The sequence below is a fragment of the Photorhabdus kleinii genome (assembly GCF_025384885.1).
GTDB classification, from domain to species: Bacteria; Pseudomonadota; Gammaproteobacteria; order Enterobacterales; family Enterobacteriaceae; genus Photorhabdus; species Photorhabdus kayaii.
In genome coordinates, this window is the sequence record NZ_JAJAFY010000029.1 from 1 (window position 1) to 57,671 (window position 57,671).

At 41.4% G+C, this 57,671-nt stretch carries 52 protein-coding genes, 1 other RNA gene and 1 pseudogene (1 of these 54 running past the window's edge); 21 read left to right on the forward strand and 33 right to left on the reverse strand.

The genetic code is table 11. The features are described from left to right. Positions 1-262: 262 nt before the first annotated feature. From LG003_RS14175 to apt, 10 genes are all read right to left on the reverse strand, one after another. Positions 263-874, reverse strand: coding sequence for a LysE family translocator (locus LG003_RS14175; protein ID WP_112877962.1), 612 nt, complete (start codon positions 872-874; stop codon positions 263-265). A 1,050-nt stretch (positions 875-1,924) separates the two neighbouring features. Next, positions 1,925-3,235 carry an inosine/guanosine kinase gene (locus LG003_RS14180; protein ID WP_112877961.1) on the reverse strand — a complete coding sequence of 437 codons (1,311 nt, stop codon included), beginning with the start codon at positions 3,233-3,235 and terminating at the stop codon, positions 1,925-1,927. 98 nt (positions 3,236-3,333) lie between these two features. Beyond that, on the reverse strand, positions 3,334-4,437 hold the full coding sequence (gene wzz(fepE) / locus LG003_RS14185) for an LPS O-antigen length regulator Wzz(fepE) (RefSeq protein WP_112877960.1): 1,104 nt from the start codon (positions 4,435-4,437) through the stop codon (positions 3,334-3,336). Positions 4,438-4,616: 179 nt separating this feature from the next. Continuing rightward, on the reverse strand, positions 4,617-5,594 hold the full coding sequence (gene hemH / locus LG003_RS14190) for a ferrochelatase (protein ID WP_262981012.1): 978 nt from the start codon (positions 5,592-5,594) through the stop codon (positions 4,617-4,619). A gap of 176 nt (positions 5,595-5,770) precedes the next feature. Then, positions 5,771-6,415 carry an adenylate kinase gene (gene adk, locus LG003_RS14195; RefSeq protein ID WP_262981013.1) on the reverse strand — a complete coding sequence of 215 codons (645 nt, stop codon included), beginning with the start codon at positions 6,413-6,415 and terminating at the stop codon, positions 5,771-5,773. 182 nt (positions 6,416-6,597) lie between these two features. Next, a complete protein-coding gene (htpG, locus tag LG003_RS14200) occupies positions 6,598-8,490 on the reverse strand; it encodes a molecular chaperone HtpG (protein WP_192881019.1) in 1,893 nt (630 codons plus the stop codon). 255 nt (positions 8,491-8,745) lie between these two features. Further along, the gene (gene recR, locus LG003_RS14205) at positions 8,746-9,351 is read right to left on the reverse strand and encodes a recombination mediator RecR (RefSeq protein WP_112877956.1); all 606 of its coding nucleotides are present in this window, start codon (positions 9,349-9,351) and stop codon (positions 8,746-8,748) included. Then, the gene (locus LG003_RS14210) at positions 9,351-9,680 is read right to left on the reverse strand and encodes a YbaB/EbfC family nucleoid-associated protein (protein ID WP_049582543.1); all 330 of its coding nucleotides are present in this window, start codon (positions 9,678-9,680) and stop codon (positions 9,351-9,353) included. Before LG003_RS14210 ends, recR begins: the two co-directional genes overlap by 1 nt. Positions 9,681-9,736: 56 nt before the next feature. Then, positions 9,737-11,713: a DNA polymerase III subunit gamma/tau gene (gene dnaX, locus LG003_RS14215; protein WP_112877955.1), complete on the reverse strand. Its 1,977-nt coding sequence runs from the start codon at positions 11,711-11,713 to the stop codon at positions 9,737-9,739. A gap of 96 nt (positions 11,714-11,809) precedes the next feature. Next, entirely contained in the window at positions 11,810-12,361 is a 552-nt protein-coding gene (gene apt, locus LG003_RS14220; RefSeq protein WP_112877954.1) for an adenine phosphoribosyltransferase, read from the reverse strand. 143 nt (positions 12,362-12,504) lie between these two features. Here apt and priC point away from each other — a divergent pair, with 143 nt between their 5' ends. Beyond that, the gene (gene priC / locus LG003_RS14225; protein WP_112877953.1) at positions 12,505-13,047 is read left to right on the forward strand and encodes a primosomal replication protein PriC; all 543 of its coding nucleotides are present in this window, start codon (positions 12,505-12,507) and stop codon (positions 13,045-13,047) included. A gap of 22 nt (positions 13,048-13,069) precedes the next feature. After that, positions 13,070-13,237 carry a pleiotropic regulatory protein RsmS gene (gene rsmS / locus LG003_RS14230; RefSeq protein ID WP_074524823.1) on the forward strand — a complete coding sequence of 56 codons (168 nt, stop codon included), beginning with the start codon at positions 13,070-13,072 and terminating at the stop codon, positions 13,235-13,237. A 129-nt stretch (positions 13,238-13,366) separates the two neighbouring features. Here the strand turns inward: rsmS and LG003_RS14235 are convergent, their stop codons facing one another. After that, complete coding sequence (locus LG003_RS14235) at positions 13,367-13,804, reverse strand: DUF1284 domain-containing protein (RefSeq protein WP_112877952.1); 438 nt, start codon at positions 13,802-13,804, stop codon at positions 13,367-13,369. A gap of 123 nt (positions 13,805-13,927) precedes the next feature. On the opposite strand from LG003_RS14235, the gene LG003_RS14240 reads away from it, so the two are divergent. Beyond that, positions 13,928-14,692, forward strand: coding sequence for a 2OG-Fe(II)-dependent halogenase WelO5 family protein (locus LG003_RS14240; protein ID WP_262981014.1), 765 nt, complete (start codon positions 13,928-13,930; stop codon positions 14,690-14,692). Between the two features lie 31 nt (positions 14,693-14,723). After that, positions 14,724-15,629 (forward strand): DMT family transporter, encoded by a 906-nt coding sequence (locus tag LG003_RS14245; protein WP_262981015.1) that lies wholly within the window; start codon positions 14,724-14,726, stop codon positions 15,627-15,629. Here LG003_RS14245 and LG003_RS14250 read toward each other — a convergent pair. From LG003_RS14250 to acrR, 4 genes are all read right to left on the reverse strand, one after another. Continuing rightward, complete coding sequence (locus tag LG003_RS14250; RefSeq protein ID WP_112877949.1) at positions 15,626-16,174, reverse strand: biotin transporter BioY; 549 nt, start codon at positions 16,172-16,174, stop codon at positions 15,626-15,628. The two genes, LG003_RS14245 and LG003_RS14250, sit on opposite strands and share 4 nt — an antisense overlap. Before the next feature lie 40 nt (positions 16,175-16,214). Continuing rightward, on the reverse strand, positions 16,215-16,844 hold the full coding sequence (locus tag LG003_RS14255; protein WP_112877948.1) for an energy-coupling factor transporter transmembrane component T family protein: 630 nt from the start codon (positions 16,842-16,844) through the stop codon (positions 16,215-16,217). Next, positions 16,841-17,515 carry an energy-coupling factor ABC transporter ATP-binding protein gene (locus tag LG003_RS14260; protein ID WP_112877947.1) on the reverse strand — a complete coding sequence of 225 codons (675 nt, stop codon included), beginning with the start codon at positions 17,513-17,515 and terminating at the stop codon, positions 16,841-16,843. Before LG003_RS14260 ends, LG003_RS14255 begins: the two co-directional genes overlap by 4 nt. Positions 17,516-17,795: 280 nt before the next feature. Further along, on the reverse strand, positions 17,796-18,437 hold the full coding sequence (gene acrR, locus LG003_RS14265) for a multidrug efflux transporter transcriptional repressor AcrR (RefSeq protein ID WP_112877946.1): 642 nt from the start codon (positions 18,435-18,437) through the stop codon (positions 17,796-17,798). A gap of 129 nt (positions 18,438-18,566) precedes the next feature. Here acrR and LG003_RS14270 point away from each other — a divergent pair, with 129 nt between their 5' ends. From LG003_RS14270 to LG003_RS14280, 3 genes are all read left to right on the forward strand, one after another. After that, entirely contained in the window at positions 18,567-19,760 is a 1,194-nt protein-coding gene (locus tag LG003_RS14270; protein WP_262981016.1) for an efflux RND transporter periplasmic adaptor subunit, read from the forward strand. A 27-nt stretch (positions 19,761-19,787) separates the two neighbouring features. Further along, positions 19,788-22,937 (forward strand): efflux RND transporter permease subunit, encoded by a 3,150-nt coding sequence (locus tag LG003_RS14275; RefSeq protein WP_112877944.1) that lies wholly within the window; start codon positions 19,788-19,790, stop codon positions 22,935-22,937. A 1,051-nt stretch (positions 22,938-23,988) separates the two neighbouring features. After that, positions 23,989-24,192 (forward strand): HHA domain-containing protein, encoded by a 204-nt coding sequence (locus tag LG003_RS14280; RefSeq protein ID WP_011147992.1) that lies wholly within the window; start codon positions 23,989-23,991, stop codon positions 24,190-24,192. Between the two features lie 81 nt (positions 24,193-24,273). Here the strand turns inward: LG003_RS14280 and ffs are convergent. Beyond that, positions 24,274-24,370, reverse strand: an RNA gene (gene ffs, locus LG003_RS14285) — signal recognition particle sRNA small type. A 133-nt stretch (positions 24,371-24,503) separates the two neighbouring features. After that, on the reverse strand, positions 24,504-24,950 hold the full coding sequence (locus tag LG003_RS14290) for a YbaY family lipoprotein (protein ID WP_262981017.1): 447 nt from the start codon (positions 24,948-24,950) through the stop codon (positions 24,504-24,506). A 250-nt stretch (positions 24,951-25,200) separates the two neighbouring features. On the opposite strand from LG003_RS14290, the gene tesB reads away from it, so the two are divergent. Next, complete coding sequence (gene tesB, locus LG003_RS14295; protein ID WP_112877942.1) at positions 25,201-26,064, forward strand: acyl-CoA thioesterase II; 864 nt, start codon at positions 25,201-25,203, stop codon at positions 26,062-26,064. A gap of 72 nt (positions 26,065-26,136) precedes the next feature. On the opposite strand, the gene amtB is transcribed toward tesB, so the two are convergent. The 5 genes from amtB to LG003_RS14320 all read right to left on the reverse strand — a co-directional run bounded on the left by amtB (position 26,137) and on the right by LG003_RS14320 (position 32,053). Next, a complete protein-coding gene (gene amtB, locus LG003_RS14300) occupies positions 26,137-27,420 on the reverse strand; it encodes an ammonium transporter AmtB (protein WP_112877994.1) in 1,284 nt (427 codons plus the stop codon). A gap of 22 nt (positions 27,421-27,442) precedes the next feature. After that, positions 27,443-27,781 carry a P-II family nitrogen regulator gene (gene glnK / locus LG003_RS14305; protein WP_049582557.1) on the reverse strand — a complete coding sequence of 113 codons (339 nt, stop codon included), beginning with the start codon at positions 27,779-27,781 and terminating at the stop codon, positions 27,443-27,445. A 177-nt stretch (positions 27,782-27,958) separates the two neighbouring features. After that, positions 27,959-29,743 (reverse strand): SmdB family multidrug efflux ABC transporter permease/ATP-binding protein, encoded by a 1,785-nt coding sequence (locus LG003_RS14310; RefSeq protein WP_262981018.1) that lies wholly within the window; start codon positions 29,741-29,743, stop codon positions 27,959-27,961. Then, entirely contained in the window at positions 29,736-31,505 is a 1,770-nt protein-coding gene (locus tag LG003_RS14315; protein ID WP_112877940.1) for a SmdA family multidrug ABC transporter permease/ATP-binding protein, read from the reverse strand. The genes LG003_RS14310 and LG003_RS14315 overlap by 8 nt, the downstream gene beginning before the upstream one ends. An 86-nt stretch (positions 31,506-31,591) precedes the next feature. After that, a complete protein-coding gene (locus LG003_RS14320; protein WP_112877939.1) occupies positions 31,592-32,053 on the reverse strand; it encodes an Lrp/AsnC family transcriptional regulator in 462 nt (153 codons plus the stop codon). A gap of 127 nt (positions 32,054-32,180) precedes the next feature. Between LG003_RS14320 and LG003_RS14325 the strand changes: the two genes are divergently transcribed. Both LG003_RS14325 and queC read left to right on the forward strand, forming a co-directional pair. After that, the gene (locus LG003_RS14325; protein ID WP_112877938.1) at positions 32,181-33,233 is read left to right on the forward strand and encodes a PLP-dependent cysteine synthase family protein; all 1,053 of its coding nucleotides are present in this window, start codon (positions 32,181-32,183) and stop codon (positions 33,231-33,233) included. Positions 33,234-33,265: 32 nt separating this feature from the next. After that, positions 33,266-33,964 carry a 7-cyano-7-deazaguanine synthase QueC gene (gene queC / locus LG003_RS14330; protein ID WP_112877937.1) on the forward strand — a complete coding sequence of 233 codons (699 nt, stop codon included), beginning with the start codon at positions 33,266-33,268 and terminating at the stop codon, positions 33,962-33,964. A 28-nt stretch (positions 33,965-33,992) separates the two neighbouring features. On the opposite strand, the gene LG003_RS14335 is transcribed toward queC, so the two are convergent. From LG003_RS14335 to bolA, 9 genes are all read right to left on the reverse strand, one after another. Further along, positions 33,993-34,400: an acyl-CoA thioesterase gene (locus LG003_RS14335; protein WP_112877936.1), complete on the reverse strand. Its 408-nt coding sequence runs from the start codon at positions 34,398-34,400 to the stop codon at positions 33,993-33,995. 156 nt (positions 34,401-34,556) lie between these two features. Then, complete coding sequence (locus LG003_RS14340) at positions 34,557-34,931, reverse strand: ComEA family DNA-binding protein (protein ID WP_262981019.1); 375 nt, start codon at positions 34,929-34,931, stop codon at positions 34,557-34,559. Between the two features lie 152 nt (positions 34,932-35,083). Then, positions 35,084-36,955: a peptidylprolyl isomerase gene (gene ppiD / locus LG003_RS14345; RefSeq protein ID WP_262981020.1), complete on the reverse strand. Its 1,872-nt coding sequence runs from the start codon at positions 36,953-36,955 to the stop codon at positions 35,084-35,086. 303 nt (positions 36,956-37,258) lie between these two features. Continuing rightward, a complete protein-coding gene (gene hupB, locus LG003_RS14350) occupies positions 37,259-37,534 on the reverse strand; it encodes a nucleoid-associated protein HU-beta (protein WP_112877933.1) in 276 nt (91 codons plus the stop codon). 228 nt (positions 37,535-37,762) lie between these two features. After that, positions 37,763-40,117 carry an endopeptidase La gene (gene lon / locus LG003_RS14355; RefSeq protein WP_262981021.1) on the reverse strand — a complete coding sequence of 785 codons (2,355 nt, stop codon included), beginning with the start codon at positions 40,115-40,117 and terminating at the stop codon, positions 37,763-37,765. Between the two features lie 208 nt (positions 40,118-40,325). After that, complete coding sequence (clpX, locus tag LG003_RS14360) at positions 40,326-41,597, reverse strand: ATP-dependent protease ATP-binding subunit ClpX (RefSeq protein WP_112877931.1); 1,272 nt, start codon at positions 41,595-41,597, stop codon at positions 40,326-40,328. Between the two features lie 137 nt (positions 41,598-41,734). Then, positions 41,735-42,358: an ATP-dependent Clp endopeptidase proteolytic subunit ClpP gene (gene clpP, locus LG003_RS14365; protein WP_058588443.1), complete on the reverse strand. Its 624-nt coding sequence runs from the start codon at positions 42,356-42,358 to the stop codon at positions 41,735-41,737. A 271-nt stretch (positions 42,359-42,629) separates the two neighbouring features. Continuing rightward, the gene (gene tig / locus LG003_RS14370) at positions 42,630-43,934 is read right to left on the reverse strand and encodes a trigger factor (RefSeq protein ID WP_112877930.1); all 1,305 of its coding nucleotides are present in this window, start codon (positions 43,932-43,934) and stop codon (positions 42,630-42,632) included. A gap of 503 nt (positions 43,935-44,437) precedes the next feature. After that, a complete protein-coding gene (bolA, locus tag LG003_RS14375) occupies positions 44,438-44,752 on the reverse strand; it encodes a transcriptional regulator BolA (protein WP_112877929.1) in 315 nt (104 codons plus the stop codon). Positions 44,753-44,995: 243 nt separating this feature from the next. Between bolA and LG003_RS14380 the strand changes: the two genes are divergently transcribed. The 9 genes from LG003_RS14380 (at position 44,996) to LG003_RS14420 (ending at position 54,765) form a co-directional block, all read left to right on the forward strand. Further along, the gene (locus LG003_RS14380; RefSeq protein WP_112877928.1) at positions 44,996-45,574 is read left to right on the forward strand and encodes a lipoprotein; all 579 of its coding nucleotides are present in this window, start codon (positions 44,996-44,998) and stop codon (positions 45,572-45,574) included. A 53-nt stretch (positions 45,575-45,627) separates the two neighbouring features. Next, a complete protein-coding gene (ampG, locus tag LG003_RS14385; RefSeq protein WP_112877927.1) occupies positions 45,628-47,106 on the forward strand; it encodes a muropeptide MFS transporter AmpG in 1,479 nt (492 codons plus the stop codon). Positions 47,107-47,356: 250 nt separating this feature from the next. Beyond that, positions 47,357-48,118: a nucleoside-specific channel-forming Tsx family protein gene (locus tag LG003_RS14390; RefSeq protein WP_112894575.1), complete on the forward strand. Its 762-nt coding sequence runs from the start codon at positions 47,357-47,359 to the stop codon at positions 48,116-48,118. A 349-nt stretch (positions 48,119-48,467) separates the two neighbouring features. Beyond that, positions 48,468-49,403: a cytochrome o ubiquinol oxidase subunit II gene (gene cyoA, locus LG003_RS14395; RefSeq protein ID WP_262981022.1), complete on the forward strand. Its 936-nt coding sequence runs from the start codon at positions 48,468-48,470 to the stop codon at positions 49,401-49,403. 4 nt (positions 49,404-49,407) lie between these two features. Further along, a complete protein-coding gene (gene cyoB, locus LG003_RS14400; protein ID WP_112877924.1) occupies positions 49,408-51,399 on the forward strand; it encodes a cytochrome o ubiquinol oxidase subunit I in 1,992 nt (663 codons plus the stop codon). Then, positions 51,389-52,003 carry a cytochrome o ubiquinol oxidase subunit III gene (locus tag LG003_RS14405; protein ID WP_112877923.1) on the forward strand — a complete coding sequence of 205 codons (615 nt, stop codon included), beginning with the start codon at positions 51,389-51,391 and terminating at the stop codon, positions 52,001-52,003. Before cyoB ends, LG003_RS14405 begins: the two co-directional genes overlap by 11 nt. After that, entirely contained in the window at positions 52,003-52,335 is a 333-nt protein-coding gene (locus tag LG003_RS14410; protein WP_036775099.1) for a cytochrome o ubiquinol oxidase subunit IV, read from the forward strand. Before LG003_RS14405 ends, LG003_RS14410 begins: the two co-directional genes overlap by 1 nt. A 12-nt stretch (positions 52,336-52,347) precedes the next feature. Then, positions 52,348-53,232: a heme o synthase gene (cyoE, locus tag LG003_RS14415; RefSeq protein ID WP_113040807.1), complete on the forward strand. Its 885-nt coding sequence runs from the start codon at positions 52,348-52,350 to the stop codon at positions 53,230-53,232. Between the two features lie 156 nt (positions 53,233-53,388). Next, positions 53,389-54,765, forward strand: coding sequence for an MFS transporter (locus LG003_RS14420; protein WP_262981023.1), 1,377 nt, complete (start codon positions 53,389-53,391; stop codon positions 54,763-54,765). A gap of 124 nt (positions 54,766-54,889) precedes the next feature. On the opposite strand, the gene LG003_RS14425 is transcribed toward LG003_RS14420, so the two are convergent. Continuing rightward, on the reverse strand, positions 54,890-55,381 hold the full coding sequence (locus LG003_RS14425; protein ID WP_112879731.1) for a YajQ family cyclic di-GMP-binding protein: 492 nt from the start codon (positions 55,379-55,381) through the stop codon (positions 54,890-54,892). Positions 55,382-55,515: 134 nt separating this feature from the next. Here LG003_RS14425 and panE point away from each other — a divergent pair. Together panE and yajL are read left to right on the forward strand one after the other, a co-directional pair. After that, positions 55,516-56,428, forward strand: a pseudogene (panE, locus tag LG003_RS14430) (2-dehydropantoate 2-reductase). Beyond that, the gene (gene yajL, locus LG003_RS14435) at positions 56,391-56,981 is read left to right on the forward strand and encodes a protein deglycase YajL (protein ID WP_112879733.1); all 591 of its coding nucleotides are present in this window, start codon (positions 56,391-56,393) and stop codon (positions 56,979-56,981) included. Before panE ends, yajL begins: the two are co-directional and overlap by 38 nt. Positions 56,982-57,061: 80 nt before the next feature. Here yajL and thiI read toward each other — a convergent pair whose 3' ends face one another. Continuing rightward, positions 57,062-57,671, reverse strand: partial view of a tRNA uracil 4-sulfurtransferase ThiI gene (gene thiI, locus LG003_RS14440; protein WP_112879734.1) — the final stretch only. 839 nt of this gene lie beyond the right edge of the window; 610 of the gene's 1,449 nt are visible here — the last part of the coding sequence; its start codon lies off the right edge, out of view; its stop codon occupies positions 57,062-57,064.

The following is a 57,671-nucleotide window of genomic DNA, read 5'->3' on the forward strand; positions in this document are numbered from 1 at the left end:
TATATACAACAAAAATCAATCGAATTATCAATTAATCCTTAGCCCATTCAAAACAAGATTCAGCAACCCATTGAGGTAAATATTTTTTTATTAATAGGGAGGGTAAATACCATGCATTACTTAACATGATCATGGTATTTACCTAGTTACAACAAGGAAACTCTATACAATCCAAGCTACCTTCAACCACTATTAGCTTAATGAGACTATTAATGAAAAAGCCAATCCGTCGGGAGGGCGCAATATCAAACATCCGATTATGTCAAAGATATAAAACACCTTTCATTGACGTGTAAAACATTGAAACAGAGAAAACACATAACACTAAAGAAGCAAGACGATAAAACAAATCGGGTTTTAAAATTCCTTTTCCGAACTTTCCTACATATAGCATTTTCCCAACCCCCACCCAAATCAGGGAAACGGGTAATAACGCACAAACAAAAACCGTCATGCATGGAATGTATTCTGACCACAAAGTAAATGCAGTAAGAGGAAATATATATGTAGCAAACACAAAAGCCTTAGGATTCAGCAATGTGGCAAATAATACCGTGATAAAATGGATTTTTACTACATTCTTGTCTAATGAGAAATGCCAAACTTTAAAAGCTAGATAAGCAATGTATGTCGAAGCACACATCTTTAAGACGACCAGTGACCATACGAAAGCATGAGAGACTGTAGATAAAAATAACCCCCACAAACTAATTGCTGTTATATAACCCAATGCCTCAGCTAATATCAGCCTGAGTGTACTAATAAAACCATGTGAATATCCAGATGATACCAAAAGAGTATTTGTTGGTCCCGGCATAATTAAGACCATACTCACCATACTGGCAATTCTTATATAATCGTAGTAACTATTCATAGTATCCTCAGTGGCTGTTATACATAATAATTAATTATTTGAAATATAATAGGAAATTTTCAGTAAAAAATTTCATCACACCCCCCATCTCTTTAAATTAACAATAATAAGTTACGGTCATTAAATACCATTACTTTCACTTAATAGCTATTAGGTTCGTCTTTTCTCTCAATGTTAGTAATCTCAATAACTCCAATTCAGTAATAAAATATACAAAAAACCTTTCCTAATATAGGCAACAAAATAAAATAATTACAGAAAACAAAAACTATTTCACTAAATGATCCTTCTGAGTTATCAATCATCGCCAAAGTTTCGCTATCTAAATTAGCATCATAAAACACTAATCTACATTTCAATACTATACAAAAAATATGAAATTCCGTATTAACCTCGGGAATACTCCTAAAATATAGCAGCTCCAATCCATATATAACTAATATCATTTCTATATATGGCCGATATCATTTCAATATATAAAGAATATCATTTCAATACACAGCTAGTATCATTTCAGTATATTACTAATAAAGGAGTATTCTCTAGCTAATCATCTTGATTATAATTAGTAAAATCAACAATTGAGAAATCAGTTCCAAGATTTTTAAAAATTGTGATTTTAGTCCAAATTCTTCCTTTAGCTAATCCCTATTACAATAAACAGAAAAATTAGGTACATAATCAAATCAGCATGAACCGGATTGGTGATTTTAGCAGTATCTAGCTATATTAGAAATGCGCCGTCACACGCAATTTTTATATAAAAAACAACAATATAAGTTAAATATAAAAAACAAATATAAAATTTTATTTTCATATTATTGCTATCTGAATGATATAAATATTCTATTCTAGGACATTTTTAAATGTTATTTGAATTTATTTAAACAGATATATAAATAAGAATAAAATACTTTGCCTTTTATAAATTAGACGAAATATCATTACTGTCAATAAAATAAACTCTAACTACCATTTATAATCTTAATAAATGATTTTATAGCTAAATTTCGGCACCTCATTAATTTACACGGTGCCGAAATTTTAAAATTATCGTTCCCAGTAAGATTCTTCCAAACTATCTTCTTTTTCGGGCAAACCACGGCTTAATCGTGGGGAATGCTGACTCAATACCTGATAGCTAACTCTGTTGGCATATTTACATACCTGAGCAAGTGATGAATATGTTAGATAAGTACGGATATGTTTACTGGAATTAGGCACATTCATTCTGTGGTGATTGTTGGCCGTTATATCATGCAGCAAAGCAGATAAAGCACCATCACCTGCCCCATTGGTATTCATGATTTTTTCTGGCCCCCCCATATAAGGTTCAATATGGGAATAAACTTTCATCGGGATTTGGCAATCAGATTTACGCATAGCACGGCTGAACTCATAACGGTTAAATTCAGCAATAGCACCCGGTAACAATGGATGGGTTGTCTGACGCATATAATCTTTTTCCGTATAACCTGCCATATATAATCCAGCCGGACCTGCGGTACACAAAACTAAATCGACCCAATCTAGTGCCATATCCGAAGCCAATAGTGGATCACTGAAACCAGTAAGCTCATAAGCTTCATCTTCATTCATTGCCAGAACAGAAATATTCTCAACCAGAAAATCACGCCACCATTGTGGATCATCAGCAATAACATATTTCGTCCCTAGCGTCAGAACCACAGGTACACTATGCTTTTTCGCATATTCGATAGCTTTCATGGTTGCTTCTGGCATTAGTTCTCCCGATTTACAACGAATCAAGTAAGCAGTTAATACCAAAGCAGAAGCTTCAGCAATAATCTTCTCAGGAATACTTTCCGGTTTAAGTTGATTCATTTGCCCAGGACTGATGGCAAAAGTCCGCTCACCATTTTCCGTTACTAACGTAAAACAGCGACCAATTGCCCCGTTCACTCCCTGTAAATAGTTCAGATCAGTACGGCTAGACGTGTTACATAAGTAGCGGTAAGCATAACTGCCAATCTGAATATTACTACACATAGTACCCAGTAAGACGGAACGATCATCGGCAAGAACTGAGTAATTATGTAAAGTATTACCAATAGTGCCACCAGCAAACTCGTGGCTAATAAGATTATTATCAGTAAGTTCTTTATACAGGGTTTCAGCTACATCATCTTCAATAACTAATGAATGCCCTTGGCTGAGGTTATAGCGCTGGATAAAATCTTCATCTACTTTCGCCTCAATATCCACTAATGTCTGATCGATACCAACGATATAAGCTCGGTTATTCTCACCATCCATCATCTCTTTAATTGGCTGGAGTAAAGGATCACGCAGACTGACGGGAAAATAGTGTTTTGATTTACGTTTACCAGGGAATTTCATTTTTGATTGATGCTATAACGCCAAAAGGTGCAGCATATTAGCACAATAAAAACTGACAGGCAGCAAATGTCACTACGACATTTACTGCCAAGGAAAACTTAAGCCGCTTGCTGACGACTACGTACCATATGACGAATTAGAACAGACACCACAGCCAAGATCAGCCCAAGAAAAGCACTGCCTATTAAGATAAGTAGACGCTTCGGTGAATCTTTCGCTGTCGGCTCATAAGGAGCCTGCATATATCTAAATGGTTGGAAGTTAACTTTATCTACTTTAAGTGCTTTCAGCTGTTCTATATAGAACAAACGGTTACGTAAGTCAGCATCAATCAAGGTGGGATCTTTTATCTCCTCTGTAATTTGCAACTTACGTTGTAATGCATCAGCCCCCAAAGCAATGGAATAATCTGGATCGTCTTTGATCATTGCTCCTTCACTGGAAATAGGCTTTTTAATTCCTGCCGAATTAGCGATAGATAATGCATGTTTCAATCGCTCAATATTAGCTTCCTGTATATTATTCACACGGTTTAAATCAACGTTATATAAACCTTCAGAGTAATTAAGCTTTTGTTTTACTATATCACTTAATTCACTCTTCACCTGTTCATGGACAACAGACGACGCATAGTCAATATAGCCATTTAACAGATTATATGCATCTTCTGCGGTTCCGGCACTGAAAGTCAATTTAGTTTCACCATTTTCATCATCTTTTTCCGCTTTTGAAGAAGATGAAATATTATCATTCACAATCTTTTCAATAAGTTTTCTTTTTGCAAATGGTGAATGATCACCTGATTCAGCCACCAGATTTTTAAAATATTCTGTATTAACCAGATATTCTTCACGCAAAACCCGTGAATTAAAATTATTTAAAAAATTATTATACAGTGACGATGAAGTTACTGATGGTTGTAAACTTAAAACCTCTAACTTAGTCAGGAGATCTCTAAGTGGTTGTATCTCTTCAAGTTGAGGCTTAACAATAGAAGCCGAACTGCTCCACTTTTGTGGCATCAAAGATGCTGCTACAAAGCCAATAACAGCAAAAAGGATAGTAATAGTGATAATCAATAACTTTGATTGAAATAAAACAGAGAATAACTCAAACAAATCAATTTCATCATCTTGTTTTGAATTGTAATAATTAAAATATTCTTCACTGAAATTAGTGTCTTTAATCGGTTTATTACTCATTATTTATATCCAAATCCAAATATGCTGTTACTAATTGATATACAAAACATCATCCCACTAAGCCTATAGGTTAATTCCCATTTACTCTGAAACAAGTATGGCAGTTCCACTAGGCTGGTATCTGTGTAGCAATATACCTTAAAAAGCCAATGAACCCTAATGATAGATTAATCCTATCACTATTCATTCCTGTTTCTGACAAACCTGTTGACCAACTCTTCAAGTAGTAAAATATGACTAGCGTTGTCGTTAAGCGCCGGAATATATTCAAATTTTTCCCCACCTGCATTAAGAAACATCTCTTTATTTAGCTGTTTTATCTCTTCCAGCGTTTCCAGACAATCAGACGAAAAACCAGGGCAAAGTACCTGAATATGTTTTATTCCCTGATTAGGTAGAGTTTGCATCGTTTGATCTACGTATGGTGTCAACCATTGCTCACGACCAAAACGTGATTGATAAGCCATCATTACCTGCTCTGCCGGATAATTAATTGCTTGCTTTAGCAATCGTGTTGTTAACTTACACTGCTCAGCATAAATATCGCCCGTATCAACAAAACGCTGCGGAATGCCATGATAGGAAAGCAATAATCTGTCTGGTTGACCATGCTTATCGAAACTCTGCTCAATAGTTTCTTTCAATGCAGAAATATAAGCCGGATGATCAGCATAACTACGAATAAAGTGAATCCCAGGAATAGTTCGGTATTTTTGCAATACCAGACTAACACCATCAAATACAGCCGCAGATGAGGAACCAGAATATTGGGGATAAAGTGGTAAAACAATCAGCTGCTCAACATTCTGCTTAAGTAAGTTGTCAATCGCTTGTTCAAGAGATGGAGAACCGTAATTCATTCCCAGTTCAACAGGTATGTCAGCAAGTCTTTCTGCCAGTAATTTCTGTTGCCGACGGCCATATACTAACAGAGGAGAACCTTCATCAGTCCAAATTTTCTGGTATAACTTTGCTACACGTGAGGAGCGGAAAGGCAAAACAAAACCATATAATATTGGCTTCCAGATAAATCGAGATAAATCTATGACTCTTTTATCGCTAAGAAACTCAGCTAAATAACGTCTTATAGCCGCAGTTGTCGGTTTATCAGGAGTGCCGAGATTAACTAATAAAACACCAAATTTACCGTTGTTCATTATGTCGATCCTTCATTGTTTCGCTAGTGAAAACCCTAGCATAATAAAATACAGATGAAAATCATGTTTATCTACGAAAACAATGAGGAAAAATCGACTAATTTACCTGATACAGTAAATAAATAATATAGGATAAGGCGACTTATTAGTCGCCCTCTAAGAATCATTCAGGTTGATTAATCCAAAATTTTAGATAATTCTTCACTAATCTCAGATACCTTACGAGTACCATCAATTCTAAAATATTTGGTATAATCTGCCTCTGCTTCTTTTTGATAGTAGGACACTAAAGGTGCTGTCTGTTGATGGTATTCAACTAAACGTTTACGCACGATATCTTCGTGATCGTCTTTACGAACAGTCAGCTCTTCACCCGTAACATTATCCTTGTTTTCCACTGCTGGCGGATTAAATTTAATGTGATAAACACGGCCAGATGGCGCATGTATACGGCGCCCAATGATACGTTCAATAATGAGTTCATCGGGAACATCGAATTCCAAGACATAATCAACATTAATACCCGCTTCTTTCATTGCATCAGCCTGGGGGATAGTACGGGGGAACCCATCCAGCAAGAAACCATTGCGGCAGTCATCTTGTTTGATGCGCTCTTTGACCAAAGCAATAACCAGTTCATCAGTAACCAGCTTACCATGATCCATCAGCGCTTTTGCTTTTAAACCCAATTCTGTGCCAGCCTTAACCGCAGTACGCAACATATCACCAGTAGAAATTTGAGGGATCCCATATTTCTCCACGATAAATTGCGCCTGAGTCCCTTTACCGGCGCCCGGAGCGCCCAGCAGAATGATACGCATTGCGTAAATCCCCTTGCTAGTTAGTTTTTATATTTTGAGAAAACGAGCCACCATACCATTTAGCATGGGGTTCGCTCAAGGAAACAGGTAAACGATTTCGTGATATTTTTCTGTAAAAATAAACCACGCCCCATCTCATTATCGGAGGCGTGGTTTCCAATCGTCACAAAAAAATGATTAAATCAAGCTTTCTCAGACAACAATAGCTGATTCATACGGCGAATAAACTGATTTGGGTCTTCCAACGTGCCACGCTCAGCAAACAATGCCTGATCAAGCAACAGTTCAATCCAATCCGCGAATTGAACTTCATCACTGATATCAGCAGCCAGTTTTACCAACTGATGATCAGGATTCAGCTCAAAATTGTACTTAACGTCCGGCACCTGTTGACCAGCCGCAGCAAACAATTTCGCCATCTGCGTGCTCATTTCATCCACATTTGTTGTGACAATTGCTGGAGTATCAGTCAGACGGTGAGTCAATTTAACCTCTTTTACTCGATCGCCAAGCAATGTTTTTACACGCTCAACAAACGGCTCCAGCTGCTTTTCAATTTCTTCCTGTTCGGCTTTGTTTTCATCTGCCAGTTCATCCAGGGATTCATCGGCTTTACTGACTGACTGGAATTTTTTACCATCAAAATCAGTGAGGTATCCCATCATCCATTCATCAATGCGATCTGACAGTAACAGAACTTCAATACCTTTCTTACGGAACAACTCCAGATGAGGACTGTTTTTCGCCGCAGCATAACTGTCTGCGGTGATGTAGTAAATCTTATCCTGACCTTCCGTCATCCTACTAACATACTCTTCCAGAGAAACTGTTTGTGCCGAGCTGTCATTATGAGTAGAAGCAAAACGTAGCAATTTAGCGATAGCTTCTTTGTTGGTACTATCCTCTGCCGGGCCTTCTTTCATTACCAGACCAAACTGTTGCCAGAATTGCTGGTACTTTTCTGCATCATCTTTCGCCAGTTTATCCAGCATCTGTAATGCACGTTTGGTCAATGCATTACGTAAATTACGGGTAATAGAATTATCTTGTAAAATTTCACGGGAAACGTTCAGTGGCAAGTCGTTGGAGTCAATCAAACCACGGACAAAGCGTAAATAGTTCGGCATAAACTGTTCCGCATCATCCATAATAAACACACGCTGGACATACAATTTCAGCCCGTGCTTATGCTCACGGTTCCACATATCCCACGGAGCCTGAGATGGAATATAGAGCATGCTAGTATATTCCTGTTTACCTTCTACGCGGTTATGGCTCCAGATCAGCGGATCAGTAAAATCATGAGAAATATGTTTGTAGAACTCTTTATACTCATCATCTGTAATTTCAGATTTACCACGAGTCCATAAAGCTTGAGCTTTATTAATCTTCTCCCAAGTTACTGTATCCTCTTCACCCTCTTCTTCGCTCTTATTTTTGGTTTCAATTTCAACCGGCAAGGCAATATGGTCAGAGTATTTACTGATAACAGAACGCAAACGCCAGTCATTCAGGAATTCATCTTCTCCTTCACGTAAATGAAGGGTGATCTCTGTACCACGGGTTTCTTTTTCAATATCGGCAATCGTGTAATCGCCTTCACCAGCAGATTCCCAGAATACGCCCTGATCAATTGAAGCGCCGGCAGCACGAGTACGTACAGTGACTTTATCAGACACAATAAATGCAGAGTAAAACCCAACACCAAACTGACCAATTAACTGGCTGTCTTTAGCCTGATCTGAACCAATAGATTCCAGAAAAGCTTTTGTTCCTGATTTAGCGATTGTTCCAAGATTATCAATAACTTCATCACGAGTCATACCAATGCCATTATCACTAATCGTAATGCTTCTCTTTTCTTTATCAAAAGAAAGACGAACGCGTAGTTCACCATCATTTTCATAAAGTTTTGGAACAGATAATGCGCGGAAACGTAATTTGTCAGCAGCATCGGAAGCGTTTGAGATTAGTTCACGAAGGAAAATCTCTTTATTGGAATAGAGTGAATGGATCATTAATTGCAGAAGTTGTTTTACTTCAGACTGAAATCCACGGGTTTCCTGACCTTTCATACTCATTTATTACCTCAATCTAAATCCAGTTCAGACAGACAAAATCAGACGATAATATGCAGATGGGGATAAATAAGTTGAATTTCAAGTTTGATTATCCAAAAGAATTATGAAGTAACTTTTGATCATAGCAAAATGGATTAAAAGGCATGCGCCACATAGAATGTAGCGCCTCAAAACCTTTACGACTTGCTCTAACCAGACTACAACATATTCGGTCACAACTCGACAAAACCGTAAGGCATTAACAGAAGATTAATAAGTAATCTTCTGCCGCCCAGCAAGTGAATGGGACAATGTTGTACCATCTACCATCTCAAGTTCACCACCCACCGGCACACCATGAGCAATACGGCTTGCTGTTACACCATACTGAAAGCATATCTCTGCGATATAATTGGCAGTGGCCTCTCCCTCCACTGTTGGATTAGTCGCCAGAATCACCTCTGAAATCTCCTCAGTGGAGAGACGATCCTCAAAACGATCTAAACCAATATCCATTGGACCAATGCCATCTAATGGGGATAAATGCCCCATCAATACAAAGTAACTCCCGGCAAACTGCCCAGTTTGTTCAATAGCATGAATATCCGCTGGACTTTCAACCACACAGATTTGACCATTTTGTTGACGGCGTGGATTAGCACAAATCGCGCACTGTTCCTGTTCGGTAAAAGTCCGGCAATATTTGCAGTGTCCAATTTCTGACATTGCTCTGGTCAATGCCTGAGCCAAACGCATTCCACCACTGCGATCACGCTGTAGCAGATGAAAAGCCATCCGCTGTGCAGACTTAGGGCCAACCCCTGGCAAACAGCGTAATGCTTCCATCAAGGATTCAAGGAGAGGACTGGTTTGCATCAGAATGGCATCTTAAAGCCTGGCGGCAATTGCATCCCACTGGAAATGCCTGCCATTTTCTCTTTCTGAGTTTCTTCAATACGACGGGCTGCGTCATTGAATGCGGCAGCAATCAGGTCTTCCAACATCTCTTTGTCATCTTCCATCAGGCTTGGATCGATCTCAACACGACGGCAATTATGAGCACCATTGATAGTCACTTTAACCAGACCTGCTCCCGATTCCCCCGTCACTTCTAGATTGGCGATCTCTTCTTGCATTTTCTGCATTTTGTCCTGCATTTGCTGGGCCTGTTTCATCAAATTGCCCAAACCACCTTTACCAAACATAGATTTCTCTCTTCGCTATGGCTACATCGTACAACAAGGTACAGATCGCAGCATGGTTAAACCGGTCGGATACTGTCTTCATCCAATTCAGCATCAAATACCTGCCGCAATGTTTGAATAGTTTTATCCGCAATAATTGATTGGCGAGCTTGTGCCAATTTCTCTTCATAAATGGCTTGTCGCCACTCCAGCGGAGTTTTCTCCGCAGGATTATCATCTTCAATAATACTGAATTCAACTGTTACGCCGTACAACTCGCTTAAAGCCTCCGCTAATGACTTTTGTGTGAAAGCGGAATTAAGGTGACGCTGGCTCGAACGCAAATGTAAACGGATATTATTTTCACTAACCTGTTCTTTGAATGCATTTAATGCCAATTGCTGCACCAGTTTAGGAATTTTAAGTTTACCAACTTCTGCGGCCCATGCATCTCTCTGTTTAGATTCTTCCGTTAATTTCTCTGCCAGTTCTGGTGTTTTCTCATGTTCCAAAGCTGTTCTTAAAGCCTTTGGTGTGGCCACATGAGTTTCTGTTTTCTCCTCAATATTCTTGGCACGCCAACGGTAAGCTTCTTTTTTCTCAGACTTGTTTTCCTGTTTTTTATCTATTGATGACTGAGGTCGCTGTCCTGACACTGCGGCAAACCGTTCCAATGCTGAAGTTGCTGACTTCATCTTAACAGGCGTAGCTGATTCAGGTTTTTTTGTCGACGTTTGCTCTTGCTGTCGGGATAACACATTCCTTGCTTTCAGCAACTGCGCTGTTGGGCTTGATGCAAGCGCCTGAGGTATCTGGGGTTCCGACTGAGCAGTTCTATCCAATTGTGCCGGTTCATTAATATAATTAGCAGGTGGCACATCTCCCTGATCACTATGTTTCGGCTGTGCTGTAACTGATGGTATAACCGCAGGATGTACTACCGGTGCCGCAACCTCTTCAATAACTGTTTTCGGATGAAATGCCAAGGCTCTGAACAGCGTCATTTCAACACCCATCCTGCGCTCCGGTGCATACGGTAAGTCCCTACGACCAATCAGCAAAGTTTGATAATAAAGTTGCAAATCTTCCGGTGAAACAGCTTTTGCCAATATCCGCAAACGGCCTTCAATTGATGAAGAAGCGATTTCTGGCTGAGAAGGTAACAGCTGGAGCATTGCAATACGATGCAGCAATGCAAGAATTTCTACTAACAAATCCTCCCAATCAGCCCCCCGTGAAGCGACTTGTTCCACCAATGCCATAACCTGCTGACCGTCAGCTCGAATCAATGCTTCAATAATTGATAACGGCTGTTCATCATCTAAAGTTCCTAGCATCAAGCTGACTATTTCAGTCGTCACCAAGCCTTGTCCGATAGCAATAGCCTGATCTGTCAGACTCAATGCATCACGCATGCTGCCATCAGCAGCACGAGCCAATAGCTGACGAGCGCGGTTATCACTCTCTATATGTTCAGCTTTAAGAATACGCTCAAGCTGAGCGCTTATTTGACCAATATCCAGCGATTTGAGATGGAATTGCAAGCAACGGGAAAGAATAGTCACTGGCAATTTTTGCGGATCAGTCGTTGCCAGTAAAAACTTCACATGTTCAGGCGGCTCTTCCAACGTTTTCAATAATGCATTGAAACTGTGGCGGGAAAGCATGTGGACTTCATCAATCAGGTAGACTTTAAAACGCCCACGAGCCGGAGCATATTGCACGTTATCTAGCAATTCGCGCGTATCTTCAACTTTAGTACGGGAAGCCGCATCAATTTCAATTAAATCGACAAATCGCCCCTGTTCAATTTCAAGGCAATTAACACATTTACCACAAGGCTTATCAGTAATACCTGTTTCACAATTTAGCCCCTTAGCAAACAAACGGGCGATCGTTGTTTTCCCAACACCTCTAGTGCCAGAAAATAAATAAGCGTGATGAAGCCGGCCATGGGCAAGACCATTAGCTAACGCAGTCAGGACATATTCCTGGCCAATTACATCAGAAAATATTTGTGGGCGCCACTTACGGGCAAGTACCTGATAGCTCATTGATACCGGAAAAATCGAATACAGTTGGGTATCATGCTAACACAGCCTCACTACAGACAGCGAGGCCGATATGTTAGTAATACAAAAATAAGCAGATTAATGATCTGGGAATTCAAGTAGAGTAAAACTACTTACACCTTGTCTTTGCAGGCGCTCAACACCACCTAAGCCAAGCAAACCAATAATAAAAGCCGCTTCAGAAACCTCACCACCTAAACGACGGATTAAACGAACAGTGGCTTCAACCGTACCACCCGTTGCCAGCAAATCATCAATAACCAGCACCTTATCATTTTCTCTTACGCTATCCTTATGCATTTCCAACGTATCAGTGCCATACTCCAGATTGTACGTTTCACTCAATGTTTCCCGAGGTAGTTTGCCCGCTTTACGAACAGGAATAAAACCAACACCAAGGCGTAACGCAACCGGGGCTCCAAACAGAAAACCGCGAGCTTCAGTGCCAACTATTTTTGTGATGCCTTTGTCCTGATATCGCTCCACCAGAAGATCAATTGTTGCCTGGTAGGCAAGAGGGTTATCCAATAAAGTGGTAATATCACGAAAAAGAACCCCTGGTTTTGGATAATCAGGAATAGTTTCAATACTGTCTTTAATAAATTGCAGTTGCTGCGCATTTGCGGTCATAATCGGTGCCAATGAGTAGAACACGAAGGTGCTAAAATCTATTCAAACTGATAGAAAAAATCAACTAATGAACACACACCAGCCTACTTTTTGTCGTCCCAGATTAATTCTGCTTCGCAAGGAATAACCATTTTAAGGTATAAATGAATACGCAGCCGTTATTAAATTTACTCGAAAAACAGGTCGATATACTGGCGGAAGAGATAGCACCATTAGCAGACACACCATTCTCTACTGCCCGGTTTGATCAGGCTTTATTTAACCGACACAGCGATAAACTCCGTGGTTATCTACAAGAAGTCAGGCACAACATGGAACAACTCAAAGAGTGTGTGCAGGATCACCGAACCGAACAGGTCGCATTTCTGACTGAACGCTTAGTTGCCCAAATAGAAGCATTAAGGCGTGAATTGTCTACCCAGTCATTGAGAAAAAAAGAGAACCGATTTGAACATAAACAACAAACTACTGACCTGTATCACAAACTGGCTGAACATCAGGATTATGAACGCCGCCTGCTCGCAATGATCAATGATAGAGAGCTAAAATTGAATCAACAAACTACACTTAATCATCAACAAAAAATACAGAAAGAAATCGCGGCATTAGCCGGAAGACTAGCACGTTGCCGTCAATCTCTGACGCGAATTGAAAAATCAATCGAATACAAAGAGAACATGGATTAACGATTCAGATGAGGAATGCTTTATGTCAGTCGAACACGCACCACCCGAAGTTCAACTTGCTGTTGATCTGATCTATTTACTGGAATGCAATGAAATCGCTCCTGAAATCGCACTCGCCGCACTGGAAATAGTCAAACACGACTATCAAGCAAAATTAGCGAAGCAATCACAGTCGACGAAGGAATATTGAACGATTTACTTCAAACACCTTAATAGATATCTTGATCGATACTATAAAAGATTCACGTTTGTCTTAAGTATGTGATCATACATTCATATCAATATCAGCCTTTGCTAAATTTCAAACGGCTTTATATCGTCACTCGCTCTTTCCACTATTTCGTTTAAGAAACGTTGAAGAATAATCATCCGCAGCAATTCGAGTGCAAAGCGGTTCCCATTCACAGCCTATACAAGCAGATCTTATGATCCCACGATTGAAAGCCCATCGCGCCTGTTTTAAATAGGTTTCATCAAGCCTCAGCGTATGACCTATCTCAATTGGTCGGCCCATAAGAGAACCAACAGCTTCCAAAGCTCGACTATCCCGGATAATAACACTCTTGCCAAAACAATGAGGTTCATCCTCTCCAAGCAAAGGAATACATATGTCATCCGGTCCTGCCACAATCAAGATATCTTCGTCCCGAATTCGAGGAATAATCCTATTGTAGTTTTCAACAAAACTAGGGGAGTATCCGTTGCCCGCATAGGTAAGAATACACAAGAGGTGATGACCTCTCAGGGATATTGCCATGAGTTACGCTCCTGAATGTGATCAAGTGTTGCATTTTTATACAATCAATGCTATATGATTGATACTGACCATCAATAGATCAATTTTTCTAATATAAAGAAAATCGGCTAGGAATCGACTATTATGTCGTCACGGTGGGTATCAAACGAGCTTGTCAAATTATCATCAGAGAGCTTGCAGGCAATCATAGATAACAAGATTCCAGCAGCAATGATAGATGATTTTGCAACGCCAAAAGAAACAGAACAACTTTCGTCTGCGATACTGAGCATGAAGGCAAAGCCATATGAATTTGGAAGACCGGGGTGTTATTTGGGAAATCCACTCGCTCATTACCGTGATCGGCCAAAAGAGCAATATTTTGCTCAAGTTAGCGCAGCTGAGCAAAATCGCACCCAAATTACTCATCAAGCTTTTGATCCCGTTGCTCGATTTATACGATACATCAATCACGATACAAATTTCAGCATTTCAGTCGCAGAAGAACCGGAGTTTGGCCCCTATTTTGCCGGTATCACCCGGATTATCTCCGGTGGCTCGGATCTACATGTGGACTACGCACCTACTTTTACGAAAGGAAATTTAGTTGTCGGGGATATATCGACTCAGCTTGCTTGGAACCTCTATGTTTTGTCTCCCTCTCAGGGAGGAGAAACCGTGATCTATAATCAACCATTCAAGAGCACTGTGGTTGATAAAACATACAAACCATATGATAGTTCCCTATTGGTTGATTGTGAATCTTTCACTTTTCGACCTCAAATTGGCTCTGTCGTCATTTTCAACACGAGCAACCCTCATATTGTCCTGCCTGCGAGCAGCAATCGAATTGCAACAGGCTCCTTCATCGGTGTATTAAATGAGAAAACGTTGATCTTATGGTCGTAATATATTTCAGTAAGATTCTTGGAATCTAAACATGAAGACTACCTTTTCTTACTCTACCGCCATTCTATATGCTGTGACGATTATCACCGGGGGAACATCGTGGTATGCCGCAAAACTGCAATTGACCGATATTTCACCTGTAATATCCCTGATTTACCGTTTTGGGTGTGCATCGGTACTGCTGCTTCTGCTTGCTATAATTTCACGGGAAAGGCTCAAACACACCTGGCGTGAGCACCTCTCTTTTGCCGCACTTGGAGCATTCGGATTCGCTATCGCATTCTTGCTGATTTACAAAGCGGCGGCCTTGATCACCACCGGTTTAATCGCCCTCACCTACTCTTCAGTCATATTATTCAACTCTATAAACGCAATTCTCTTCCTACGGCAATCGATTTCATGGTCAGTGCTGGTAGGCGCTGTAGTTGGGCTAACTGGGGTAATTTTAGTCTTTAGTCCAGAATTTTTAAATAATGAATGGAATTGGACAGGATTCGGTTACGCAATCGCAGCAACCCTGACATTCTCATTTGCTAACATTTCCGCAGTTCAGTTACAGAGAAAAGGTGTCACTGTTCTGCCAATGACCGGGATTTCTATGGGATATGGCACCATATTCTTGCTCAGCTACGCCTTTTTGACCAAGCAAGCGTTTGATTTTGATCTATCACCAGCCTATGTAACATCTCTATTCTATTTGATCCTGTTTCCTTCGGTAATTGGGTATACAACTTACTTTGCCGTTGTTGGTCGCTTGGGGGCTGAACGAGGAGCTTATACCATGCTTCTCGTTCCACTCGTAGCCTTAACGATCTCCAGCGTTACAGAAGGCTATCGTCCAACCATTTGGGCCATAATTGGCACAATGATGACACTTAGCGGTAACTATTGGGTAATCACAAACAAACATCAACCCACGACAAAAACTGACACTTAAGAACGCGGTTCAAGAGTGGGGTAAGCCCGACGAACCGTTTTCGCAATCAAAATAACCAGTACGATTTTAATAATATCTCCCGGTATGAACCCAATTGAACCTACGGCTGCTTGCCAGGTGCTGATATTAGCAAATACAGCAATCCACGGGATACCAATTACATAAACAACCATAATTCCACCAAAGACAAGAAATACAGCTTCTTTAAAGATATTCAGTTTTGCAAGATTTTTCTCATACAAATAGCCGATAACAAAAGCGGCAATCGGCCATGCCAAAATAAAGCCACCACTTGGACTGAGAAATACACTCAATCCTCCCCGCCCTCCAGACATTACCGGTAATCCAACGGAAACAAACACACAAAAGAGCAACAATGCTAATCCACCCCGTTTCGCACCAATAATGGCACCAGCAAGCATTGCTCCCATTGACTGCGCTGTTATCGGAACGCCCACAACGGGAAGTGTCAGTGGCGGAAATAAACCCAGTGCTACGGTTAAAGAGGCAAATAGTGCTATATAAACAATATCTTTGGTAGACATTTAATCCCCCTTTCTTTTCGATAAAGCCACAACCTCTGTTTTACTTGCTGCTTGATTTATTTCTGTCAAATTCTGGATCATAGGACCTAGCTTCAATAGCGGCAGAAATATCGTCTGCCATTTTGAGCATCCGCACAATAACAGGAACTGCAATTGCAATGACACTCTTATCAAGGCCTCTTGCTTTCTGCGCCTCCCGCACTTCTTCTGTAATTGACGCCAGAACAGGGATAAACCGCAAAGCAAGCGATAGAGCCAAACTCACTTTTCCAGGATTGATGCCAAGATAGTACAACCACCCAAGACCCTTTTCCAATGCGTCGATCATATCAGAAGAGCGAGTAGTGAGAGTGACCAGCGAGGCCAGCAATAAAAGAGAGGTAAGACGAACTATTACAAGTACACCTGTGGTCCAGTGGTGTAAAAACAATTGGACTATGAAAATAAGCGCGAAGATCCATAACGCCGGCCGTAATTGCATCCAAGCAGTTTTTAATGAGATTTTGGCTAACAAGTATAAAAGTACGATTCCCGCCAATGCCGCAGCAGAAAGATCGATACGTGGAATAACGAAAAGCAATGTTCCGAGAATGAGCAAAGAAATAATTTTAAGCCCAGGACTAACTCGATGCACAAATGATGAACCAGGATTATATCCAGACAGGCTCATAACATCATCCTTACGTATTCAGGGATAGCAATAGAGGGGATGTCATCAACAACGACACGACCCTCATCAAAAACCAGAACACGATCAAATCCCACTAGAAAATCAAGGTCATGAGAAACTACAATCACAGTTTGAGATAAGTTATCGATTGCTTCGGCAACACGGCGCTTATTTCGTAAATCCAGCAAGGTTGTAGGCTCATCGAAAATAATGTAATCGGGCTCCATCACAAGAACACCGGAAATCGCAAGGAGTTGTTTCTGACCACCACTTAAAAGATGGGCAGGATGCTCCCTAAATTGAAGTAAATCATAGCGTGAAAGGGCCTCCTGAGTTCTTTGTCGAATCTTATCCTTGGTAAACCCGAGATTTTTCATGCCAAAGGCTAAATCTTCCTCAACGACTGGAAAAACGATCTGATTGTCAGGATTCTGAAATACGAAACCAACCTTACGTCGGATCGCTTTACCTTCCGTTCTAGTATTCAGACCATCCACCAAAACATCACCACTTTTCGGTACCAACAATCCATTAAGAAGGCGTGCGAATGTACTTTTGCCGCAACCATTACTACCTATGATGGCAATGCGTTTTTCCTTAAGCTGCAAATTTAATTCTTTCAATATTACTCGCTCGCCATAGGCATGCGTCACATTTCGTATTTCCAACATAGATGGTTATCCGTTCTCTTTCCGAAAAGAATCAGTACATTTTACACAGTCAAAATCTTCAGCATTTACCTTAGGCTACAGCCTGTCTTCAGTCTCTTCCTTAACAAAACCGGCAACAGTATCTGATATTAGAAATAATTTCAGCTCAGTTTCTCAGTCTAATCTCTTATATAACAGCAGATAAACAAAGAGCATAAGATAATGACTTTTTGCCATTAGCCACATTGTTAGCAATTACCAAAATAGAATTCACCTTAATTTTCCTCTATATTCTAGTTCTTCATTTTTCAGTGACTTTCATATGCTCACTATATTTAAGCATATCGATAAAACTATCCACTAACGACTCGGCTTCCTTCTGAATATCAAAACTATCTGGTGCAAATAGCCAATTTTCCAATAAGCCCGTTATCAATCCTCTTAACATGATAGCCGCTCGCCGTAGATGAAGATTATAAGGAAGCTGACCTGACGCAATACAGCCGGAAAGAGATGCTTCAATACGAACATAATCTGCAACACACAGCTCCTGACGGACTTCCACCAAGGCAGACATTTCACCAACAAACTCACATTTGTGGAAAAAAATCTCCATTAATAGCCGGTTTTTCGGATCATCAGTGACCGACGTCAGGATATGGATGATTAACGTTCTTAAAATCAGGAGTGGATTATTAGGATATTTTGCTTGATACTCTTTCTCTAATTCGTCAATCTTAGAATCTGTTATTTTACAAGCTTCGGAAAACAGGTCTACTTTATTTTTAAAGTGCCAGTAGATTGCCCCTCGGGTTACTCCAGCCGTTGTGGCAATATCTGTCAGTGAAGTAGCCGAGACACCGCGCTCAGAAAACTCTTTTATAGCTGCGTCTATAATCTGCTGCCGGGTCTCCTCAGCCTGTTGTTTAGTTTTTCGTGCCATACACTCTAATTTTAACCTAAAATGGATTTACATACATTCACGTATGTTTGTATTATAGCATGCTGTTGTTAATGGAGTAATGGTTTTACGGATTGAAGGGTCAACATCTAAAAATATTGAGGTTTACTTATGCGAATAAACAGGGGAGTCTTGCCTCTGGCTACAGTACTGGTACTCTCAGGCAGCTTAGCTCTTTCAGGATGTAACGACAAAGACTCTCAGCAAGTTGCTGGGAACCAACAGGCTCCTGAAGTCGGTATCGTGACGCTGAAAACTGAACCTCTGATGGTCACGACGGAACTTCCAGGCCGAACATCAGCCTTCCGCATTGCAGAAGTTCGTCCACAAGTAAGTGGTATAATTCTGAAACGAAATTATAAAGAAGGTAGCGATGTAAAAGCAGGCACTTCTTTATATCAGATAGATCCAGCAACTTACCAAGCTGACTATGACAAAGCTAAAGCTGATTTGGCAAAAGCTCAGGCTAATGCAGAGATCGAACGCTTGACAGTGAACCGATATAAATCACTGTTAGGTACAAACTATGTTAGTCAACAGGAATTTGATAAAGCCAGCGCCGACTATGCACAAGCGAATGCTATAGTACAGGCAGCAAAAGCGGCCGTAGAGACCACCCGTATCAATTTGGCATATACCAAAGTTACAGCACCGATTAGTGGTCGTTCCGGCAAATCTACTATAACTGAAGGCGCTCTAGTTTCTGTTGGTCAACCAACAGCACTGACAACTGTTCAACAACTGGATCCGATTTATGTGGATGTCACTCAGTCAAGTGATGATTATCTGCGTCTTAAAAATGAAATCGCCAAAGGTATTGTGCAGAAAGGGGACAATAAGGCTAAAGTTCACCTGATCATGGAAAATGGTAAAAACTACAGTGAAACAGGTTACTTGGAATTCTCTGATATTACTGTAGATGAAACAACAGGCTCTATCACTATCCGTGCAATATTCCCTAACCCGAATGAAGAACTGCTTCCAGGTATGTTTGTTCGTGCAAAACTGGAAGAAGGTATTCGCCAGGATTCAATACTGGTTCCTCAGCAAGGAGTTACCCGTACACCTCGTGGTGAAGCTACTGTCATGGTGGTTGGTGCAGACGAAAAAGTCGAACCGCGCATTATCACTGCCAACCAAGCTATTGGTGATAAATGGCTAGTAGCTTCCGGTCTAAAAGCAGGTGATCGGGTCATCGTTACTGGTTTGCAAAAAATTAAACCCGGCACCCCGGTTAAAGCAGAAGAAGTGGACTTAAATGCAAAATCTGCTGCGAACCAAGCTGAACCTGCGAAAAAGTCTTAATTTAGGAGTCATAGGAGTCAGTGATTCATGCCTAAATTTTTTATAGATCGGCCAATCTTTGCATGGGTAATCGCGATTATCACCATGCTGGCTGGCCTGCTGGCAATTATGAAATTACCCGTAGCGCAATACCCTACTATTGCACCACCGGCGATTTCTATCTCTGCAACTTATCCCGGCGCAGATGCCACTACTGTGCAAAACACAGTGACACAGGTTATCGAACAGAACATGAATGGTATCGATAACCTAGTTTATATGTCTTCCGACAGTGATTCTGCTGGAAACATGAATATTACACTAACCTTTGAGGCCGGTACTGATCCCGATATTGCACAGGTACAAGTACAAAACAAGCTACAACTCGCTATGCCTCTGTTACCACAAGAAGTGCAACAGCAAGGTATACGTGTAGATAAGTCCACGGCCTCTTTCTTGATGGTTGCCGGATTCATCTCTGAAGATGGCTCTATGTCACAAGACGATATCTCTGACTATGTTGGTGCAACCGTCAAAGACCCTCTGAGCCGTGTCACTGGTGTGGGTGATACAATGCTTTTTGGTAACCAGTATGCTATGCGTATCTGGTTAAATCCTGACAAGCTCATTAACTACAAAATGACGACTCTGGATATAATAAATGCCATCAAAGCACAAAATAACCAAATAGCCGCCGGTCAATTAGGGGGAACCCCTCCGGTTCCAGGTCAACGCTTGAATGCGTCGATCATTGCTCAAACACGTCTAACCTCACCGGAAGAGTTCAGCAATATTCTTCTGCGTGTCAATACTGACGGTTCTCAGGTCCGTCTGAAAGATGTAGCAAAGGTGGAACTAGGTGCAGAAAGCTACAACATCATTGCCCGCTATAATGGAAAACCTGCTGCGGGTATCGGTGTCAAACTAGCGACAGGCGCTAACGCTTTGGATACATCCAAAGCAGTAAAAGAAGCGCTAAAAAATATGGAACCTTTCTTCCCTCACGGGCTGAAAATCGTCTATCCATATGACACCACACCATTCGTTAAAATCTCTATAAACGAAGTGGTAAAAACACTGGTTGAAGCCATCATGCTGGTGTTCGTGGTAATGTATCTATTTCTCCAAAATTTCCGTGCAACACTCATTCCAACCATTGCGGTTCCAGTCGTACTCTTAGGAACATTTGCAATACTCGCTACATTTGGCTATTCAATAAATACATTAACCATGTTTGCTATGGTTCTCGCCATTGGCTTATTGGTAGATGATGCCATTGTTGTTGTAGAAAACGTTGAACGTGTTATGCAGGAAGAAGGTCTATCGCCGAAAGAAGCAACCAAGAAATCGATGGGACAAATCCAAAGCGCCCTAGTTGGTATTGCAATGGTGCTGTCTGCTGTATTTATCCCAATGGCCTTCTTCGGTGGTTCAACCGGTGCAATTTATCGTCAATTCTCGATCACTATCGTATCTGCAATGGTATTGTCTGTGCTGGTAGCACTAATCCTAACACCAGCTCTATGTGCCACCATGTTGAAACCCATTGCCAAAGGTAGCCACGGTAAGCAGACCGGCGTCTTTGGCTGGTTCAACCGCATATTTGACAAAAGTACCCACCACTATACTGACAGCATTGGTCGTATTCTACGCAATACAGGCCGTTATCTGGTAATTTATGTATTCCTAGTGGCGGGTATGGCCATCATGTTCACACGTTTACCATCCTCTTTTCTTCCCGAAGAAGATCAGGGAGTATTGCTGACAATGGTTCAATTACCTGCGGGGGCGACACAGGAACAAACAGAAAAAGTTCTAGATAAAATAAGCGATTACTTCAATACAGAAGAAAAAGATCGTGTGGTTTCTGTATTTACCGTCAGTGGCTTTGGTTTTAGTGGGCAAGGTCAAAACACTGGGTTGGGATTTATAAGCCTAAAAGACTGGGGTGAACGTCCAGGTGCTGAAAACAAAGTACCTGCTATTGTTGCCAGGGCTAGTGCTCACTTCCAGAAAATCAAAGAAGGTATGGTTTTTGCGTTTAACATCCCGGCAATTGTAGAGTTAGGTTCAGCGACTGGCTTTGATTTTGAATTAATTGATAAAGCAAACCTTGGACATGACAAACTGACAGAAGCCCGTAACCAATTACTTGGCATGATACAACAGCATCCAGATATGTTAGTAGGTGTTCGTCCTAATGGTCAGGAAGATACCCCTCAATATCGGATCAGAATCGATCAGGAAAAAGCTGAAGCTCTCGGTGTTTCCATCGTGGATATCAACTCTACACTCAGCACGATGTTTGGCAGTAATTACGTAAACGACTTTATCGATCGCGGTCGAGTCAAAAAAGTTTACGTTCAGTCGGAAGCTCCTTATCGTATGCTACCAAGTGATATTTACAAGCTGTATGTCCGTAATAAACAGGGTGAAATGGTTCCATTCTCTGCCTTTACAGATACGTCCAAAGAACCCTGGACCTACGGTTCACCACGTCTGGAACGTTATAACGGTTTACCATCAATGGAAATATTGGGTGAAGCAGCCCCTGGTAAAAGTACCGGTGATGCAATGGCTTTAATGGAAGAATTAGCATCGCAGTTACCAAATGGAATCGGTTTCGACTGGACAGGTATGTCCTATCAGGAACGCCTGTCTGGTAATCAAGCCCCAGCTCTATATGCATTATCATTGATAGTAGTATTCCTCTGTCTAGCTGCACTGTATGAAAGCTGGTCAATTCCATTCTCAGTTATGCTAGTAGTACCATTAGGTATCGTTGGAGCCTTGTTAGCAACAACATTCCGCGGTTTAGATAACGATGTTTACTTTAAAGTTGGCTTGTTGACCACTATCGGTTTGTCGGCTAAGAACGCGATACTCATCGTTGAATTCGCCAAGGACTTGATGGAAAAAGAGGGCAAGGGGTTGATAGAAGCTACGCTAGATGCGGTAAGAATGCGTCTTCGCCCAATCCTAATGACATCACTAGCATTTATGTTAGGTGTTATCCCCCTAGTACTGAGTAATGGTGCAGGATCCGGCTCTCAAAACGCAGTGGGTACTGGGGTATTAGGCGGAATGATTGCAGCAACCTCGCTAGCCATCTTTTTCGTGCCGGTATTCTTTGTGGTTATAAGACGACGTTTCAGTAAGAAAGCGGAGGAGATTGAACTCGCATCAGAATCTCATTAAATGCTACCAACAATAACCAGAAGGCCGTCAAATCGGCCTTCTTAAATATAATCGTTGCCTACATCTGACAAGATTCTGATCATTAATCTATCCGCTTAATATTTAAGTAATTTCGTTTAAATTTAATTATAATCACCACTTATGAGTATAAAATAGCTTTAAAAATCCAAGCATTAGTAACTTTAATAAAATTAATATGAAAGTTGTCGGACAAAAATTACTTTATCTTTTTTTACACTAAATGACAAAAAACAATACCAGCACATAGTGACTTATGTAATAATGATGTTATATTCATTGATTATTGTAGCCATCAGGCTATAATCTGCCGTTACTGGTATCTGAGGGAAATACTGTTTTATATAAACCTACATATTAACTCACACATACTAGCCGCTATTTATAGTTTATTGAGTTAAGGTATGAATTTTGTTAAGAGCTGATTCTGATTTACTAGAAGCAAATCAGAGCCATCTGTAGAAAAGATAAATAATCCCAAAGAACGATTATAGATACATAATAATAATCTCTCGAAAAAAATTTATAATACGTGTATATGCTTAGTGTTTAACTCGAAAAATTAAGTAATGGCATATACATCAAGATCAACATAGCATGGATGAATATTCACTCAAGATGACATAATATTGATGAATTAGAATGCTTATGTGAAAATCTAAGGCAAGAAGCACTTCTAGTGCAGAGTACACAGAGATGAGACTGGTTGTGGAAATAGCTTCTACATTTCAGGAGATTTTAAAGCTAAACAAATAGATTGAATACATATCAACTTTCGTTTGGTACTTTAAAATAAAATATTCTGATGATTTCAGTCTTCTCACTTGAATTGATAAATGTATTGATAATACATATACTTATACTTTGTTTGGAAACAAATTAAGATTAGCGTTTCTAAACTTATGGAATGGTAAAAAAACTAATGAACGCTTAACCAGCGTCCTGTTACAGGATTTAAATTGCTCCTTGAGCAAAATTTGATTGAATATTTCCCTCAATAATTTTTTATATATGTTAAATAAGAAAGGCGATTATGACTAAAACTGATTATCTGATGCGTTTAAGAAAATGCACCACGATTGATACACTGGAACGTGTAATTGAAAAGAACAAATATGAACTTTCAGGAGATGAACTTGAACTATTCTACTCTGCTGCGGATCACCGCCTGGCTGAGCTGACCATGAATAAACTGTATGATAGAATTCCACCTTCAGTATGGAAATATGTTCGCTAAAATAGTCTTTATCAGATAGAAAGTGATCCGAGCCGGTAAAGTGCTATCGGCTTATTAGGTTACCAATGAAATTGGCGAGGGCTCTGCCAGCGGCATCCCGGCACACACATCCCCTGCTATGGCTGCTTCCTTCCGGACCTGACCAAGTTAACAAGTTAGCGTTGCGGGAGAACCAACAGAGCCCCCATTGTGACGTGTTGCTTTAACTCTAAAGCGGTGCCATTATCATTCATACCTACTTAAATAGCAAGACAGGCAGACCCGAATGCTGATTTATTGCACATTGCAAATCAATACAATAAGGAAATGTATTATCTAACGGCTTTCAACGTAATTTCGACATCTTTAGTCTTCCCATTATTAATCACTTCATATGCGGTATCTGTAACAAACATCAAGCGGCTATGCAGCGAAACAGAAGCTCTGACAACAATGCGTGCATTCGGCTTAATTTTGTTTGGCTGATAAGGCAAAACAAAATGGAAAGGTGATTGTTTCCCACCTAAACGCTCTACCTTCTGAGACAGAATAACTGAAGGTGCATCAGCCAAAGATACATCAGATAACGCCACTGTCAGAACAGCATCTGCTGGCAATGCTATACGCTGTAGTATATTAATATTACCTTCAACAAAAGACCGTTTCATTGGATTTTCAATCTTTCCCACCTGAGCATCTACTACCTCAGCACCTTTGGCATTACACCCAACCAAAGCAACCGCTAGTAATACGCCAGCGGGGAACTGCCATAATTTCATACACATTCCTCCATTATTAACTAATCTATATAAATATTAAAATAAATTGAAGTATCAAATCATTAAATCTAAATCATTTGAATTATAGATTAAAAATTTGAACATAAGACGCCAATAAATCTCACATTCTTTATTGCACTGCTGTTAGGACTTAAAACATTTACAATTTAGTTATTTATTAATCATCTATTAATGAGACAATAATCATCCCTTGTACTCTCGATAACCTAATAGAAAACAAAGGCATATTATGAGCAAGTCATTACAGAATCTGATAAATTTGATGAAATTGGAAAAAATTGAGGAAGGTATTTACCGAGGGCAAAGCGAAGATCTCGGTTTTCCTCAGGTTTTCGGAGGACAAGTGATTGGTCAGGCACTGTATGCTGCCAAACAAACCGTTGTCGATGACCGAATGGGCAACTCTTTCCATAGCTATTTCTTACGCCCCGGTGACAGTCACAAACCTATCGTCTATGATGTTGAGGTTTTGCGTGATGGAGGAAGTTTTAGTGCCCGGCGAGTTAGTGCAATTCAGAATGGTAAGCCTATCTTTTATATGACTGCCTCATTTCAAAGTCACGAAGAAAGTTTTGAACACCAAAATATAATGCCGGATGTACCCTATCCAGAAGAACTTATCCCTCAGGATGAAATCGTGAAAAAAATGTCGCATCTACTGCCACAAAAGATGCAGAATACTCTTCTTTTTCCCTGCCCATTAGAAATGAGACCCGTAAAATATCACAGTCCATTCAATTGTCCACCAGAAGAGCCTATACGCTATGTTTGGTTCCGCAGTAACGGCAATATGCCTGATAATCCTTTTATTCATCAATATCTACTTGGCTATGCCTCCGATTTTAACTTTCTGCCAACAGCATTACAGCCACATGGTGTCGGGTTCCTTGAGAAAAATATTCAGATAGCAACAATTGACCATTCTATGTGGTTCCACCGCCCGTTTAGACTAGACGACTGGCTGCTATATGCTGTAGATAGTCCGTCAGCTTCCGGTGCCCGTGGTTTTGTTCGGGGACAGATTTATAATCGTGAAGGGATACTTGTTGCTTCCACTGTACAGGAAGGTCTGATTAGGAAACGCAATAGATAAATGAATAAGGCAGCAAACTAAGAAACCAGCATTACATTTTATGGCCTTATTGCTGCCCTTTTATATTACAACTTAATTATAAGCACTCTCTCCGTGAGAATTAATATCCAACCCTTCCCTTTCAATTTCAACCGTAACCCTCAGCCCTACCAACAGATCTGCTATTTTAAAAGCAATAAAGGCAACAACGACTGACCAAATCACACAAACCAGTATACTAAAAGCCTGAATACCAACTTGTTCCAACATGGTTATACCCTCTGCATGGCCTGTCCCTCCCAAAGATTTAGCCGTAAAAACCCCTGTTAGGAGGCAACCTACGATCCCACATACGCCGTGTATGCCGAATACATCACACACATCGTCAACACGTAACCACCGTTTTAAGGCCACCACCCCCCAAAGTCCGGTAAAACCCGCGATCAGACCAATGATTAATGCACCACCAACACCAACCATTCCCGCCGCAGGTGTAATACCAACCAGCCCAGCAATACAGCCTGAACATGCCCCTAAAAGAGACGGTTTATTACGGAAAAACCATTCTGCAAAAACCCATGACAGGATAGCGGCGGCAGTCGCCACAATGGTATTTAAAAATGCTAGAGCAGCTATCTCATTAGCAGCACTAGCAGAACCAGCATTAAAACCAAACCAACCAATATAGAGCACAGCAGTACCAGTGAAGACCATCGGCAAGTTATGGGGTTTAAATGCTTCTTTCCCAAAGCCAGTACGTTTTCCCAGTAAGTAAGCACCAACCAATCCAGCTACAGCAGCATTAATATGAACAACCGTACCACCAGCAAAATCCAATGCTCCATCTTGTGAAAGCACACCCCCACCCCAAACCATATGCGCCATAGGCAGGTAAGAAAATGTCAACCACAGCACACTAAAAACTAACAAAGCCGGAAAGCGAATACGCTCCCCTAACGCACCAATAATCAAAGCAACTGTGATACAAGCGAAAGAACCCTGAAATGCCACATGAATTAGCTGATAAAAATTGCCACTTAAGTCAGTGAATGCCAAATTTTTTAGCATCACTTGACTAACACCACCGAAAAAACCATTCCCTGGCTCAAAAGCCAAGCTGTAACCGTAAATCACCCATAATACACATACTAAAGCAAAGCTCACCATGACCTGAGCCATTAACGATAAAACATTTTTATTCCGTAGCAATCCACCATAAAACAGAGCAATTCCTGGAATCGTCATAAACAGAACAAGGACTGTACAAATCATCATAAAAGCATTATCAGCTTTATCAACAACACCTTCCGCTGCCTGAGATAATGATGGTAAGCAACTGGCTACAATACCGGCAGCCACAGAGAATTTTCTTTTCATATCTATCTTCTCTATCAGTGAGTTACAGTGCCGCATCGTTAGTTTCTCCTGTTCTAATACGAATAGCCTGTTGCAATTCGATGACAAAGATTTTACCGTCGCCAACTTTTCCAGTGAAAGCTGATTGCTGAATAGCATGAATTACCTCCTCAACCAATTCATCTGCTACAGCAATATCTATCTTTATTTTAGGTAAAAAATTGACACTATATTCCGCTCCACGATAAAGCTCCGCATGTCCTTTCTGACGCCCAAATCCTTTTACCTCTGTTATGGTCAACCCCTGAACACCAAGACCAGAGAGAACTTCCCGAATATCCTCCAATTTGAATGGTTTTATAATTGTCGTAATGAGCTTCATACATCCCCCTTCCATCCGGCTATTATGTTTTCAATAAGGAAATAGCAAAGGGCGTGCCAGAAATTAAAAACATATAAAAATCAAATAATAAAGAGAGTAAAAATTATGGAGAATTAAGAAGGGAGGAGAGCAGCGAATATACTCTCCCGTGAGTGCACCGAATCAGTGCAAGCTTGATTAAATTAGCACCTCTTTCTCAGCGATTGTGCCACATTCATTTAATGTCTCACCTACTTGTTGCAACTGATACATCTGATAGTAACGTCCACGACTCACAAATAATTGTTGATGGCATCCCTGTTCAACAACTGCACCACGATGCAGCACCAGAATAGTATCAGCCTCCACAATAGTAGACAAACGATGAGCAATCACGATCAATGTTGTTTGTTGACGAATCAATCTCAAAGCCTGTTGTACCGCCTGTTCCGTACCAGAATCAATATTTGCAGTCGCTTCATCAAGGATCAAAATTTGTGGCGTTTGCACTAACACTCTCGCCATAGCAAGCAATTGTTTTTGACCGGCTGCCAACGTATTACCCTGCTCTCCCAAGATAGTATGAAGTCCATCAGGCAATGTACGTACTAACCCAGCTAATTGAACAGTTTCCAGTACTTGCCAAACCTTCTCTTCTGAAATATTCCGACCAAGCGTAATATTGTCAAAGAAAGAGCCCACAAGAACAACCGGGTCCTGCTGAACTATTGCCACACCATTGCGTAATACCGAATGAGACAGAGATGATACAGGCCGACTATCAAGATAAATTTCCCCTTTCTGCCACGGGTAATACCCCATCAGCAAATTTGCCAGCGTACTTTTACCACTGCCAGTATGACCAACCAAAGCAACAAAACCATGAGCCGGAACCTGTAAATTAATATCTTGCAAAATTATTTTTCCATGCCTGTAGGAAAAACTGACATTTTCTATATCAATTCGACCACTGGACAGTGGCTGACTATCCATGCCATAACCTTGTTGAGGGCTATCCATTAACTCAAATATTCTTTCACCAGAAACGACAGCTTGTTGCAGAATCGATTGCTGAGATGTCAATTCAATCAGTGGTTCATTCAACCGCCCCAAATAATTAATAAAAGCATACAATACCCCGACACCAATCGCCCCTGGCCCACTAATTCCAAACAACACGATAAGACCGCACAATACCATAGCAGATAGCAAACTCAGTAATGGGCGTAACAAAAGCCCATCTAATCTCAACGCTTGCATTCTCGCCTGATAATGAGTCCGACTGGTTGATAACATACGTTCACCAAAACGCGCCTGCTGCCGGAACTGCTGAACAACACTCATTCCATTAATGACTTCGTTAAACTCATCATTAATATCAGCCAAATAACTACGTACCCGACGGACAATTGGTGTACTAAAATGCTGATATATCGCCATAACAATCAATACGACAGGAAAAATAAGAATTGCAATCAATGCCATGCGCCATTCCAATATAAACATAGCAATCAGCATCGCACCAATCAATGCCATGCTGCGAAATACCGTAGGAACTACATTGACATAAAGATCTTTAATGACTTCAGTATCATTCGTTACACGGGAAATCAACTGCCCTACCGGTTGATTATCAAAAGCACTCAGAGGCTGACGCAATGCTGCATTCATCACATCAGTACGAAGCTGCTGAACCACATCAACTGACACTTGATTGAACAATAAAGCCTGAAAATAATGTAATACAGCCGTAATCAGTTGCAGAATAATAAAAGTTACCGCCAACCCGATAACCACCCTGGCAGGCATATTACCCGTTGCAACCATATTATCGATAAAGTAACTAATGAGAACTGGACCACTGACTTCCGCAATTGCAGCCCCCCATAACATGAGTACAGCTAGCCCCAACGGCTTACGATAATTCTTGCCATAAACTAGCAGACGTTTCAGAGACGGCCACAATTGACTAACTTTAGTCATCTTTATCTCCCTCTACTGTTTCCTCATCATCCAATGCTGCTTCAAGTTGCTGATAATAATACATATCACGATACCATCCTGGCTGCTCCGCCAGTTGCTGATGCCGTCCCTGATGTATAACAGAACCTTGCTGCATCACCAGAATATTATCAGCATCAGTTAATGCAGACAGGCGGTGAGCACTAATAATAACCGTCCGTTGTTGCCTCCACTGACTGAGGTTTTGTAAAATATTGTGTTCAGTTTGCCCATCAACCGCAGATAAAGCATCATCCAGAATCAAAATCTCTGCATCTAAAAGTAATGCTCTTGCAATGGAAATACGCTGCTTCTGCCCACCAGAAAGCATTACCCCTCGCTCGCCGACTTCTGTCTGATACCCCTCAGGCAAACGAAGAATATCTTCATGAACATTGGCAAGGCGGGCAACTTCTTCAATCTGTTCCTGTGTTGCATCAGTACGTCCCAAAGCGATATTACTGGCAACAGTATCTGAAAATAAAAAGGGGGTTTGATTGACAACAGCAAATCGTGCCCGCCATTCATCTAACTTAATATCCGCAATTTTGAGCGACTGGAAAAGAATTTCTCCATCAGTCACATCAAATTGTCTCTGTATCAGCGCAAGTAGTGTGCTCTTACCTGAACCAGTTGGGCCACAGATCCCTAATAACTGTCCAGGTAATAACTGGAAATTAATTTGACTGAGAACAGTTTTATTACTTTGCGGATAATTAAACGCTTTGATATTCACATCCAGAATACCGCGTTCAGGCAATAAATGACCAATACCATCCTCAATGACCGGGGGCTCTTGTAACAAACTACGGATACGACTATAAGCGGCACTTCCCCGTTCAACGATATTAAACATCCATGCCAGCGCTAACATTGGCCAAATCATTAAGCCAAGGTACATCACAAAACTGGTAAGCTCACCAAGTGTTAAAACACCATTCAACACCATCCAACTACCACCACCGATAGCTAGTAAGTTTGACATACCGATGGCAATAAAAATTGTCGGATCAAATCGAGCATCCACCCTGGCAACATACATATTCTTACGACCGGCTTCCACTGCAACTTGTTCAAACTGATTTGATTGCAAATCTTCAAGGCCGAACGCCTTAATCATACGAATACTGGTCAGACTCTCCTGAGCCTGGTTATTAAGAGCAGAAAATGCCCCTTGTGCAGATTTAAAGCGTCGATGAAGTTGATCACCATATCGTTTAATAATGATTGCCATGATCGGCATAGGTAACAGAGACAGTAAAGTTAATTGCCAACTAATTTGTATACTCATCATAATCAGCACTGCACAACCCATAACTAGTGAATCAACTAACGTAAGCACGCCTTCACCGGCCGCAAATACTACCCGATCCACATCATTAGTCGCACGAGCCATTAAATCTCCCGTGCGGTGACGCAAATAAAATTCAGGGCTTTGTCGGCTAAGTTGCTGGTAAAAATTATTCCGCAATTTCACTGCTAATTGATATGACGCCCCAAACAACCATAAACGCCATATATAACGCAAGATATAGACAATCAATGCGATAACCAGTATAACACCCGCCCACACCATCAATTGGTAAAACGACATAGACGCAGTGCTGATCCCATCAACGATTACACCCACCAGATAGGGAGGAATGAGTAGTAGAATAGAAATAATAATAAGCAGAGTCACTGCCCCAAGATAGCGACGCCACTCGCTACAGAAATACCAACTTAATTGAGAAAACAATCTCACACGTGTATATCCCGAAATGAAATAGATAGTAAAAATGTTGAACGACACTCAGAATAATTGATCTAACGCAATGAATTAATAATTGGTTAATCTGGTATCGGTAATGCTGTAGTGTATTTGATTTTTTCCATTGCAAAACTCGATGTCACATCAATCAACCCGGGAATACCATTAACCATACGCTTGTAGAAAAGATCATAACTTTTCATATCCACAACTTCTACGTGCATTAAATAATCACACTCACCAGCCATACGATAAAAAGCCAAGACTTCTGGCATTTGCTTTATAAATGCAACAAATTGCTCATACCAACCACTGCTATGCTGCTGAGTTCTGATCATAACAATCACTGTCAGCCCTAATCCTAATTTTTCGCTATCAAGCAAAGCAACTTTGCCAACGATATAGCCTTCATCTTCAAGTCGTTTTAACCGTTTCCAACAAGGAGTAGAGGTAAGATTAACAGCTTCCGCCAATGCATTCAGAGACAGGCTACAATCTTTCTGTAGTAACTTAAGCAACTTGCGGTCTGTTTTATCCAACATAGCTACCTCTTATAGAAAATTTTCCTACAAAGAAACCATATATTAAGAAAAATAACAATCTATTTCTCCCAGTATCAAGTTAATCTACCCGCTGCCAATTACTTTTAAATTATAGAGTTAATAATTAATGTCACACAGTTGGACCACCAAGGCAATCAGAGAGATTCAAGCAGACCATCAACGCAGCTCTGACACTCATCTTATCCGCCTTAATTTGCCAGTTTTTCCAGGCATCCATTTATATCTAAAAGATGAAAGCACCCATCCAACCGGCAGTCTGAAACATAGGCTTGCTCGTTCTTTATTCCTTTACGCACTTAGTAATGGTTGGATAAAGGAAGGTACCCCGGTTATTGAATCCTCATCGGGTAGCTCTGCTGTATCCGAAGCCTATTTTGCCCGCCTGCTTGGGCTACCTTTTATTGCTGTTATGCCCTCATACACTGCGAAACGTAAAATTCAGGAAATTGAATTTTATGGGGGTAAATGCCATTTTGTTAACCATTCAGCACAAATATATGACGAGTCAGAACGACTAGCGAAAGAACTAAATGGTCATTATATGGATCAATTTACCTACGCCGAACGAGCAACAGACTGGCGAGGTAACAACAATATTGCTGAAAGTATTTTTCGCCAGATGCAAATGGAACCATTTCCTGAGCCAGATTATATTGTTATGAGCGCTGGTACTGGGGGAACTTCTGCAACTTTAGGACGCTATATCCGTTACCAAGGGCATAACACTAAACTGATTGTTGTCGATCCAGAAAACTCTATATTTTATGACTATTACCGTCAAAATTGCTGTGATATTCGTGGCAATTATAGCAGCAAGATTGAGGGTATTGGCCGCCCTAGAGCAGAGCCTTCTTTTATTCCCTCAGTCATTGATGACATGATCCAAATACCCGATTGCGCCAGCATTGCAACAATTTACTGGTTGGAAAAATTACTAGGCAGAAAAGTTGGCGCATCTACGGGGACTAATGTCTGGGGAGCTCTTCTGCTTGCTAACCAAATGCATGAGCGTGGAGAACAAGGTGCAATAGTAACTTTACTGTGCGACAGTGGTGAACGTTATCTCGATACTTATTACAATCCAGATTGGGTAAAAAATAACATCGGCGATATCTCACCTTATCTCAAACAACTACCCAATTTCTGTAGTTATAAGTAACATAACCATTTTATTCCAATGAGGATGTTACAATGAGACGAGCTGTTGTTGTATTCAGTGGGGGGCAAGATTCCACTACCTGCCTGATTCAGGCAATTAATCAATATGATGAAGTACATTGTGTCACTTTTGATTATGGTCAACGCCATCGTGCCGAAATTGATGTTGCACGTAATATCAGTCATTCTCTTGGTGCTGTCGCACATAAAGTACTGGATGTCACATTACTTAACGAATTGGCTCTCAGCAGTCTGACTCGTGATAATATTCCTGTTCCCGATTACAATGAAAGTGAAAAAAGTGCCATACCCAGTACATTTGTCCCTGGCCGTAATATCTTATTCCTGACGCTGGCTGCTATATATGCTTACCAAGTTGAAGCCGAAGCAGTCATTACCGGCGTATGCGAAACTGATTTTTCCGGCTACCCTGATTGCCGTGATGAATTTGTCAAGGCACTGAATAAAGCAGTAAGCCTTGGCATTGCCCGTAATATCCGCTTTGAGACGCCATTGATGTGGCTCAACAAAGCTGAAACTTGGGCATTGTCCGACTACTACCAGCATTTAGACTTTATTCGTAGTCAGACATTGACTTGCTACAACGGTATTCAAGGTAATGGGTGTGGTACATGTGCAGCTTGTCATCTCAGAGCTAACGGATTAGAACAATATCTCAATGCGCCTGAGAAAATTATGACTGAAATGAAAGCAAAAACACATTTAGTTTAATCCAAATGGCAATGAGAGCTTTTTCCTCTCATTGTCCTGTTTGCACCAAAACTCCCATTATTTCACGTAATTCACCTTCAATAGACAAAGCTCTTTGTGTTTTCCTATCAATCCAGACAAACGTAGTTTTAGCATCTGCAATGAGTTGATTATTCCTCTTGCGTATAATTTCTTGAGAAAATACGCCACTCCTGTTTCTCAGCTCCGTCAACCGGCAATCCACCTCTAATTCATCACCAAGAACCGCTGAACTGCGATAATTAATATTAATATTAACCACTGCAAACCCAACATTGTTTTTCTGTATCCATTCCACTACAGAGTGTTTATGCAGCCACTCCCATCGAGCACTTTCTAGAAATTCCAAGTAGCGAGCATTGTTCACATGTTGAAATAAATCTATATGATAACCATGAACTTTTATAACTGAACTCATAATATTGCCTTAATGTTAATGTCACTCGTCTGATCAAGCTGATTTCACAATAGCAAAACAAAAAATTCATACTAATTAAAGTGATTTATTTGCAACCTTGATCACAACATCCTCATTCACAAAATAAATCATGAATAAGGATGAGGGAAATATATACTAGTAGCTTAACTTATTTCTGTTTCGTTCAACGAAAACTGGCCCTATTCCCTGAACCTCTTGTAATTGTTCCACCGTAGTAAATGCACCATGTTTTTCCCGATATTCAACAATCCCCTGTGCTTTTTTTACTCCAATACCATTCAGTGCTTTTGCTAACTCTTCTGCACTTGCAGTATTAATATTCACCTTTCCTTTTTCCTCTACTTTCAAAGCTTCCTGCTGCTGTAGCTGCTTTTCTGATGAAGAATGGCTAGTAATACTGACTGTTTTAGCTACTTTGTCTTTTACTTGTTCGGCGGCAATCGCAAATTGTCCGCCACACGCATAAAGCAAGCCAGCAACCAGAACAGATAAAATTCCCGATTTTTTCATATATGAATTCCTCCATGTTTTATTAGCGAGAAAAAGATTGCCACAGATAAATTTGAGCACAATGGACGAAGATCAGATATGCGAAAGGCCGCGAAAGCGGCCTTTATTGACAAGATAATTACAAAGATATTTGCGATACTCTCCGCAAATTTTTATTCGATATGACCTAACTTAATTTTGGCTTTTTCACGCAGACTTATCAGCAAAGATTCCAGCATAGCGTTACCCATTTCACTCTGGTAAACACCCGTCATGTTTTTAATTTGTTCCTCCGATACAACACCTGGAGTCACTTTATCCAGTTGAATCAGCACAACGTCATCCAAACTATTTTTCGTCAAACCATATTCTGCCTGACCTTCTTTTGGCTGTGGTAACGCGAACACTGCATTAACTAACATATTATCTTGAGATGTACGCTGAATAACCTGGGGTTCACCAAACTGAATACCTGCATTTTTCAAGGCTTGCTCACCTTTACCTTCCTTTAAGGCGGCCAGTAACTTATCGCTTTCGACTTGAAGTTGTTTTTCAGCTTTCTGACGTTTAACCAGTTCAGTAACCTGTTCTTTAACTTTTTCGAAGGGTTGTACTGTTTCTGGTTTATAATTGTCTACACGCAGAACAAATGCACGATCACCTTCAACGGAGATAACATCAGAGTTAGTTCCTGTTGGCCCCTGCCCATCAACAAGATTGCCTTCAAAAATGGCATGAATAACAGAACTAAAGTTAATCTCTGCCGGCACATGATTACGATCAAACCAATCAGTCGTCACAACCTTAATACCTGAAATTTCCTCAGCAGCAGCTAAAGATTCATTATCGCTGGTAGCAGCATCACTGACTTTCTGTTGCAGAGCATAGAAAGCATCTACTGCTTTTTCCTGCTTAACCGTTTTTTCAATTTCAGAGCGAACTTCAGATAAGGGTTTAATTATTTGAGGTTTAATCTCATCCAAATGGAAAATAACAAAGCCATTAAGAACCTTAACCAAAGAAGAAATTTGGCCTTTCTCTTTTAAATTAGCTTGTCTCAACTCTTCAGGAAGAGCATCTTCTTCCATCCAACCGATATCACCATGATTTTTCGCTGAAAATTTATCGGTGGACTTTTCAGCCGCCAATTTACCAAAATCAGCACCTTTATTTAGCTCATCAACTACTGTTTTAGCCTCAGCTTCAGTTGCAAGCTGAATTAAACTGTACTTTTTCTGCTCTGGTTGTGTATAGCGTTTTAAGTTGTGCTCATAGTAAGCATCAATGTCAGCAGACGTAGCCGAAACCTTATTCATTTCATCTACAGCATCCATTTTGATATAGCTGACTTTCACTTCCTCAGGAGCAATAAAGCTGCTCTTATTCAGATTATAGTAATCTTGCAAATCTTTATCTGTTACTTCCTGCTGCGCCTGAATTTTCTTCAGCTCCAGTGTAGCCAAACGGGCGGTTCTCTGTTGCAAAAACAATTCAGCATTGAGTTTCACTTCACTCGGCAAAGCTATTTCACTACCAGAAAAAGCCATAATTAATTGTTGATTAACTAAATTCTGACGTGTTTGTTCAGCAAAAAGATCCGGACTCATATTGGAACGGTTGAGCAACTCCAGATATTTGTTGTTATCAAATTTACCATTTATCTGAAAGTAAGAAGTATTTCGGATAAAATCCTTAACTTGCTCATCACTGGCAGATAAACCTAATTCACGGGAATATTGTTCAATTAATACATTATTAATTAGACGCTCCAAAGCCTGATTACGAATCTGCTTCATGCTTTGTTCGTCACTTGCCAACACAGAGAATTTATCTCCCAATTGATCTTTCAAGGTGTCTCTCTCTTGCTGAAACACCCTCTCCAATTCAACACGACTGATAGTCTGACCATTCACTTCGGCAGCATAACTACCAGCTCCACTTGTCAGGTAACCCCCAACTCCCGTCAAAACAAAAGACAGGATAATGAGAGCCAGCACGATTTTAAGCACAGGACTGTTTGCCGCCGTGCGTAGGTTGTCCATCATAAAGAGGCAAAACTCCGCTTTGGTGAAATTGAAAATACCATATTACGCTAATTCAAGCGCTAAGAGAAAAAAAGCGCACCAATCAATTGATGCGCTTCTATTTTAACTTACCAAACCTATCTCGTCAGTCTATTGTTTGCCAATATACCCGTCATCTTTCAAGTTGCCTCTTTGTTGGCTGCACTCACTCACCCCAGTCACATAGTTCGCTATGCTCCCGGGGATTCGCTCCCTTGCCGTCGCGATCCATCTTGAAATCCATAGGGTATATAACAAGAACTGATAAACAATATTTGGTTTGTGTCACCCATTAACAGCGTCTTTCAAACCTTTACCTGGACGGAAAGCAGGTACTTTAGCCGCAGCAATTTTGAGCTCTTTTCCTGTTTGAGGGTTACGGCCTGTACGTGCAGAACGTTCACGAACAGCAAAAGTACCGAATCCCACCAGAGCAACATCATCACCATCCTTCAATGCACCCGTTACAGAAGAAATGAATGCATCTACTACACGCCCCGCAGCTACTTTAGAAATATTAGAGTCAGCAGCAATTTTGTCGATCAGTTGTGATTTATTCACTCTTATCATCCCCATATAGTTTTTACTACCGCATCAGAATCCCAACGGATAACCCGATAGCAGTGCCGTTATATCAATCCTTTCCGATATTGGCAAGAAATCATAAGACAACAAAATATTTATTAAGCAGTTTATCCAAGTTAATAATATAAAAAAGCTGGTAAGCCTGAATTCACTTACCAGCCTATATTTCATTCATACTTATTGAAAAAGTTCACTATTTTTGTATTACTTGACTGACACTAATTCTGCGCCAAACGCAGGGTTCTGCAATGTAATAGACAAAACATCTTCAATACGTTTAACTGGATGGATCTGTAGATCTGCAACAATGTTCTGGGGAATTTCTTCCAGATCACGTTTATTCTCTTCCGGAATTAAGACTGTTTTAATTCCACCTCGATGGGCAGCTAATAGTTTCTCTTTCAAGCCACCGATTGGCAGAACTAAACCACGCAACGTGATTTCACCCGTCATAGCAACATCCGCCCGAACTGGATTACCGGTCAGACAGGAGACTAATGCTGTACACATGGCGATACCCGCACTTGGGCCATCTTTTGGCGTCGCACCTTCCGGAACATGGACATGAATATCCCGTTTCTCATAGAAATCAGAGTTGATACCCAACTTATCAGCACGAGCACGAACAACTGTTAATGCTGCCTGAATGGATTCCTGCATAACCTCACCGAGTGAGCCGGTATAGGTTAGTTTACCTTTCCCTGGAACACACGCGGTTTCAATGGTCAGTAAATCACCACCAACCTCAGTCCATGCAAGCCCTGTGACCTGACCAATACGGTTTTCTGTATCTGCACGGCCATAATCCACACGTTGAACACCCAAATAATCTTTCAAGTTATCTGCATTGATTTCAATATGTTTTAAATTTTTATCCATTAACAATGTCTTCACCGTCTTACGGCACAACTTAGAAATTTCTCTCTCTAAACTACGCACTCCGGCTTCACGAGTATAATAACGGATAATGCCAATAATAGCACTGTCATCAATAATTAATTCATTTCTTTTCAGAGCATTACGTTCAATCTGCTTAGGCAGCAAATGACGCTTGGCAATATTTAACTTTTCATCTTCGGTATAACCGGAAAGACGAATAATCTCCATGCGATCCAACAATGGTGCTGGAATATTCATAGAATTGGATGTTGCAACAAACATGACATCTGACAGATCGTAATCGACTTCCAGATAATGATCGTTAAATGCCACGTTCTGTTCTGGGTCCAAAACTTCCAATAAGGCAGAAGCTGGATCACCACGCATATCGGACGACATCTTATCAATCTCGTCCAGTAGGAATAGGGGATTTTTCACTCCAACTTTGGACATTTTTTGAATCAATTTGCCCGGCATAGAGCCAATATAGGTACGGCGATGACCACGAATTTCCGCTTCATCACGGACCCCACCCAATGCCATACGCACATATTTCCGCCCGGTCGCTCGTGCAATAGACTGACCTAAAGAGGTTTTACCCACCCCAGGAGGACCAACCAGACATAAAATCGGTCCTTTAATTTTGCTAATTCGGCTTTGTACTGCTAGATACTCAAGGATACGCTCTTTCACACGCTCTAAACCATAATGGTCGGTATCCAGAGTTTCCTGAGCTTTAACTAAATCTTTTTTAACTTTACTGCGAGCAACCCACGGAACCTGCACCATCCAATCGATGTAGCTACGGACAACCGTCGCTTCCGCCGACATAGGAGACATCATTTTCAGTTTTTGCAATTCAGCTTCGGCTTTTTCACGAGCTTCTTTGGGCATTTTTGCCGCTTCAATTTTGCGCTTCAGGGTTTCATACTCATCAGGCGCATCATCCATTTCACCCAGTTCTTTTTGAATCGCTTTCATCTGCTCATTCAGGTAGTACTCGCGCTGGCTTTTTTCCATTTGTTTTTTCACGCGGTTACGGATGCGCTTTTCTACCTGTAACAAATCAATTTCTGATTCCATCATTGCCATCAGATATTCAAGACGCTCAACGACATCAGACATTTCCAAAACAGTCTGTTTATCACTGAGCTTCAATGGCATATGCGCAGCAATTGTATCAGCTAATTTAGCTGCATCTTCAACACTGTGTAGCGAAGTCAAAACCTCTGGCGGGATTTTCTTATTTAGCTTAATGTAGCCTTCAAACTGATTAATAGCTGTCCTGATCATAACTTCCTGCTCACGTTCATCAATGATCGGTGAGTCAAGATACTCAGCATGAGCAGAAAAATGTTCGCCATTGTCAGTCAGAGTTGTAATGCGGGCACGTTTCAACCCTTCAACAAGCACTTTTACGGTGCCGTCAGGCAATTTTAACATTTGTAAAATAGAAGCTACTGTACCAACGGAGAAAAGGTCATTAACCCCTGGCTCATCAGTCGAAGCTTCTTTTTGCGCAACCAACATGATTTGTTTGTCATGATCCATTGCTACTTCTAGGCAGTGAATAGACTTCTCACGCCCTACAAACAATGGGATCACCATATGCGGGTAAACCACCACATCGCGCAGAGGCAATACAGGGATTTCTATGCGTTCGGAACGCTCAAGATTCATAGAGCTCTCTCTTCGTTTAGCTTTCGCCAGTTTTTAGGGAATCTCGTGAAACGCGGTTCTCACGAGTTTCACTCCATAGAATATAAAATATATGGGGACAGGAATTTGACATTCAATAGTATGATACTTTAATAAAAATAAAATGAGGGTAGTCCCCTCATTTTATTCAATAATATCTCGTTTAGTGAATTCCCTATCCTAGACTCAATTATTCACCAGAAACCTGGGCATCCGGTTTGCTGTAAATCAGTAAAGGCGCAGATTGACCATTGACAACCGATTCATCTACAACAACTTTCCCAACGTTTTCCATTGATGGCAGATCATACATAGTGTCCAACAATGCGCCTTCAACGATAGAACGCAGGCCGCGGGCACCAGTCTTACGAACCATTGCTTTCTTAGCAATAGCTGTCAGGGCTTCACTTCTGAATTCCAGATCAACACCTTCAAGGTTAAACAGTGCTTGATACTGCTTGGTCAACGCATTCTTAGGCTCTTTCAAAATCTGGATCAACGCATCCTCACTCAATTCACTGAGCGTGGCAACAACAGGTAACCGCCCAATAAATTCAGGGATAAGACCAAATTTGATGAGATCTTCTGGCTCAGCCTGTGCAAGCAATTCGCCTTCAGTCGCTTTTTCTGACTCACCTTTGACTTTCGCACCAAACCCAATACCTGTACTGGTATTTAGACGCTGACCAATCACTTTATCCAGACCTGCAAACGCACCGCCACAAATAAACAAGATCTTAGAGGTATCTACCTGCAAAAACTCCTGTTGTGGATGTTTACGCCCCCCCTGAGGGGGAACCGCCGCAATTGTACCTTCAATCAGTTTCAGCAGCGCTTGCTGTACGCCCTCACCTGAAACATCCCGAGTAATTGACGGGTTATCAGATTTACGTGAAATCTTGTCAATTTCATCAATGTAAACAATACCGCGCTGAGCTTTTTGCACATCGTAGTCACATTTTTGCAGTAATTTCTGAATAATGTTTTCTACGTCTTCTCCCACATATCCCGCTTCAGTCAGCGTAGTCGCATCTGCCATAGTAAAAGGAACATCAAGATAACGGGCCAATGTTTCAGCCAATAGTGTTTTACCACTCCCTGTCGGCCCAATCAGCAGGATATTACTTTTACCTAATTCAACACCGTTACTGGTATCGCCATTACGTAACCGCTTGTAATGGTTATAAACAGCAACCGCCAACACTTTTTTCGCCGTTTCCTGACCAATTACATAATCATCCAAATGCTGACGAATTTCATGAGGCGTTGGTAATGCATTACGCTCACGATGTGGTACAAGCTCTTTAATTTCTTCGCGAATGATGTCGTTACATAAATCCACACATTCATCGCAGATATACACTGACGGGCCAGCAATCAATTTTCTCACTTCATGTTGGCTTTTCCCGCAGAAAGAGCAATACAGCAGCTTTCCTGAACCGTCTTTGCGCTTATCTGTCATCAGTCACAACCTCACTTTATCAACTGCTCACCCAGATTCGTCTGGCAAAGCAGGAAACTTCTGCTATTACCCCGAACGTCATAGCCTTACCAAGTGGTAAGCCGAATGTTTATATTATAGCTTCTGGGAATAATAAATTAATCGCGATGGGTGAAAATCTTATCAACCAATCCATATTCTACGGCTTCGTCTGCTGACAAGAAACGATCACGTTCTGTATCTTTCGCGATCTCTTCAATAGGTCTTCCCGTATGTTTTGCCATCAACTCATTCATACGCGATTTCACTTTCAGTATTTCCTGAGCGTGAATTTCAATATCTGTAGCTTGCCCCTGGAAACCACCTAATGGCTGATGAATCATAACCCGGGAATTTGGCAAACAGATACGTTTTCCCTTTGCCCCAGCAGTCAACAAGAATGCTCCCATTGAACATGCCTGCCCCATACAAATAGTACTGACATCCGGTTTAATAAACTGCATCGTATCATAGATGGACATTCCCGCAGTAATCACACCACCTGGTGAATTGATATATAAGAAAATATCTTTTTCCGGATTCTCTGCTTCAAGAAACAACATCTGAGCTGCAACCAGATTTGCCATGTGATCTTCAACCTGACCGGTCAGGAAAATAATACGCTCTTTTAATAAGCGAGAATAGATATCGTATGAACGTTCTCCACGAGCAGTCTGTTCAACTACCATCGGCACCAAAGCCATGTGAGGCGCATATTGATCCCGCTTGTCGCTATATGACATTTTCGTCTCCTAATAGAATTCATGTTGGTGCCATTCATAACCAATTCTACTTGAGATAAGCGATGATGACCATGATTCAAAGTTAGCCAATCAAGGGGGAATCCCCCTGAAAAATTTTGCAATCATATACATAATATTAAAAAGGATCTGAGGGTAAACCCACTTTTTTCAAGAAAAATCTTGCCTCTTATTTATAAAAAAACCCGCAGGTTAATCTGCGGGTTCATTCCACTGAGATGATAAATTCATTATCTCATGACAAAACTAAAGCTTATGCCATTTGATTCTGATTCATTAACTCATTGAAAGTTGTTTCTTTTTCAGAAACTTTTGCTTTACCCAGAAGAACTTCAACAGCTTGTTCTTCTAAAGCAACATTACGAACATTATTCATCAATTCTTGGTTTTTACCATAGAATTCGATCACTTCTTGAGGAGCTTCATAGGCAGAAGCCATTTCCTCAATTAATGCTTTAACACGTTCTTCATCAGCTTTCAATTCATTACTACTGATAACTTCGCCTAATAACAAACCAACAACAACGCGACGCTTAGCCTGTTCTTCAAACAGTTCACGAGGCAGTTCCAAAGCTTGTTTTTCATTGCCGCCGAAACGCTGAGCAGATTGACGGCGCAGAACATCAATTTCGCTATCAACAACAGCAGCAGGAACTTCGATTTCGTTAACTTTAACTAATCCCTCGATAACCTGAGATTTAATACGGTTACGAACTGCATTTTTCAGTTCACGTTCCATATTTTTACGTACTTCTGCACGCAGACCATCAACAGTGCCATCAGCAATACCGAAACGTTTGATGAATTCTTCATTAAACTCTGGCAGCTCACGCTGTTCCACTTTTTTCAACGTGATTGCAAACTTAGCAGCTTTACCTTTCAGATTTTCAGCGTGATAATCTTCTGGGAAATTCACATCAATGGTAAATTCTTCCCCAGCTTTATGGCTAATGATACCCTCTTCAAAACCTGGGATCATACGACCCTGCCCCATAGCCAGAACAAAATCAGAAGCCTTACCGCCTTCAAACTCTTCACCATCGATAGAACCATTGAAGTCAACAGTCACACGATCTTCTGCACTAACAGCTTCTTCAGTTTCTTTCCAATTAACCTGCTGCTTACGCAATGTTTCCAGCATTGCATCAACATCTTCGTCTTTTACTTCAACAACGGGCTTTTCAACTTCAATAGATTCCAGATCTTTCAATTCAATTTCTGGATAAACTTCAAACTCTACAGAGTAAGTAAAATCTTCACCATTTTTGAATTGTTCTGGTGCATAACTTGGCGCACCTGCTGGATTAATTTTTTGTTCGATGATTGCATTAATAAAGTTACGTTGCATCAGATCACTCAGAACATCCTGAATGACAGAAGCACCGTAACGTTGTTTAACAACGTTCATAGGCACTTTGCCTTTACGGAAACCATCGATACGAACTTTTTTTGCTACATTGACCAACTCACTACTAACTGCTTTCTCAACATCGGCAGCAGGAACGGTGATTGTCACACGACGCCCAAGGCCTTGAGTGGTTTCAACAGAAACTTGCATCTTTTTACCTCAAAAAAATCATAGTGCTCGGTCAACTCCAGAGACCATACAACCAGCACATATTTTATGTACCAATCGCAACACTCTCTACGAACCGGGGCGGTCGCATTTAAAAACCGAGAATCCCTGATGTCAGAAGCGTCCCGAAACCATTCTAAAAATTAGACGCGACATTATAGCGATGCAGAGGGTGTGAGTCGAGAATTGCTGAAAAAAGCCCGAACTATTCATCAACTTCACAGGATAACGACTATTCAACGGCTAAATTTGCATCCAAAATGTATCATATATATACCCTATGGATTTCAAGATGGATCGCGACGGCAAGGGAGCAAATCCCCGGGAGCATAGATAACGATGTGACCGGGATGAGCGAGTGCAGCCAACAAAGAGGCAACTTGAAAGATGATGGGTATAAAACGTAAAAACGGCCCGAAGACCGTTCACTGGATTTATTCAGTTGTGTAAGAAAACGCCCCAAATTAAGCATCGATCAGCAGATTTCAGGCAACAATATTACCCCCACGACATGCCGGTGACGCTAAAACAGTATCCTGTAATTCATTCCACTCTTTTTCTGTATAGGTATGCAACGCCAAAGCATGAACACCTGCGGACAATTCTGCCGATAATACGCTGTAAACAGAACGATGGCGATTTAGCATACGTTCACCAGCAAATTTATTGCTGATGATTACGACTTTAAAATGGCTTTCAGAACCTATGGGTACATTGTGACGATAACTTTCATCAATGACCTCAAGATATGAGGGATTAAATGCAACCTGTAATTTCTCTTCTATATCCTGATACACCATATCATTCCCCTTAACCACACAGTAGTCATACTGCCAACCATACTAATAATTTTAGTCTATTCTCCATAAGTTATAGCATCAACGCATTAAAATATCTTTTAATCGAATCTCACATCATAAGGTTTTTATATGCGTTTACCCCATCAGAGATATGCCATGATCAAAAGGCAGTGCTATTATTGACGTAATTTATGCTATTGATAAGTATTACTGGATATCCTTATCACTGATGAGAAAATTAACATGTTGAAAAGAATCTTATTCCCACTCATTGCACTTTTTCTTCTTGCAGGCTGTGCAGCTCCCAGCAATACCCTGACCATCGAACCTAAAATTACATTGCCAACAGCAGACCCAACGATGGGTGCGATTACCATCAGTATCAGCGGTGCCGACAATCGTCAGTCTCAGACACTTGCTCAAGTTAACCGCAATGCAAAGCTGGAAATACTGAAACCATCCCGTGATCTGCGCTTTCTACTCCAGGAAATCCTGGAAAAACAGATGACCGCTCGTGGTTATATGATTGGCTCTCCGGCCAATGCCAATCTACAAATTATTGTGAACAATTTATATGCAGACGTTAAAGAAGGTAGCCTGCGCCATAATATTTCAACAAAAGCCGATATTTCCATCATTAGCACAGCGCAAAATGGCAGTAAACAAGTTAAGAATTATCGCACTAGCTATAATGTACAAGGTCCTTTAGGCGCAACTAATGAAAAAATTGCTGATGCAGTTAATACTGTATTATCAGAAGTCATAGCAGATATGGCTCAAGATCCTTCCATCAGCAATTTCATCAAACAAAATGCTCGCTAATTAAAGGATTAATTATTTACTCTGCCCGCCAAGGGCAGGGTCTTGGGAGGCTCATGTCTTATCGTTATCTCACCGTTTTTACCCAACATAACTCACGAATCCTGCTTTTACTCGGCTTTGTTTCTGGTTTACCGCTCGCACTGACTGCCAGCACCCTGCAAGCATGGATGACCGTTGAAGACATTGATCTTAAAACAATTGGCTTCTTTTCACTTGTCGGCCAAGCGTATGTTTTCAAATTTCTTTGGTCCCCTTTTATGGACCGCTTTATCCCCCCTTTTCTTGGACGTCGCCGTGGTTGGCTACTTGTTACACAGTTATTACTTATAGCCAGTATCGCGGCAATGGGCTTTCTCCAGCCATCTCAACATTTATGGTGGCTAGCCACACTGGCGGTAACCGTCGCTTTCTGTTCTGCATCACAGGATATCGTCTTTGATGCTTATAAAGCCGATTTATTGAGTAGCGAAGAGCGGGGTGTAGGTGCTGCCGTTTCGGTACTTGGTTATCGATTAGCCATGTTAGTTTCAGGCGGGTTAGCATTATGGATCGCAGACCGCTATATTGGCTGGCAACACACCTACTGGTTGATGGCTGGACTAATGCTGATTGGCGTCTATGCGACGTTAAAAGCTAGAGAACCTGAGATTGACGCTCTACCACCAAAAACACTCCAGCAAGCTGCAATAGAACCATTAACCGATTTTTTTAATCGCAATAATGCGTGGCTGATACTGCTGTTAATTGTCATGTATAAAATGGGGGATGCCTTTGCTGCCAGCCTAAGTACCCCATTTCTTATCCGTGGTATTGGTTTTGATGCTAGTGAAGTTGGAATGATCAACAAAACTCTGGGATTAACAGCAACTATCGTTGGTGCATTATATGGTGGTTATCTGATGCAACGATGGAGTTTATTCCGCTCTCTCATGATCTTTGGCATTCTTCAAGCGATTTCCAATATTGGATACTGGCTGTTATCCATTACTGACAAAAATATCTACACTATGGGCAGCGCCATTTTTCTGGAAAATATCTGTGGCGGAATGGGAACCGCTGCATTTGTTACCTTACTTATGGCGTTATGTCATAAATCATTCTCTGCAACACAGTTTGCTTTATTATCTGCCTTATCTGCTGTTGGACGCGTCTATGTCGGCCCAATCGCGGGTTGGTTCGTTGAGTTACATGGCTGGCCAAACTTCTATCTATTCTCTATAGCGGCCTCTGTTCCAGGCTTATTGCTGTTATTTATCTGCCGCCAGACTCTGGCTTATACCCAACGAGCTAACGATTTTATGCCACGTACTGAGTTTAGAAATTTCTATCGTCTAGCTCTTGGCTTACTATCATTTGCAAGCATCTTGCTCACGTTCTGGTTACTTACCATCACCACCAATGCTCTTAACTGGACTCATGCACCTTATCTGGCCGAAACATTACTATTATGGGGAGCACAGATTGGTATCACAGGCACCATTCTCGGCAGCTTTCTAGATTATCTCGCATTAAGAAGGAACAAATTGGCTTAAAAGGCGAAAATATTAAGTGACTTTATTAAAGGTTGACGACTGTCAGCCTTTGATATCTCTGCCCTCTTTTTAAATACTTAAGTGATAGCGATCACACTTCAAATAGTCATTTGCCCAAAAATGCTATTTTCGAGTGATTATTTGATTGTTCGATATTCATATCCGCGTAGAATTAGACTACCATTTTAAGGGTTATTTAATATAGCTTTAAAACCCAAAACCTCTTTTCATGGATGCGTTAGAGAAATTTATGAGAACAACCATTCTGGCTACTGCTTTATTCACCACCGTCTCAGTTCCAGCTTATGCTGAATATCAAGGGGGCTTTGCTAATATCAGCATGAACTACCTCGACTGGACTAGCCATACCACACACAAGTCAGGGCAAACCTCTCATAAAGACGACTTTGCCTACCTGGAACTGGAAGGCGGAGCCGGATTTAACTGGGGTGAATTATACGGGTTCTTTGATCTGGAAAATGCTTTCAACAAGCAGCATGCTGAACCAGGGGATAACCAAAGATACACTTTTAAAACAACCGGTCGTTTTTATCTGGCTGATACGGGTTTCAATCTCTATGGTCATGTTTATGGTACTTACTCCCTCCCAGGTACAGCACATGGCGGGAACTTCCATGAGGTAAATACCCTCTATGGTATTGGCTACAATACTGATTTCGCCGGTGTCTGGTTCAAACCGTTTGTTGCGCTGCACTATGTTGACCAAACTTTCTACTCCGGTAATAACGGCTATGTCGTTGGTTGGGTTGCGGGTTACGACTTTCAACTCTGGGAAGAAAAATTCAGCATAACTAACTGGAATGAAATAGAACTTAATCGGAATGAACGCTATGGCAACGGTGGACGGAACGGTACCAATGGTGCAATAGCGTTATGGTGGACACCTCACCAATCCTTCACAACCGGCATTCAATATCGATATGCCGATCATAAACTGGGTGAAGACTTCTGGCAGGATGGGATTGTTTACACTATCAAATATAATTTCTAATTATTGATTTTAATTGTGAGCTACCAAAAGTGGCTCACAATTAATTTAATTCTTAAATAAGATGGCCGCGGTGGAAATTTTTAAAGCAAATTTTTATATTTTTTTCCTCTTCTCTAAAAAATATAAAATAACTTTAATATAAATTCGTATTTCCGCCCTATTTCGTTACAATTAAATAACCTTTTCAAGCTAACTTCTGATTAATCCTCCATTTGCATGTGATCCCATCGACATAAAGGGTAACAACCCCTCAACTAACTATTACAAATGTTTACACTCCAGTAGCCTTACCGTAGAATGCCCGCACTGATGAAACGACAATAGAGCTTTTGTTATTTGGAGTCGTTAGATGAGACTTATGAAATACAATAAAAGTATTGGGATATTGTCAATACTAGCGGCTACTCTTGTGCTGAGTGGCTGCGATATGGTATTGATGAACCCTAAAGGCGCCATCGGCGCTGAACAAAAAACGCTGATACTCACGGCTATTGGCCTGATGCTGATCATCGTTATTCCGGTAATCATCATGGCATTCACTTTTGCCCTGCGTTACCGCGAAGCCAATAGAAGTGCTACCTATCGCCCTAACTGGGCACACTCAAATAAAATTGAGCTGGTAGTATGGACCGTTCCTATCATTATCATTATTATTTTAGCAACCATTACCTGGAAAACAACCCACGAGCTTGACCCATATAAGCCGCTGGTTAGCGATGAAAAAACCGTAACTATTGAAGTCATCTCTCTTGATTGGAAATGGCTATTCGTTTACCCGGAGCAAGGTATTGCTACAGTTAACGAAATTGCTTTTCCTACCGGAGTGCCTATTAACTTCAAAATCACCTCTGATTCCGTGATGAACTCATTCTTCATCCCGCAGTTAGGTGGTCAAATCTATGCAATGGCTGGTATGCAGACTAAACTTCACTTAATTGCCGATGAACCTGGCGTTTATAAAGGTTTGTCCAGTAGCTATAGTGGTCACGGCTTCTCTGGCATGAAATTTACTGCTACCGCTACCGCAGATCGGGAAAGTTTTGAACAATGGGTTCAAAAAGTGAAAGCCTCTCCCAAAACCTTGGATACCATGCAAGCATTTGATGAGTTAGCCAAACAAAGCCAGAATCATCCGGTTGAATACTTCTCAAGCGTTAAACCTAACCTGTATCAAGACATTATTGCCAAATTTATGGGCAACATGAATATGCATGGCGGCCACGGTGCAACAACAGGTCATAACATGAATATGAGCGAAACTGCTCATGCCGGAGTTGAGGAATAAAGTAATGTTGGGAAAATTAACACTTGATGCAATCCCACTGCATGAGCCCATTGTCATGGTTACTCTTGCAGGGATTCTCTTCGCAGGGCTCGCAATTGTCGGAGCCCTGACCTATTTCCGTAAATGGAAATGGCTATGGAGCGAGTGGTTAACCAGCGTTGACCACAAGAAAATCGGTATTATGTACATTATCGTGGCTCTGGTCATGATGCTCCGTGGCTTTGCCGATGCCATCATGATGCGTGGTCAACAGGCTGTCGCCTCTGCGGGTGAAGCAGGTTTCCTGCCACCGCATCACTATGACCAGATTTTTACCGCCCACGGCGTCATCATGATTTTCTTCATGGCGACACCTTTTGTTGTCGGTCTGATGAACATCGTGGTTCCACTACAGATCGGCGCTCGTGACGTGGCATTCCCATTCCTGAACTCACTGAGCTTCTGGTTTTTCGTCGTCGGCGTTGCACTGATTAACATCTCTCTGGGTGTAGGTGAATTCGCTCAGACCGGCTGGTTAGCTTATCCTCCGCTCTCAGGTATAGAATATAGCCCAGGCGTTGGGGTCGATTATTGGATATGGAGTCTTCAGATATCCGGCATTGGTACCTTGCTGACAGGCGTTAACTTCTTTGCGACGATCCTGCGTATGCGTGCTCCTGGCATGTCCATGATGAAAATGCCTGTATTTTCTTGGGCAGCACTCTGTACTAACGTATTGATCATCGCCGCATTCCCGATTCTGACAGTTACCATTGCCCTGCTAACCTTTGACCGCTACATGGGCACCCATTTCTTCACCAATGATATGGGTGGCAACATGATGATGTACATCAACCTGATATGGGCTTGGGGTCACCCTGAAGTTTACATTCTGGTGTTGCCGGTCTTTGGTGTTTTCTCTGAAGTGACTGCGACGTTCTCGAAAAAACGACTGTTCGGCTATACATCTCTGGTATGGGCAACCATTGCCATTACCGTACTGTCGTTCATTGTATGGCTGCACCACTTCTTTACGATGGGCTCGGGTGCGAACGTTAACGCCTTCTTCGGCATAGCCACCATGATTATCTCGATTCCGACAGGCGTTAAGATCTTCAACTGGCTGTTCACCATGTATCGAGGCCGTATTGAGTATAAAACACCGATGCTGTGGACCGTTGGCTTCATCGTCACCTTCTCTATCGGTGGTATGACTGGCGTTCTGCTGGCAGTTCCAGGCGCAAACTTCGTTCTGCATAACAGCTTGTTCCTGATCGCACACTTCCATAACGTTATTATCGGTGGTGTTGTCTTCGGTTGTTTTGCCGGTACTGCTTACTGGTTCCCGAAAGCTTTCGGTTTCACACTGAACGAAAAATGGGGTATCCGCGCATTCTGGTTCTGGATTATCGGCTTCTTTATCGCCTTTATGCCAGTTTACGCGCTCGGCTTTATGGGGATGACTCGCCGTATTAGCCAAGATATCAACCCTGAATTCCATACTCTACTGGTCGTCTCCGCGATTGGTGTTGCACTGATTGCCGTTGGTATCCTGTGTCAGGTCATTCAATTCTACGTTAGTATCCGTGACCGTGACCAAAACCGTGACCTGACCGGCGACCCTTGGGGCGGGCGTACTCTGGAGTGGGCAACATCTTCTCCACCACCGTTTTATAACTTTGCTGACGTTCCACATGTGCAAACGCGTGATGCATGGTGGGATATGAAAGAAAAAGGCACAGCTTATAAACGTCCTGCTAAGTATGAAGAAATTCATATGCCTAAAAATGCCGGTGCAGGTGTAATTATTGCTGGCTTCAGCTTGCTGTTTGGTTTCGCCATGATTTGGCATATCTGGTGGCTAGCTATCGCAAGCTTTGCGGGCATGATTATCACTTGGATTGCAAAAAGCTTTGATGAAGATGTTGATTACTACGTACCCGTTGCTGAAGTTGAGCAAATTGAGAATCAACACCATGAACAAATTAGCAAGGCAGGTCTGAACCATGTCAACTGAAACTATGACTAACCACAATCATGCCCACGAGCATCACGGGCACCACGATGCGGGAGCCACTAAAGTATTCGGTTTCTGGGTCTACTTGATGAGTGACTGTATTTTGTTCGCATGTCTATTTGCGACTTATGCAGTACTCGTTAACGGAACCGCAGGCGGCAAATCTGGTAAAGAGATTTTCGACCTCTCTTTCGTATTGGTCGAAACTTTCCTACTGTTATTCAGTAGTATCACTTATGGCTTTGCCATGTTAGGCATGAACAAAGGAAAAGTCGGCCAGGTTAACGCCTGGCTCGGTATGACTTTCCTGTTCGGCCTTGGCTTCGTGGCGATGGAATTGTACGAATTCCATCACCTGATTGTTGACGGCCACGGCCCTGACCGCAGTGCATTCTTGTCCGGATTCTTCGCACTGGTTGCTACTCACGGTATCCACGTTACCTGTGGTCTGGTCTGGATTATCATCATGATAATCCAAGTAACCCGCCGCGGTTTAACTGATGTAAATAAAACCCGTCTGAACTGCCTGAGCTTGTTCTGGCACTTCCTGGATGTGGTATGGATCTGTGTATTTACCGTTGTTTATCTGTTAGGAGCTATGTAATGAGTCATTCCAATACCGCTCATACTGGAGCTAGCCACGGTAGCCTGAAGTCTTATCTGATCGGCTTTGTTCTTTCGGTCATCCTGACAGTGATTCCGTTCTGGATGGTAATGGATGGTTCCGCCTCCCATACGACTATCCTGACAACAGTAGTCGCTCTGGCTGTGGTGCAGATTATTGTTCATTTTATTTACTTCCTGCACATGAACACTTCGTCAGAAGAGCGCTGGAACTTAGTCGCATTGCTGTTCACTATCTTGATTATCGGTATTGTTGTTGTTGGCTCACTATGGATTATGTACAACCTCAACATTAATATGATGGTTGATTAAAGAGCTGCATATATGATTAAGCAATACCTGCAAGTAACTAAACCAGGAATTATTTTCGGCAATTTAATTTCTGTGATCGGTGGTTTTCTACTCGCCTCGAAAGGGGTGATTGATTACCCTTTGTTCATCTCGACTCTGCTCGGTGTTTCACTAGTCGTGGCTTCTGGTTGTGTATTTAACAACTACATTGACCGTGACATCGATCGGATCATGGAAAGAACAAAAAACCGCGTCCTTGTAAAAGGGCTTATTGATCCGAAAATCAGCCTGATTTATGCATCAATACTGGGTATTGCTGGCATAGTGCTGCTCTATGCAGCAGCCAATGCTTTAGCAATGCAATTAGCGATTATCGGTTTTGTCATCTATGTAGGGGTTTACAGCCTCTATATGAAAAGGAAATCTGTTTATGGCACGTTGATCGGCAGTTTGTCCGGTGCTGCACCTCCGGTTATCGGTTATTGTGCAGTAACTGGTCAGTTTGATACGGGCGCGTTGATCCTGTTACTGATTTTCAGCCTGTGGCAAATGCCGCACTCCTACGCCATTGCTATTTTTCGTTTCAAAGATTACCAGGCAGCCAATATTCCTGTACTGCCCGTCATTAAAGGCATATCTGTGGCGAAAAACCACATTATCCTTTATATCCTAGCATTTATGATTGCAACCCTTATGTTAGCCATCAGCGGTTACGCTGGTTACAAATATCTGGTTGTTGCAGCAGCAGTGAGCGTCTGGTGGCTAGGAATGGCGTTATCCGGTTACAAAACTGATAATGACCGCATTTGGGCTCGTAAATTATTTATATTTTCCATTGTGGCAATCACTTCCCTGAGTGTCATGATGTCTATTGACCCACATGTGCCCTCAGAAGCCTTCCTAACTTACGTCCGGTAATTTTCCCTGATGGCAGTGGCTACCCCCTCTGCCATCAGTTTCCTTCCAGCCTGTTATCCACTCTCCTTAACACTTCAATATTATTAATTCAATTAACTATTTACCCCTTATTGAAAACCTATCTACAATGACGCATCAAAATATTTCGAGGTAATCATGAACGATAATAAAATGACGCCACTTGAGCTTCGGGCGACATGGGGCCTAGGTTCAGTTTTTTCTCTGCGAATGCTAGGCATGTTCATGGTTCTTCCTGTATTAACAACCTATGGACTTCATCTAAAAGATGCCACCGAAACACTTATTGGCATCGCCATTGGCATTTATGGTCTAACCCAAGCCATTTTCCAGATCCCTGTTGGCCTGTTTTCTGACAAAATTGGCCGTAAGCCCTTAATTGTTGGCGGATTATTGCTATTCATCCTTGGCAGTATTATTGCTGCTCTCAATGACTCCATCTGGGGCATAATAATTGGGCGAGCGTTACAAGGCGCTGGAGCGATATCTGCTGCAATTATGGCGCTACTTTCTGATTTAACCCGTGAACAAAATCGAACTAAAGCGATGGCTTTTATTGGCATTAGCTTCGGAATAACTTTCGCCATCGCCATTGTACTTGGCCCAATCCTTACGAATGCCATTGGATTAAATGGCCTATTTTGGGGAATTACCATTCTGGCCGGTAGTGGCATTCTGATAACATTATTTGCTGTTCCTTCCACCGATAAACATATTATTAACCGTGAATCAGGCATTGTTCGTCACAGTTTCAGTAAGGTTCTGGCTGATAGCCAGTTGCTAAAACTTAACTTTGGCATTCTCAGTTTGCACACTTTGTTAATGGCAAGTTTTGTCGCCCTTCCTTTGGTGATGCAACAAGCGGGGCTCCCTACCCAACAACACTGGAAGGTTTATCTGATCACTATGCTAGTTTCATTCTTATCTGTTTTACCTTTCATTATTTACGCAGAAAAAAAGCGCCGCATGAAACAAGTGTTTTCACTGTGTATCACGATGCTGCTGATTGCTGAAATTGTATTGTGGGCGGCGGGACATCACTTATGGGTGATTTTTATCGGCATACAAATTTTCTTTATTGCTTTCAATGTAATGGAAGCTATCCTGCCATCACTTATCAGTAAAGAAGCACCAGCGGGTTATAAAGGTACAGCAATGGGTATCTACTCCACCAGCCAATTTTTAGGTGTCGCTTTAGGGGGTGGTCTCGGTGGTTGGTTATATGAATTAAAAGGAGCACCGCTGGTATTTGCGGCAGGTATCGTTCTGACAATCATTTGGCTCATTATTAGCATAACAATGAAACAACCTCCTTATGTCAGCAGCATCAGAATTTTTCTACCAGAAAATATAGTCAATAAAGCATTGCTGGAACAAAAAATTCTTGTTCAGCCAGGCGTTTGCGATGTCGTTATTGTTCCGGAGGAGCATAGTGCCTACATAAAAGTAGATACTAAGCTGACAAGCAGAGCACAACTTGAACAATTGATAGCCAATAATAACACGATAGATTAAATATCAAACCAGATAACCCCTACTCACTCCGATTCGATATTAAGGGAAACTGGGATAGGGGTATTCCTAGTCAGAATACCCCTCTCCACATTAGGCTAGATATATCAATCCATTAGGCGGAAAATCAATCCCGGAAATTAGTAAACTGGAATGGCTGTCCCAGCTCTGCGCCACGAACTAATGCCATAACACTTTGCAAATCATCACGAGCTTTACCTGTCACTCGCACTTGCTCCCCCTGAATCTGTGCCTGTACTTTCAGCTTACTATCCTTAATCAGCTTCACGATCTTTTTCGCCGTAGGGGTATCAATCCCCTGCTTCAGAGTCGCTTCAACGCTGTAAGTTTTACCACTGTGCAACATATCATCAGGGATATTCAATGCAGCACCATCGATACCACGTTTAGCCAACTTTTCACGCATGATATCAACCAACTGATTTACCTGAAAATCTGACTCACTGGCAATCTTGATAGATTCATTTTTTTCATTTAACTCGAAATTGGCGCTGACATTACGGAAATCCCAACGGCTAGCAAGCTCGCGCTGCGCATTTTCTACCGCGTTGCGAACTTCATGCATATCAATTTCTGAAACAATATCGAAAGATGGCATTATCCATGACCTCCTGATAATCAATAAGTTGGCATGATAACCGCTTTCCATTGCCAGCAAAAGCGCTATACTTGGGTTAGCGGGATCTTATTATTTCCATCCAATATTATGGCAGCGTCTTTCAAAAGGTGTATATGAAGATAACCGTTCTTGGCTGTGGCGCTATAGGAAAACTGTGGCTAGCAGCATTATCACAACAAAAACATCAAGTGCAGGGTTGGCTAAAAAGTTCTCGGTCTTATTTATCTGTTCATATTGACGAAATGAATGGGCAAGTCTTCAACCAACCAATCCCAACTAATAACAACGACCATCTTGCCAACAGCGAATTACTGATTGTCTGTCTGAAAGCATGGCAAGTCGCTGATGCAGTGAATAATTTACTCCCCAAACTTTCACCTAATTGTCCAATCTTATTACTACACAATGGCATGGGTACCCAAGAAGAACTATTATCAGCGCCTAATCTAATACTTCTTGGTGTCACAACGCATGGCGCATATCAGGATGACCAACGGGTTTATCATACCGCTTCCGGGCTAACCCATATTGGCTCAGCAACGTCAAATGCAACTGAGCTTAGCTCTCTGGCTAATGTATTACACCAATCTTTGCCAGATGTTGCATGGCATAATGAAATTCTCTCTATTAGTTGGCTGAAACTTGCCGCTAACTGTGTCGTAAACCCGCTGACTGCACTTTATGAATGCCAAAATGGCGATTTGCTTCGCTACCCGGAACAATTGAATATTTTGTGCGAAGAAATTATTCAGGTTATGCAACGAGAAAACATCCATACCACTATCGACAACCTGATTGCCTATGTCTACGATGTGATTAAGCTTACAGCAAAAAACTACTCATCCATGTTGCAGGATGTCCGCGCAAAACGTCGCACTGAAATTGACTATATCACCGGTTATTTATTACGCCGGGCCCGTGCACATGGTCTTTCTACCCCTGAAAATACCCGTATCTATAATCTAGTAAAACATAAGGAAAGATGATTATGAACCCTTCAGCACTCATCTGCCTAACTCACGGTAGTGAAGAAATAGAAGCCGTTGCAACCATTGATTTACTGGTACGCGCTGGCATCAGTGTTACGATCGCCAGCACCGCCAGCGATGGAGAATTGATTTTAACTTGCTCCAGAGGTGTGAAACTGGTTGCTGATGTCCCTCTGGAAAAAGTTATTGATGAATCTTTCGATGCCATCATCTTACCCGGCGGTATGCAGGGTGCCGAGTGTTTCCGTGATAATCCACTCGTTATCGAAAAAATCCGCAAGGCACATTATCAAGGAAAAATTATCGCTGCAATTTGTGCCGTGCCTGCTATCGTACTTGAACACCATAATTTATTCCCTACTGGCAAAATGACCGGCTACCCCGGTTTGCAAGACAAAATTTCATCCGATAAATGGATTGATTGCCGAGTCTGTTTTGATGATCGTGTCAATCTATTGACCAGCCAAGGGCCAGCGACAGCTTTCGATTTCGCATTAAAACTCATTGAATTATTAAAAGGACGAGCAACAGCAGCAGAGGTGGCGGCTCAACTCATATTGCCACTAGGTGTATATTCTTATCAGGATTGAAAAAAATAGACAAAAACATCTTACTTTATACGATTCGGGGTTCACATAATAGGAACCCCGAAATGTATAATTAAATACAATTAAGGCCGATAAACTTTCACGTTATCAAAACCCTGCTCAGATAAATAGAGTGCCTGCAAACGACTCATTACCCCACGTTCACAATAGAGCAAATAAGTCTTATCCTTTGGCAAATCACCAAACTGGCTGCTCAACTTATAGAATGGCAATGATTTGATTTCCACACCATTTAACTGCAATGGCCGATCATCTTGTTCATCAGGCGAACGAATATCCAATAACACATCCGTCGGAGCGAACGCTGTCACCGTTTCAATTTCAACCACTTGCTGATTGCTTTGTTCTGCTATCTGGCGAATATCAATATTCTGAGCTTCACTGACAACTTTTTCCAAAATATTAAAATCGAAATTCGCCTCTTCCGCTTCAATTTTAGCTTTAACAGCTTTTACTGTCGGGCTTTTTGAAATAACACCACAGAATTCAGGCATTGTGCGGGCAAAATCCTCAGTGCCTATTTCACGTGCCAACCTGATAATGTGCTCTTTATCATGAGAAATCAGTGGCCGCAGAATCAACGTATCCGATGCATTATCAATCAAACGCAAATTAGTGAGTGTCTGGCTGGAAACCTGTCCCAAAGCCTCACCGGTAACAATCGCCTGCACG

What these genes read in the sequence shown, in the direction of transcription:
- amtB (WP_112877994.1), bottom strand. Translation starts at nt 27,420, where the DNA reads ATGAAAAGAAAATTCTCTGTGGCTGCCGGTATTGTAGCCAGTTGCTTA.
- LG003_RS14290 (WP_262981017.1), bottom strand. Translation starts at nt 24,950, where the DNA reads ATGAAATTATGGCAGTTCCCCGCTGGCGTATTACTAGCGGTTGCTTTG.
- recR (WP_112877956.1), bottom strand. Translation starts at nt 9,351, where the DNA reads ATGCAAACCAGTCCTCTCCTTGAATCCTTGATGGAAGCATTACGCTGT.
- LG003_RS14260 (WP_112877947.1), bottom strand. Translation starts at nt 17,515, where the DNA reads ATGTTGGAAATACGAAATGTGACGCATGCCTATGGCGAGCGAGTAATA.
- acrR (WP_112877946.1), bottom strand. Translation starts at nt 18,437, where the DNA reads ATGGCACGAAAAACTAAACAACAGGCTGAGGAGACCCGGCAGCAGATT.
- LG003_RS14270 (WP_262981016.1), top strand. Translation starts at nt 18,567, where the DNA reads ATGCGAATAAACAGGGGAGTCTTGCCTCTGGCTACAGTACTGGTACTC.
- yajL (WP_112879733.1), top strand. Translation starts at nt 56,391, where the DNA reads ATGAACCCTTCAGCACTCATCTGCCTAACTCACGGTAGTGAAGAAATA.
- LG003_RS14405 (WP_112877923.1), top strand. Translation starts at nt 51,389, where the DNA reads ATGTCAACTGAAACTATGACTAACCACAATCATGCCCACGAGCATCAC.
- LG003_RS14325 (WP_112877938.1), top strand. Translation starts at nt 32,181, where the DNA reads ATGTCACACAGTTGGACCACCAAGGCAATCAGAGAGATTCAAGCAGAC.
- LG003_RS14240 (WP_262981014.1), top strand. Translation starts at nt 13,928, where the DNA reads ATGTCGTCACGGTGGGTATCAAACGAGCTTGTCAAATTATCATCAGAG.
- htpG (WP_192881019.1), bottom strand. Translation starts at nt 8,490, where the DNA reads ATGAAAGGTCAGGAAACCCGTGGATTTCAGTCTGAAGTAAAACAACTT.
- LG003_RS14380 (WP_112877928.1), top strand. Translation starts at nt 44,996, where the DNA reads ATGTTGAAAAGAATCTTATTCCCACTCATTGCACTTTTTCTTCTTGCA.
- queC (WP_112877937.1), top strand. Translation starts at nt 33,266, where the DNA reads ATGAGACGAGCTGTTGTTGTATTCAGTGGGGGGCAAGATTCCACTACC.
- lon (WP_262981021.1), bottom strand. Translation starts at nt 40,117, where the DNA reads ATGAATCTTGAGCGTTCCGAACGCATAGAAATCCCTGTATTGCCTCTG.
- LG003_RS14280 (WP_011147992.1), top strand. Translation starts at nt 23,989, where the DNA reads ATGACTAAAACTGATTATCTGATGCGTTTAAGAAAATGCACCACGATT.
- LG003_RS14255 (WP_112877948.1), bottom strand. Translation starts at nt 16,844, where the DNA reads ATGAGCCTGTCTGGATATAATCCTGGTTCATCATTTGTGCATCGAGTT.
- tig (WP_112877930.1), bottom strand. Translation starts at nt 43,934, where the DNA reads ATGCAAGTTTCTGTTGAAACCACTCAAGGCCTTGGGCGTCGTGTGACA.
- LG003_RS14250 (WP_112877949.1), bottom strand. Translation starts at nt 16,174, where the DNA reads ATGTCTACCAAAGATATTGTTTATATAGCACTATTTGCCTCTTTAACC.
- cyoB (WP_112877924.1), top strand. Translation starts at nt 49,408, where the DNA reads ATGTTGGGAAAATTAACACTTGATGCAATCCCACTGCATGAGCCCATT.
- rsmS (WP_074524823.1), top strand. Translation starts at nt 13,070, where the DNA reads ATGTCAGTCGAACACGCACCACCCGAAGTTCAACTTGCTGTTGATCTG.
- clpX (WP_112877931.1), bottom strand. Translation starts at nt 41,597, where the DNA reads ATGACAGATAAGCGCAAAGACGGTTCAGGAAAGCTGCTGTATTGCTCT.
- priC (WP_112877953.1), top strand. Translation starts at nt 12,505, where the DNA reads ATGAATACGCAGCCGTTATTAAATTTACTCGAAAAACAGGTCGATATA.
- cyoE (WP_113040807.1), top strand. Translation starts at nt 52,348, where the DNA reads ATGATTAAGCAATACCTGCAAGTAACTAAACCAGGAATTATTTTCGGC.
- hemH (WP_262981012.1), bottom strand. Translation starts at nt 5,594, where the DNA reads ATGAACAACGGTAAATTTGGTGTTTTATTAGTTAATCTCGGCACTCCT.
- LG003_RS14320 (WP_112877939.1), bottom strand. Translation starts at nt 32,053, where the DNA reads ATGTTGGATAAAACAGACCGCAAGTTGCTTAAGTTACTACAGAAAGAT.
- LG003_RS14390 (WP_112894575.1), top strand. Translation starts at nt 47,357, where the DNA reads ATGAGAACAACCATTCTGGCTACTGCTTTATTCACCACCGTCTCAGTT.
- LG003_RS14410 (WP_036775099.1), top strand. Translation starts at nt 52,003, where the DNA reads ATGAGTCATTCCAATACCGCTCATACTGGAGCTAGCCACGGTAGCCTG.
- LG003_RS14310 (WP_262981018.1), bottom strand. Translation starts at nt 29,743, where the DNA reads ATGACTAAAGTTAGTCAATTGTGGCCGTCTCTGAAACGTCTGCTAGTT.
- LG003_RS14245 (WP_262981015.1), top strand. Translation starts at nt 14,724, where the DNA reads ATGAAGACTACCTTTTCTTACTCTACCGCCATTCTATATGCTGTGACG.
- LG003_RS14235 (WP_112877952.1), bottom strand. Translation starts at nt 13,804, where the DNA reads ATGGCAATATCCCTGAGAGGTCATCACCTCTTGTGTATTCTTACCTAT.
- LG003_RS14420 (WP_262981023.1), top strand. Translation starts at nt 53,389, where the DNA reads ATGAACGATAATAAAATGACGCCACTTGAGCTTCGGGCGACATGGGGC.
- clpP (WP_058588443.1), bottom strand. Translation starts at nt 42,358, where the DNA reads ATGTCATATAGCGACAAGCGGGATCAATATGCGCCTCACATGGCTTTG.
- tesB (WP_112877942.1), top strand. Translation starts at nt 25,201, where the DNA reads ATGAGCAAGTCATTACAGAATCTGATAAATTTGATGAAATTGGAAAAA.
- bolA (WP_112877929.1), bottom strand. Translation starts at nt 44,752, where the DNA reads ATGGTGTATCAGGATATAGAAGAGAAATTACAGGTTGCATTTAATCCC.
- dnaX (WP_112877955.1), bottom strand. Translation starts at nt 11,713, where the DNA reads ATGAGCTATCAGGTACTTGCCCGTAAGTGGCGCCCACAAATATTTTCT.
- LG003_RS14275 (WP_112877944.1), top strand. Translation starts at nt 19,788, where the DNA reads ATGCCTAAATTTTTTATAGATCGGCCAATCTTTGCATGGGTAATCGCG.
- apt (WP_112877954.1), bottom strand. Translation starts at nt 12,361, where the DNA reads ATGACCGCAAATGCGCAGCAACTGCAATTTATTAAAGACAGTATTGAA.
- LG003_RS14335 (WP_112877936.1), bottom strand. Translation starts at nt 34,400, where the DNA reads ATGAGTTCAGTTATAAAAGTTCATGGTTATCATATAGATTTATTTCAA.
- ampG (WP_112877927.1), top strand. Translation starts at nt 45,628, where the DNA reads ATGTCTTATCGTTATCTCACCGTTTTTACCCAACATAACTCACGAATC.
- cyoA (WP_262981022.1), top strand. Translation starts at nt 48,468, where the DNA reads ATGAGACTTATGAAATACAATAAAAGTATTGGGATATTGTCAATACTA.
- glnK (WP_049582557.1), bottom strand. Translation starts at nt 27,781, where the DNA reads ATGAAGCTCATTACGACAATTATAAAACCATTCAAATTGGAGGATATT.
- ppiD (WP_262981020.1), bottom strand. Translation starts at nt 36,955, where the DNA reads ATGATGGACAACCTACGCACGGCGGCAAACAGTCCTGTGCTTAAAATC.
- LG003_RS14425 (WP_112879731.1), bottom strand. Translation starts at nt 55,381, where the DNA reads ATGCCATCTTTCGATATTGTTTCAGAAATTGATATGCATGAAGTTCGC.
- LG003_RS14175 (WP_112877962.1), bottom strand. Translation starts at nt 874, where the DNA reads ATGAATAGTTACTACGATTATATAAGAATTGCCAGTATGGTGAGTATG.
- LG003_RS14180 (WP_112877961.1), bottom strand. Translation starts at nt 3,235, where the DNA reads ATGAAATTCCCTGGTAAACGTAAATCAAAACACTATTTTCCCGTCAGT.
- LG003_RS14210 (WP_049582543.1), bottom strand. Translation starts at nt 9,680, where the DNA reads ATGTTTGGTAAAGGTGGTTTGGGCAATTTGATGAAACAGGCCCAGCAA.
- LG003_RS14340 (WP_262981019.1), bottom strand. Translation starts at nt 34,931, where the DNA reads ATGAAAAAATCGGGAATTTTATCTGTTCTGGTTGCTGGCTTGCTTTAT.
- adk (WP_262981013.1), bottom strand. Translation starts at nt 6,415, where the DNA reads ATGCGTATCATTCTGCTGGGCGCTCCGGGCGCCGGTAAAGGGACTCAG.